The organism is Microcoleus sp. PH2017_34_RAT_O_A, from assembly GCF_020737885.1.
Lineage (GTDB): Bacteria > Cyanobacteriota > Cyanobacteriia > Cyanobacteriales > Microcoleaceae > Microcoleus.
In genome coordinates, this window is the sequence record NZ_JAEQDD010000034.1 from 1 (window position 1) to 41,537 (window position 41,537).

33 protein-coding genes and 1 pseudogene are annotated in these 41,537 nt (G+C 43.9%); 20 read left to right on the top strand and 14 right to left on the bottom strand.

Going from position 1 to position 41,537, the window contains the following annotated elements; genetic code table 11:
- Nucleotides 1-65 precede the first annotated feature (65 nt).
- Nucleotides 66-1,352 (bottom strand): J domain-containing protein, encoded by a 1,287-nt coding sequence (locus JGK11_RS13430; protein ID WP_293212026.1) that lies wholly within the window; start codon nt 1,350-1,352, stop codon nt 66-68.
- A gap of 656 nt (nt 1,353-2,008) precedes the next feature.
- Between JGK11_RS13430 and polA the strand changes: the two genes are divergently transcribed.
- The 4 genes from polA (at nt 2,009) to JGK11_RS13450 (ending at nt 9,688) form a co-directional block, all read left to right on the top strand.
- Entirely contained in the window at nt 2,009-5,158 is a 3,150-nt protein-coding gene (gene polA, locus JGK11_RS13435) for a DNA polymerase I (RefSeq protein WP_293212028.1), read from the top strand.
- A 13-nt stretch (nt 5,159-5,171) separates the two neighbouring features.
- Nucleotides 5,172-5,744, top strand: coding sequence for a thermonuclease family protein (locus tag JGK11_RS13440; protein ID WP_293190440.1), 573 nt, complete (start codon nt 5,172-5,174; stop codon nt 5,742-5,744).
- Nucleotides 5,745-6,757: 1,013 nt separating this feature from the next.
- Nucleotides 6,758-7,282: a hypothetical protein gene (locus JGK11_RS13445; RefSeq protein WP_293190439.1), complete on the top strand. Its 525-nt coding sequence runs from the start codon at nt 6,758-6,760 to the stop codon at nt 7,280-7,282.
- Between the two features lie 684 nt (nt 7,283-7,966).
- Nucleotides 7,967-9,688 carry an ATP-binding protein gene (locus tag JGK11_RS13450; RefSeq protein WP_293177324.1) on the top strand — a complete coding sequence of 574 codons (1,722 nt, stop codon included), beginning with the start codon at nt 7,967-7,969 and terminating at the stop codon, nt 9,686-9,688.
- Between the two features lie 528 nt (nt 9,689-10,216).
- Here JGK11_RS13450 and JGK11_RS13455 read toward each other — a convergent pair.
- The gene (locus JGK11_RS13455; protein ID WP_293190438.1) at nt 10,217-10,423 is read right to left on the bottom strand and encodes a type II toxin-antitoxin system Phd/YefM family antitoxin; all 207 of its coding nucleotides are present in this window, start codon (nt 10,421-10,423) and stop codon (nt 10,217-10,219) included.
- A gap of 302 nt (nt 10,424-10,725) precedes the next feature.
- Here JGK11_RS13455 and clpB point away from each other — a divergent pair, with 302 nt between their 5' ends.
- Nucleotides 10,726-13,341 carry an ATP-dependent chaperone ClpB gene (gene clpB, locus JGK11_RS13460; protein ID WP_293212030.1) on the top strand — a complete coding sequence of 872 codons (2,616 nt, stop codon included), beginning with the start codon at nt 10,726-10,728 and terminating at the stop codon, nt 13,339-13,341.
- Between the two features lie 79 nt (nt 13,342-13,420).
- Here the strand turns inward: clpB and JGK11_RS13465 are convergent, their stop codons facing one another.
- From JGK11_RS13465 to JGK11_RS13480, 4 genes are all read right to left on the bottom strand, one after another.
- Entirely contained in the window at nt 13,421-13,879 is a 459-nt protein-coding gene (locus tag JGK11_RS13465; RefSeq protein WP_293212032.1) for a hypothetical protein, read from the bottom strand.
- 7 nt (nt 13,880-13,886) lie between these two features.
- Nucleotides 13,887-14,177: a hypothetical protein gene (locus JGK11_RS13470; protein ID WP_293212034.1), complete on the bottom strand. Its 291-nt coding sequence runs from the start codon at nt 14,175-14,177 to the stop codon at nt 13,887-13,889.
- Between the two features lie 203 nt (nt 14,178-14,380).
- Nucleotides 14,381-14,560, bottom strand: a complete 180-nt coding sequence (locus JGK11_RS13475) for a hypothetical protein (RefSeq protein ID WP_293212035.1) — start codon at nt 14,558-14,560, stop codon at nt 14,381-14,383.
- 41 nt (nt 14,561-14,601) lie between these two features.
- On the bottom strand, nt 14,602-14,802 hold the full coding sequence (locus JGK11_RS13480) for a hypothetical protein (RefSeq protein ID WP_293212036.1): 201 nt from the start codon (nt 14,800-14,802) through the stop codon (nt 14,602-14,604).
- A 180-nt stretch (nt 14,803-14,982) separates the two neighbouring features.
- Here JGK11_RS13480 and JGK11_RS13485 point away from each other — a divergent pair, with 180 nt between their 5' ends.
- The 3 genes from JGK11_RS13485 to JGK11_RS13495 all read left to right on the top strand — a co-directional run bounded on the left by JGK11_RS13485 (nt 14,983) and on the right by JGK11_RS13495 (nt 17,170).
- Nucleotides 14,983-15,231: a hypothetical protein gene (locus JGK11_RS13485; protein ID WP_293212037.1), complete on the top strand. Its 249-nt coding sequence runs from the start codon at nt 14,983-14,985 to the stop codon at nt 15,229-15,231.
- Between the two features lie 161 nt (nt 15,232-15,392).
- A complete protein-coding gene (locus JGK11_RS13490; RefSeq protein ID WP_293212038.1) occupies nt 15,393-16,475 on the top strand; it encodes a DUF262 domain-containing protein in 1,083 nt (360 codons plus the stop codon).
- A gap of 2 nt (nt 16,476-16,477) precedes the next feature.
- Nucleotides 16,478-17,170 carry an MAE_28990/MAE_18760 family HEPN-like nuclease gene (locus tag JGK11_RS13495; protein WP_293212039.1) on the top strand — a complete coding sequence of 231 codons (693 nt, stop codon included), beginning with the start codon at nt 16,478-16,480 and terminating at the stop codon, nt 17,168-17,170.
- Between the two features lie 91 nt (nt 17,171-17,261).
- On the opposite strand, the gene JGK11_RS13500 is transcribed toward JGK11_RS13495, so the two are convergent.
- Both JGK11_RS13500 and JGK11_RS13505 read right to left on the bottom strand, forming a co-directional pair.
- Nucleotides 17,262-17,924 carry a hypothetical protein gene (locus JGK11_RS13500; RefSeq protein ID WP_293212040.1) on the bottom strand — a complete coding sequence of 221 codons (663 nt, stop codon included), beginning with the start codon at nt 17,922-17,924 and terminating at the stop codon, nt 17,262-17,264.
- A 504-nt stretch (nt 17,925-18,428) separates the two neighbouring features.
- Nucleotides 18,429-19,454, bottom strand: a complete 1,026-nt coding sequence (locus JGK11_RS13505) for a YihY/virulence factor BrkB family protein (protein WP_293212041.1) — start codon at nt 19,452-19,454, stop codon at nt 18,429-18,431.
- A gap of 81 nt (nt 19,455-19,535) precedes the next feature.
- Here JGK11_RS13505 and JGK11_RS13510 point away from each other — a divergent pair, with 81 nt between their 5' ends.
- On the top strand, nt 19,536-20,156 hold the full coding sequence (locus tag JGK11_RS13510; RefSeq protein WP_293212042.1) for a hypothetical protein: 621 nt from the start codon (nt 19,536-19,538) through the stop codon (nt 20,154-20,156).
- Between the two features lie 72 nt (nt 20,157-20,228).
- Here JGK11_RS13510 and JGK11_RS13515 read toward each other — a convergent pair whose 3' ends face one another.
- Both JGK11_RS13515 and JGK11_RS13520 read right to left on the bottom strand, forming a co-directional pair.
- Entirely contained in the window at nt 20,229-21,755 is a 1,527-nt protein-coding gene (locus JGK11_RS13515) for a hypothetical protein (RefSeq protein WP_293212043.1), read from the bottom strand.
- Entirely contained in the window at nt 21,752-22,213 is a 462-nt protein-coding gene (locus tag JGK11_RS13520) for a hypothetical protein (protein WP_293212044.1), read from the bottom strand. The genes JGK11_RS13515 and JGK11_RS13520 overlap by 4 nt, the downstream gene beginning before the upstream one ends.
- Before the next feature lie 144 nt (nt 22,214-22,357).
- Between JGK11_RS13520 and JGK11_RS13525 the strand changes: the two genes are divergently transcribed.
- Together JGK11_RS13525 and JGK11_RS13530 are read left to right on the top strand one after the other, a co-directional pair.
- Nucleotides 22,358-26,650, top strand: a complete 4,293-nt coding sequence (locus JGK11_RS13525) for a caspase family protein (protein ID WP_293212045.1) — start codon at nt 22,358-22,360, stop codon at nt 26,648-26,650.
- Between the two features lie 118 nt (nt 26,651-26,768).
- Complete coding sequence (locus tag JGK11_RS13530) at nt 26,769-27,365, top strand: hypothetical protein (RefSeq protein WP_293212046.1); 597 nt, start codon at nt 26,769-26,771, stop codon at nt 27,363-27,365.
- Between the two features lie 29 nt (nt 27,366-27,394).
- Here JGK11_RS13530 and JGK11_RS13535 read toward each other — a convergent pair whose 3' ends face one another.
- Together JGK11_RS13535 and thrC are read right to left on the bottom strand one after the other, a co-directional pair.
- A complete protein-coding gene (locus JGK11_RS13535; RefSeq protein ID WP_293212047.1) occupies nt 27,395-28,030 on the bottom strand; it encodes a Uma2 family endonuclease in 636 nt (211 codons plus the stop codon).
- A gap of 210 nt (nt 28,031-28,240) precedes the next feature.
- A complete protein-coding gene (gene thrC / locus JGK11_RS13540; RefSeq protein ID WP_293198171.1) occupies nt 28,241-29,359 on the bottom strand; it encodes a threonine synthase in 1,119 nt (372 codons plus the stop codon).
- 126 nt (nt 29,360-29,485) lie between these two features.
- Here thrC and JGK11_RS13545 point away from each other — a divergent pair, with 126 nt between their 5' ends.
- From JGK11_RS13545 to JGK11_RS13565, 5 genes are all read left to right on the top strand, one after another.
- Nucleotides 29,486-29,779 (top strand): hypothetical protein, encoded by a 294-nt coding sequence (locus tag JGK11_RS13545; protein WP_293184872.1) that lies wholly within the window; start codon nt 29,486-29,488, stop codon nt 29,777-29,779.
- A gap of 237 nt (nt 29,780-30,016) precedes the next feature.
- Nucleotides 30,017-31,069 carry a fatty acid desaturase gene (locus JGK11_RS13550; protein ID WP_293184873.1) on the top strand — a complete coding sequence of 351 codons (1,053 nt, stop codon included), beginning with the start codon at nt 30,017-30,019 and terminating at the stop codon, nt 31,067-31,069.
- A 349-nt stretch (nt 31,070-31,418) separates the two neighbouring features.
- Nucleotides 31,419-32,909, top strand: coding sequence for an AAA family ATPase (locus JGK11_RS13555; protein ID WP_293184875.1), 1,491 nt, complete (start codon nt 31,419-31,421; stop codon nt 32,907-32,909).
- Nucleotides 32,910-32,915: 6 nt separating this feature from the next.
- Complete coding sequence (locus tag JGK11_RS13560) at nt 32,916-33,803, top strand: ParB/Srx family N-terminal domain-containing protein (protein ID WP_293212048.1); 888 nt, start codon at nt 32,916-32,918, stop codon at nt 33,801-33,803.
- A gap of 521 nt (nt 33,804-34,324) precedes the next feature.
- A complete protein-coding gene (locus tag JGK11_RS13565; protein ID WP_293192786.1) occupies nt 34,325-35,443 on the top strand; it encodes a Rho termination factor (modular protein) in 1,119 nt (372 codons plus the stop codon).
- Nucleotides 35,444-35,616: 173 nt separating this feature from the next.
- Here JGK11_RS13565 and JGK11_RS13570 read toward each other — a convergent pair whose 3' ends face one another.
- Together JGK11_RS13570 and JGK11_RS13575 are read right to left on the bottom strand one after the other, a co-directional pair.
- Nucleotides 35,617-35,952 (bottom strand): XisI protein, encoded by a 336-nt coding sequence (locus tag JGK11_RS13570; protein WP_293184878.1) that lies wholly within the window; start codon nt 35,950-35,952, stop codon nt 35,617-35,619.
- The gene (locus tag JGK11_RS13575; protein ID WP_293184879.1) at nt 35,940-36,356 is read right to left on the bottom strand and encodes an element excision factor XisH family protein; all 417 of its coding nucleotides are present in this window, start codon (nt 36,354-36,356) and stop codon (nt 35,940-35,942) included. Before JGK11_RS13575 ends, JGK11_RS13570 begins: the two co-directional genes overlap by 13 nt.
- Before the next feature lie 175 nt (nt 36,357-36,531).
- Between JGK11_RS13575 and JGK11_RS13580 the strand changes: the two genes are divergently transcribed.
- The 4 genes and pseudogenes from JGK11_RS13580 to JGK11_RS13595 all read left to right on the top strand — a co-directional run.
- Complete coding sequence (locus tag JGK11_RS13580; protein ID WP_293184880.1) at nt 36,532-38,463, top strand: serine/threonine-protein kinase; 1,932 nt, start codon at nt 36,532-36,534, stop codon at nt 38,461-38,463.
- Between the two features lie 190 nt (nt 38,464-38,653).
- Nucleotides 38,654-38,923: a hypothetical protein gene (locus tag JGK11_RS13585; protein ID WP_293184881.1), complete on the top strand. Its 270-nt coding sequence runs from the start codon at nt 38,654-38,656 to the stop codon at nt 38,921-38,923.
- Nucleotides 38,924-39,435: 512 nt separating this feature from the next.
- Nucleotides 39,436-40,782, top strand: a complete 1,347-nt coding sequence (locus JGK11_RS13590) for an EAL domain-containing response regulator (protein ID WP_293184882.1) — start codon at nt 39,436-39,438, stop codon at nt 40,780-40,782.
- A gap of 526 nt (nt 40,783-41,308) precedes the next feature.
- Nucleotides 41,309-41,537 (top strand): annotated as a pseudogene (locus JGK11_RS13595) (MerR family DNA-binding transcriptional regulator); the annotation flags it as partial.

Consider the following 41,537-nt stretch of genomic DNA (forward strand, 5'->3'; position numbering starts at 1 on the left):
CCCAGATAAATCGTCTGCCCAATCTTCACAAATGGTTTGTGGAAATTTTCGCTAAACCCACATAGCTATTGGATCATTCTTTTTGTGGAGGCCTCTAACAGGATAAATGTGTAAAGCCCGCCATTGCCGATCGACCTTTCCCCAGCTACCATCCGCGCCACAACTCCTGCAACAATCCCGATCGCAGCCCAAGCCCCATAAACAGCCTGAGAGCCCGCGATAGCCAAGGCTTGGGCGAAATCCCCCGAACCCTGCCCAGTCAAAGCCCCCGCCCACGCACCAATCAAGAGCCCGATCGCACCTCCAAGCCCGACGGGCCCACCAGAATGTACGCCTAGTTCCGCCGCCAGCCCGCACATCAAGCCCACAATCCCCCAACAAACCGCCTCCACTAACACCTTCAGCCAATTACCGGAACCCGTTCCAGCCATCAATCCCACCACTGTCAGCACTCCCGCTGCTGCCAAAACTACAGCCACGGCCCGGGACTGGGCCTCTGAACTGGCGATCGCCCCCAAACCAGCCCCAACTAGCGCCCAAGCAGCCCCTGTTGCGATTCCTCCCGCCTGAAAACCGGCGATCGACCCCCCCACCGTCCCAGCCAAAACTAACGCCGCCAGCCACACTCTAGGCGTTGCCGAACCCTCCGCCAGCAAAATCGCGGCCCACAACCAATCCGCACCCCAGATTAAAGTCAACATCCACATTGGGGCGTCAAATTTCGTCAAAATGTAGCCTGTCACAGCGTAACTCCCAACTGCGATCGCCAACTGCCCCCAAGGGAAGATGGAATATTTTTGAGATAGCCGCGGTTGTGAGTATGGAGTCGGAAATTCTTTTTTCCGGTTCGGGGTAAGGTAGGCATATTTTTGAGATGGCCGCGCTTCCCTCGCCACGGTGGGCCCCGATGGCTTTTTCCCCCCCCACGTTTGGCGATTTTGAGTTGTAAATCGTTTCTTGTTTTTCGGGTTGTTTGGAGTGGAAATTTTGTGGGATGCGGCTTTTTTTTGCCGGCTTTGAGTGCGCTGGGAACCGGGCTTGCGGGCTGATTTTGCCGATCGCCTTCTCAGCGGCTTTTCGGGCGGCTTTTCTGGTGGTGATGGTTGCGGTGGCTGCTGAGATGGTTTGTCGATCGCCGGAGGTGGAGGCTGACTGAGAAATAACACCAACTCGTCGTAAGCTTGATTGATTTCTGTTAATCTTTGTTGGGCTTTTTGTTGCAGGCGATCGTTGTGTGCAAACCGATCGGGATGCCACACAAAGGCTAAATCCCTGTAAGCGCGCTTAATTTCTTCTGGGGAAGTTCCAGGCTCTATTTCGAGGATTTCGTAGCATCGATTAATGTCACCCATAAGCTTCGATCGGCTGGTGTTGTTCAACAGTTGACAGTTGACAGTTGACAGTTTGAGAGCTACCTCAACCGCTTAACTCCGAGGATTGGAGTAATGAATAGTCTGATTTTAATTTCTCCCTCAAAGCGAGAGACTTTCAATTAATTCTTTCTGGTAAATTTGCGATCGTACTTAACTACCAGCCGGGAAGTCTAAGGGTATATTCAGAGGGGGATGAATCTCAATTGCTGCGCGAAGTACCCCCGAATGAATTACCGCGCTTGATGAAAGGCTCGTCGGATGGAGGAACGGAAGCCGACAATTATTCTTGTACACCCCTTGATGAAGAGGAAATACTCTGATACTATATTAGTCAAGTGGGGGTGGAACTACCTCACTATAAAAAGCCTTTGAAAAAAAGGAAAAAGAAGCCTGCGGTCTAACTGTACCCAGTTGACCGCCAGATTCGTTCACTATCTTCTACCATTCTCAGCCAAGCTGCACATTAAGCCGATCGAGCGATTTGAGATTTGAGATTTTGGATTTGAGATTTTAGATTTGGAAAGTAGTTATGATATAAGGGTTTCGAGCTTTTTTAACGTTGCGTTCGGTTTTAAAAAAGGTATGACAACTGGGTAGAATGGAAAAATAGTTTCGGGCGATCGCCATCTGTGTCAGTGTCGGAAAATCAACCTCCCACCTTCATCCTAGTTGACGGCCACTCCCTGGCCTTTCGTTCCTACTTCGCCTTTGCCAAAAGTCGAGACGGAGGCTTGCGAACTACCACAGGCATTCCCACCAGCGTCTGTTTTGGCTTTCTCAAGTCGCTGCTGGAAGTTATGGCCGCCCACGATCCCCAGTACATGGCGATCGCCTTTGACCTCGCCACGCCCACTTTTCGCCACGAAGCAGACGAAACCTACAAAGCCGGTCGTGCCGAAACCCCCGAAGATTTTATCCCCGATCTCAAAAACCTGCAAGAACTCCTGGGCTATCTCAATTTACCAGCAGTCACTGCTCCGGGCTACGAAGCCGACGATGTTTTGGGAACTTTGGCGAACAAAGCCAGCGCCGCGGGTTATGCGGTTAAAATCCTGACGGGCGATCGAGATTTGTTTCAATTAGTAGAAACCGAGAAACACATCAGCGTATTGTACTTGAGCACGGATGAACTCAGGCGATCGGGCAAAGGCAAATCCCAAGAATACGGCCCGGAAGCAGTCAAAGAAAAACTCGGAATTATACCAGCACAAGTAATAGATTACAAAGCCCTCTGCGGCGACAAATCCGACAACATTCCCGGAGTCAAAGGCATCGGCGACAAAACCGCCCTGCAATTGTTGGAAGCTTACAATTCCCTCGACGGCATCTATGCTGCGATCGACGAGATTAAAGGCGCAACTAAGAAAAAGTTGGAAGAAGGGAAAGAAGCTGCCTATCATTCTCAGCGCATGGCGACAATTATTCAAGAAGTTCCCTTAGAAATCAACTTAGAAGATTGTCAGCTTAAAGGTTTTGACGAAGCAGCATTGATTCCGATGCTGGAAAAGTTAGAATTTAAAACATTTTTAACCAAAGTCAAACAAATTCAAAAGCGTTTTGGCGGCACAGAAGAGCCATTGGCGGACAGTGGAACAGGCATCTTGCCTGTTTCTTTGGGCGGGCAAGATGCCCAACCCACAATCAATTCCTCAGACAGTGGAACAGGCATCTTGCCTGTTGCTTCGGGCGGGCAAGATGCCCACCCCACAATCAATTCCTCAGACAGTGGAACAGGCATCTTGCCTGTTGCTTCGGGCGGGCAAGATGCCCACCCCACAATCAATTCATCTGAAGATGAAGCATTAGCTTTCTACAGTCTTAAAGAAACCCTAGCCGCTCAACAAGCAAACCAACTACCAATTAAACCGCGAATCATTCAAACAACCGAACAGTTAAACGAATTAGTCCAACTCCTACAAACCCACACCGATAAAGCCTCGCCCGTGGCGTGGGATACCGAAACCACCGCCTTAGAACCGCGAGATGCCGAATTAGTCGGAATTGGCTGCTGTTGGGGAACCGGAGAACAAGATTTAGCTTACATTCCCACGGGACACAAAACCGGCACAAACTTGGACAAAGCCACGGTTTTAAATGCTTTGCGTCCGATTTTGGAAAGCGAGAATTATCCCAAGGCGCTGCAAAATGCTAAATTCGATCGCCTAATATTGCGCTGTCAAGGAATCAAACTCGCCGCCGTCGTCTTCGACACCATGCTAGCCAGTTACGTACTCAACCCAGAAACCAGCCACAGTCTCAGCGAATTGTCAAAGAAATACTTAGTCGATTCAGAAGAAAATCACAGTGTCAGCGAACCATTAAGGGAATACTTACGCCATAATCCCAAAAGTTACAATCAATTAGTACCTAAAGGCAAAACAATTGCTGACATCAGCATTCCGAAAGTAGCTGGCTACTGCGGCATGGATGTTCACACTACATTTCAATTAGTAGGTAAACTTAGAGCCGAATTGGATAAAGCGGATAAAAATGCGCCATCTGAAAATTCTCTGCATCGATTGCTGCTGGAAGTAGAACAGCCCCTCGAACCTGTTTTAGCTGAAATGGAATACTGCGGAATTCGCATTGATTCAGCTTATCTCAATACCTTATCCCAAGAGCTAGAAATAAAATTAGCCAAACTCGAAGAAAATACCTATGAGGCTGCGGGAAGAAAGTTTAATTTAGGTTCACCGAAACAACTCAGCGAAATCTTGTTAGAAAAAATCCCCGAACAGTTTCAGAAAAAGTCTCGCAAAACCAAAACGGGATACTCTACAGACGCCGCTGTTTTGGATAAATTGCAAGGAGACCACCCGATTGTAGACGATTTATTAGAACACCGAACATTATCCAAATTAAAATCAACTTACGTCGATGCTTTGCCGCAGTTGGTGCGTGCAGATACCGGGCGAGTGCATACAGATTTCAACCAAGCTGCAACGGGTACGGGCCGACTTTCTTCTTCCAATCCCAATTTACAAAATATTCCGATCCGCACCGAGTTTTCGCGGCAAATTCGCAAGGCTTTCTTACCTGAGTCTGGTTGGCTGATGGTGTCGGCTGACTATTCTCAAATTGAACTGCGAATTTTGGCTCATTTGAGTCAAGAACCTGTGTTAATCGAAGCTTACAACAATAACCGAGATGTGCATACTCTGACGGCTCAACTGCTGTTTGAAAAGGAGGATGTCACGCCGGATGAACGGCGGTTTGGGAAAACGATTAATTTTGGGGTAATTTATGGTATGGGGGCGATCAAGTTTGGTCGTTCGATGGGCAAATCTTCCGCAGACGGTAAAAAGTTTATTGAACGATTCAACCAGCGTTACAGTAAAGTCTTTGAATTCTTGGAAAAAGTAAAAAAAGAGGCGATCGCCCTAGGCTACGTTTCCACTATACTAGGCCGCCGCCGCTACCTCAACTTCGAGAGCGACACAATCCGCAGGTTAAAAGGCAGCAACCCGGAAGACATTCACTCCGATAGACTTAAATCTCTCAGCAGAGATGACGCCCAATCTTTGCGCGCCGCAGCAAACGCTCCCATTCAAGGCTCAAGTGCTGATATCATTAAACTTGCCATGATTGAGGTAGACAAAATTTTGCAAAACTATCAGGCGCGGCTGCTGCTGCAAGTTCACGATGAATTAATATTTGAAGTCCCTCCCGATGAATGGGAAGAATTGCAGCCAAAAATTAGAACGGCGATGGAAAGTGCTCTGCCGCTTAGCGTACCCCTGATAGTTGATATCCACGCGGGGCAAAATTGGATGGAAACTAAATAAAAAAAAGAAAACCATGACACAAAATAAAATCTCCCTTTCGCCTACAATCACCAGCTTGAGCGCAGTTGCTCTGCTTTTCCTACTCTCCGGCTGTCCGCAAAAGCTACCGCCCAACAATTATGCTGTCAAACGAGTCAGCGACGGCGATACTCTTGTCGCCAGCGATGCCGCCGGCAAAGATATTAAAGTGCGTTTTGCCTGCGTAGATGCACCAGAAATTGCTCACACTAACGCCGAAAAAAATAGCAAAAAAGCAGCATATAAAAATCAGTTTAAGTGGGGTAATCTAGCCGAGCAAAGAATGCAGCAACTCGTCAAAGAAGGGGGCGGTCGCGTCGTTTTGACAGTCACTGATACTGACCGCTATGGCCGTAAAGTTAGCGAAGTTCGCTTGCCAAATGGCACATTTGCTCAAGAAGTTTTGCTGCGCGAAGGATTAGCAATGGTTTACACTCCATACTTAAAAAACTGTCCGAGTGCAACTGTTGTGCAACAAGCGGAAGCCGAAGCCAAGAAAAATCGCCGCGGTATTTGGGGAGATTCTAAGTTTGTGCCAGCTTGGGATTTTCGGCACAGCGATAAATGAAGGAAGAAGGAAGAAGGAAGAAGGAAGAAGGAAGAAGGAAGTAAATGTAGGGTGCGTCGCCACGAACAACTCTCGTTGCTATTGAGAGATCTCATAGCGACGCACCCTACCACTTATAACTTCCACAAGTTTGTGGGATGGGCGTCCCGCCCGCCCTTTTTGGACGGGCGGGACGCCCATCCCACAATAATAATAATTAAAATTGTAAATTATTTAATTCGCTATCCTAAGGAAGTAAATATAGGGTGCGTCGCCACGAACAACTCTCGTTGCTATTGAGAGATCTCTGATAGCGACGCACCCTACCACTTATAACGGGGATAAATAACCCGGATTTGGTATTATAGGGTAAATGATGTACTCAATCAAACTTCAAAAGCTTAGCAATACAGGTTTCGGTGTACCCAAATTTTTTGAAAAAGGCGATCGCAAAAAATCAACCTATGTGTATATTGACATCAGCAAAATTATGTTGTTGATGTGGTATCTGCGAAGCTTTATCAGACATTTGAGAAACCAGGTTTCTAGACACCGATGCGGAGCATCCTAATTTAGTACAATACAACGAGGATGAGGTTCTGCTCGTAGTGTCCGCAATCTGTGGAATTTGGGCAATAGCTGATATCAAATCCGCCCTTCATCGTCCTGTATTCATCTCTCTTATCTCCCTCTGTGTTCTCTGTGTTCTCTGCGGTTAAATCATTCCGATGCAACCGGAAACGATATGACGGCAGATTCATCCAAGGTCAGACATGAGTTCGAGGGGAGCATCTCACTTTCGCAAAAAGCATTTTTTTTACAGTGCTGTCCTCGAAGAGCGTGCTTTACAAAGCTTTGCTGTGCTCCCGACAGCACTACAAATGCAAAACCCAGATGTACCCAGTTCGATCGCATTTTTAGGCGACTTTTTTTTGGGAAAAGTCAACAAATGTGATAGGCTCCAGATAAATCAATAGACTGCCACGAAAAGCGGTCTATTGCAATCACCCAGAAATTAGTTTGAGGGGACATCAATGAATATCAAACATCTGACTATCTCCGGGATTGCACTGCTGTTGGGTACTGCAATCGTAGGAAATGCTATTGCTCAAGAACTAACCAACGAGCAAAAAACTGTTACTTGTCGCTTGAAAACAGAAGTTGACCAGCGTTCAAGCAACGGTCAAAAATTGGTGTTTTGGCCATTGATAGGCACTGTTCGCAAACAAGTTTCATCTCCTTTTAGAGCAACGCTGCATCCAGATATTGAGTATGTTTTTGTAGCCACTTGCGACGGAAATTGCCAGGATTTAAACCTAACCCTCAAGGATGTCAACACTGGCCAAGAAATCGGTACGAGTCAAAAGACGGGCGAACTGGTATCAATCTCTTTTACTCCGCCATCCCAAGGGGAATATCAAATCACTGCCAAGCCTGGCGAATGTACGAAGGAAGAGGGTTGCAGTTTTGGTATGGGAATCTTCGTTCCTGCCTCTGCTACCGTACCTAATGCTTCAAAACTTCCTGCTGACTTAGCACAATTTCGACTTTGCCAGTAGAAGAATAGCGATAAGTTGGGGATCATCTCATTTTGGCAAAAAGCTTTTTTTGTTGTAGTGCGAGCTTAAGAGCTCGCTTGGTTTTAACAGCAAGCGAGCGGGGACAGCACTACAAACTCCAAACTGAGATGCTCCCATAAGTTGATAAGTTGTGAGTTGCGAGTAGAGTAGAGGCTTGAATCGCCAATCAAATTTATAACTCGCAACTTATCACTCGCTACTTATAGCGGTTCTCCTAAATATGAGTTATGCCAAATTCTGATACGATCGCCCTGAGAGCACACACGGAGAGCGTCTTTACCGGACAGAAGCCTCAGGCAGCCTATAGGAAAGGAACTATCGCTTACCTTTTTCCCCATTACCAATTACCTTTTTCTCAATTACCCTTTACCATAAGCGTGCCAGATCTATCTGAGAAAGGCTATATATAGCAACCGCCCGACGGTGAGGACGTTCCTAATGTCTTAAACCCTGGCTTTTATTGCTTCTTGCTTCTGCCTTCTTGCTTGTGCCATAATTTTTTAACCATAACTCCCCCAAACTGTAAAGCAGGTCGAGGTGTGGAACCCTGCAAAGACCCCATAACTGCCGAAAATTGGCCCTTTGCCAGAACTTTATTTACCCTCAGGCAGGCATCAATTAGAATAATAGATAATGCCCCTCAGGGTGACGAGTATATTGCCCATGTCTTCAACCTTAGCCTCGAACAATCAATCCCAGAACAATTCTCAAATAGGTTTTAAAAGTCTGTTGGGCCGCTTGGGTATCAGGCAAAAAATCGGGTGCGGATACGCCTTGGTCATTGGTATTGCCATTTTGGGCGCCGCCGGGGGACGGGGAGTAGAGTCATATCACAAACAGCAAGTGAGAGAAAAACTCGCGATCGACCGAGATAAAGCCGAAATCCTCACCAATCTGAATAATAGCGCCCAGGAAGTCAGAATTCACCAGCAATCACTGCTGAATCTGACGGGACAACCGCAAATTTTCGATCGCGAACGATCGGACTTTTTGACTCGCGTTGCTCAGATGAGCGGACAGCTAGAACAACTGCAAAGCCAATCGCCGTCGGCTTCTGCCGATGTTACAAAAGATTACCAAGAGATTCAAGAGTTCGCCAAAGCCCACAGCAAAACCGTAGAAGCTTACTTCCAACAAGTCCAGAAACTGCTGGGGAATGCCAAGTTATCTGGTTTGAATCCGCAGCAGCGGCAGGTATTCCAGCGGAATTTGAATAATTTTGCCACGGGGAACAACGCTTTTAAACTCGAACAGTTTTCGCAAGATTCAGCCAAACTGGCTGGCACTTTTCGAGACAAAGCAGACGAGGCATTTAGAACCTACGAGAAAGCTGAACAACTCGGAACTCTGATTCTGCTTGGTTCTCTGTTGGCATCAGCGATTATCGCCACCTTACTGGCAATATACACCAGCAGGGCGATCGCCCGACCACTACAAGCCGCCACCTTCATCGCTCAGCGAGTGTCAGAAGAATCGAACTTTGACCTGCAAGTACCCGTTACCACCTCCGACGAAGTAGGAATGCTGGCAATTTCGATCAACGAACTGATCCAAAGAGTCGCGGAATACACGGAAGACTTGCAAGAAGCAAAAATAGCAGCCGAAGCTGCCAACCGCTCGAAAAGTGCATTTCTCGCCAACATGAGCCACGAACTCCGCACCCCCCTAAACGCCATCATCAACTACAGCGAAATGCTGCAAGAAGATGCTCAAGATTCCGGCTCCGAAGACTTTCTCCCCGACTTAGAAAAAATTCAAACCGCAGGCAAACATTTGCTCGACATGATCAGCGATATCCTCGATATTTCTAAAATAGAAGCAGGTCATGTGACGCTTTATTTGGAACACTTCGATGTGGCGACGATGATTGAAGAAGTGATGACTACGGCTCAACCGCTAGTAGAGAAAAAAGGCAATGCTTTAAGGCTGCAAGCAAAAGGCGAACTCGGCATGATGTACGCCGACCAACCGAAAGTCCGGCAAATTCTCCTCAATTTGCTCAGCAATGCTGCCAAATTTACCGAAAAAGGCGTCATTACTATCGAGATAGAAAAAGTTAAAAATGAAAATCCAAAACCTAAGAAAAGGAATAAAAATAAAAATAATGCTGTTAATTCGGGTTCAAACTACAGTTCTCAATTTTTAATTTTTCGAGTCAGCGATACTGGGATTGGGATGACAGACGAACAATTAGAGCAGATATTTAAACCTTTTACTCAAGCTGATCCTTCGACTACTAAGAAGTACGGCGGGACGGGTTTGGGATTGACAATTAGCCAGCGTTTGTGTCAAATTTTGGGTGGCGAAATTAGCGTTGAAAGTGAGAACGGGAAAGGTTCAGTTTTTATTGTCAGTCTCCCGGAACGGGTGGTGATGCAGGCATGAAAACAGTTGACAGTTGGCAGTTGGCAGTTGGCAGTTGGCAGTTGGGGAGCATCTCACGCAAGGCGAATATATCCGTAGGGGCGAAGCATGACCGCAGAAAATATGGGATTATAACTAATAACTTATATGCGGTCATGCTTCTTCAGGCTTCAAAAACCAGATGCACCCGGCCGTAGGGTGCGTCGCCATCAACAATCCCTACAAAGATCAACAATCTCCGAGCGACGCACCTGACAAAATTAATCAGCAGTCATTAGTTGTTGTTATACACTGGAAAAATGGGCAAGTACAGAAACCGCCATATCGGGCGCGGACATCAATAGCTTGATGAATCGATCCCCGAACCCTATAGCATAAATGGAATAAGAATTAAATAACTTACAATTTTAATTATTGTGGGATGGGCGGGACGCCCGTTCTTTATAGACGGGCGTCCCGCCCATCCCACAAGCTTGTGTAAATTATTTAATTCGCGATCCTAAGTGTAATGAATCAGGCGCGAAGCTGATTTTGACACGGATACACGGATTAATTATTGAGTAATCCTAACATTTTCTTCACTTCGGCTAAAGGCATATAAGGCTGATTTGCATTTTCTTCTTTTGCCACCCTCAAATCAATCAAATCTTCTATATCAGCAATTAATTCTTGCAGTGCTTCAAATTTTTCATAAAGAATCACGGCAAATTCTTTTTTGCCGTTTTTGGTGATAAATTCAGGATGTAATGGAATCATCTATATTTCGTCTCGGCGTTGAAATGTAAATAGTTTTTATATATTTGAGGACTTGAGTCCTCTGATTTTAGGCGGACTAAAGTCCTCACTACAAACCTGCGGATTAAAGTCCTCACTACAAACCTGCGGACTAAAGTCCTCACTACAAATCTATGCTGAAACACAGGGCGGAAATACCTATCTCAATATACGGGAACACCGATCGCCCGATCGCCCTTAACTCTCTACAATGACAACTATACGGGCAATCGAGCCATTGCCTTGACAGCAGTCATGTTTTTGAATTCAGGGAATTAAAATTTATGCAACCAAATAATCCGAACCAATTTACAGAAAAAGCCTGGGAAGCCCTAGCCCGCACTCCAGAAGTGGTCAAAACAGCCCAGCAGCAGCAGCTAGAAAGCGAACACTTGATGAAGGCGTTGCTGGAACAAGAATCGGGACTCGCTAGCAGCTTGTTTAACAAGGCGAAAGTGTCTGTAGCAAAATTGCGCGATCGCACTGATGAGTTTATCAGCCGCCAGCCCAAAATCTCTGGAAGCGGCGGCAATGTTTATCTCGGCCGTTCCCTGGACAGCCTGCTAGACAGGGCTGAAGCTTATCGCAAAGAGTACGGTGATGAATTTATCTCGATCGAGCATTTGATCCTGGGTTACGTTAAGGACGATCGCTTTGGCAAAAATCTACTGCAAGAATTTAAACTAGATGAAGCCAAGCTTAAAGACATCATCGCCCAAGTCCGGGGGAACAACAAAGTGACAGACCAAAATCCAGAAGGCAAATATGAAGCGCTGGAAAAATACGGCCGAGATTTGACAGAAGCCGCGCGTCAAGGCAAACTCGATCCGGTAATCGGACGAGATGACGAAATCCGCCGCACGATTCAAATTTTGAGCCGCCGCACCAAGAACAACCCCGTACTGATTGGGGAACCGGGAGTTGGCAAAACTGCGATCGCCGAAGGACTCGCCCAACGAATTATTACCGGAGATGTGCCGCAATCTCTCAAAGACAGACAATTAATTAGCTTAGATATGGGCGCGTTAATTGCCGGTGCAAAATTCCGGGGAGAATTTGAAGAACGGTTGAAAGCCGTGCTCAAAGAAGTTATGGATAGCAACGGCAAAGTCATCCTATTTATAGATGAAATTCACACCGTTGTCGGCGCCGGCGCCAGCCAAGGATCGATGGATGCTGGCAATTTGCTCAAACCGATGTTGGCGAGGGGCGAATTGCGCTGTATCGGCGCTACAACTCTCGACGAATACCGCAAGTATCTCGAAAAAGATGCGGCCTTAGAACGCCGTTTTCAACAAGTTTATGTCGATCAGCCGACAGTTGAAGATACTATTTCGATTTTGCGGGGTTTGAAGGAACGGTACGAAGTTCATCACGGCGTTAAAATTTCCGACAATGCGTTAGTGGCGGCGGCTACTTTGTCAACTCGATATATTAGCGATCGCTTCCTTCCCGACAAAGCCATTGATTTAATGGACGAAGCGGCGGCTAAACTCAAAATGGAGATTACTTCCAAGCCGGAAGAACTAGACGAAATCGATCGCAAGGTTTTGCAGCTAGAAATGGAAAGACTGTCGCTGCAAAAAGAAAGCAATGCTGCATCGATCGACCGTTTAGAAAGACTGGAAAAAGACTTAGCAAATCTCAAGGAACAGCAAAGCGGTTTGAACGCACAATGGCAATCGGAAAAAAGTGTCATCGACAGCATTCAAAAGATTAAAGAACAGATTGATAAGGTTAATATTGAAATTCAACAAGCTGAGTTAAAATACGACCTTAACCGCGCTGCTGAGTTGAAATATAGCAAATTAACCGAGTTGCAAAAAAAACTGGAAGAAGCGGAAGCTAAACTGACAGCAAGTCAAATTACAGGTAAAACTCTGCTGCGGGAAGAAGTCACCGAATCTGATATTGCCGAGATTATTTCTAAGTGGACGGGAATTCCGATTAGCAAGTTAGTTGAATCGGAAATGCAGAAACTTTTGCACTTGGAAGATGAACTGCACAAGCGGGTAATTGGGCAGGATGAAGCGGTGACGGCGGTTGCAGATGCAATTCAACGATCGCGCGCGGGATTGTCCGATCCCAACCGCCCGGTGGCGAGTTTCATCTTCCTCGGCCCCACGGGCGTTGGTAAAACCGAGTTGGCGAAAGCATTAGCATCATACCTGTTCGACACCGAAGAGGCGATCGTCCGCATTGATATGTCGGAATACATGGAGAAACACGCAGTTTCGCGCTTAATTGGTGCGCCTCCGGGATACGTCGGCTACGATGAAGGCGGACAATTAACTGAGGCTGTGCGCCGCCGTCCGTATTCGGTAATTCTATTCGATGAAATCGAGAAAGCGCACCCGGATGTCTTCAATATCATGCTGCAAATTCTGGATGACGGCCGCGTTACGGATGCTCAAGGTCACACGGTTGACTTTAAGAATTCTGTGATTATTATGACATCGAATGTCGGCTCTCAATACATTTTAGATGTGGCGGGAGATGAGGAACAAATGCGGAGTCGGGTGATGGAGGCGATGCGGGCTACTTTCCGCCCGGAATTCTTGAACCGGATTGATGAGATGATTATCTTCCACGGTTTGAGTAAGGCTGAATTGCGGCAGATTGTGCTGTTGCAAGTTAAGCGGTTGGAAAAACGTTTAGCCGATCGCAAAATGTCTCTGAAATTGTCGGAATCTGCGATCGACTTCTTAGCCGAAATTGGTTACGATCCGGTGTACGGTGCGCGCCCATTGAAGCGGGGAATCCAGCGCGAATTGGAAACGCAAATGGCGAAGGGTATTTTGCGGGGAGATTTTGTTGACGGCGATACCATTTTTGTCGATATCGAGAATGAAAGGTTGGCGTTTAAGCGGCTACCGGCGCAGTTGGTGACTGCTAAATAATTTGAGTAGGGTGCGCACTGCGCACCTTATTTTTTGGGCGATTTCCTACGGGATAGCTGGGCTTCATGCACTTTTTTTTCTAAATTACGGTAGGTACTTGCAAAACTTGTAAAATTTTTTGTTTCAAAGTAACTAACTCATCTGTCGCTGCATGAGCTTCATAAATAGCTTCAGATGCTGCTACAAAAGGATCTGCATTCAGGGCAAAATAAAGTGAATTAACAGCGCGTGCTGTGTGAAATGCAGCTAAATAATCTGATAATTCTATACTGCCTTCTGCCATTTTTTCTTGCAAGTCCCACTGAATCTCATCGAGTCGATCGACCAAGGATTGAAGTTTGTTTTGAAGTGAAACATCTCCACATTGACTTTTTTCTAGCGCTTCTAATCCTTCCTCCAGAATTGGGTGACTGAAGTTAGTGCGTTCAAGTGCGAATTGACAAGCGGTTTTGGCCGCATTTCGCAGTTCAGAAATAGTTGATTGTTTCAGCATTTCCGATTGCTCAGCATCAATAAATTCTAAGCGATTTTCTGTCATTATGTAATTAACTCCTTGGATTAGATTTTTTGGGACTTGCAACTAAGCCACCAGCCCCTTCTATCGTTTGGACACAGTTTTCACAAATAGGACGCCCCGCTGCTACTGCAATTACTTTACAATCATTTTTAACGGCCCAAGCAACTATGTCAGCTTCCGCATGGCCAAAACCGGGAATAACGGTTTCTCCGAGTAAGAGTGCAGACTTTACTCCAGGGCGCAAGTAACCATTGGGTTCGCTGGTTCCTATCACTACTCTGCGGTTTTCTTGGGCGATTTCAACAACCCCAGCACCCATTGTTACTCTAGATTGCGCGGGTGGTGATAGAGCTTGCTGTAAGGATCTCGCTCGCGATCTGGCAATGCCTTCAGGATTGCTGAAAAGTTCTGCTTCTTTGTAGTCTTCTGGCAGTGTTGTCTCCTCGGTTGTTAAAGATATAGGCTGTGGTCATCGCTTGTCTTCAATTTTACACTTCAACACCCTTTGGGTCTCGCGCAAATTCAACTTGGGCGATCGCTTCTAGATTCATCCTTTTTCAACTCTTGACGCTCTCGAACAGATTTAGTCAGCAGGTACGTTGCCAAACTGCTAACGGATCTGCTGTCCTCTTCTGCCCATTCTTCCAGAGCTTTTTGAATTTCCTCTGGTAGGTATGCGGTAACTCTTCCCCGTGAAGCCATTCGTTGCACTCCTAAACATCTCAAAACAGTCCACCTTACGCTTAAGTGCGATCGCTTCTAGATTCTTCCTTTTTCTGCTCTTGGCGATCTCTGACAGCTTTAGCTGCCACATGGGAAAGCAGGTTTGCGAGGGTTCTATCTTCTTCTTCGGCCCATTCGGACAAGGCTTGATGAACGTCTTCTGGCAATGTAACTGTAACTCGCATACGTGAAGGTATTGAAGGCATTGGCTTGGCTGACATAGATTTACTGCAACTGTCTTCAATTTTACACTCTCACGTCATTATATATAGATTTGTGTCATTTGATGTTAAAGACATCGAATTATGCTATAAGTGTATATAGGGTTAAGACCCTAAAACGTCAGAAGCCAGCCCCTTACTGTGGAAGGTTCCGGGCTGGCTCTGGCTCCAAAAATATCAATGGAGACGAGTTCTATGTTGACATACAAAGACCGCTTGTGTTGTTGGGCGATCGCCCGTTTGTTACCCTCTGGGCAATGGATAATTGTCGCCCGCTTCCGCGATCGTTCAGATGCAGAGGGGCATTTCAAGTTTCTGCGTCAAACTATACCCCACGCACAGTTTGATGTTGTCTTCGATTTAAGCAGGCAGAGTAACCGTTTATCGGCGTTGGCAAACTCTGCTAATTCCCTCACCAGCAGGTTATAAACAGTAATTTGGCTGCTGTTTTGAGTTGATTCACATATTGACGATCGCACTTTTGTCGATAAGTGCGATCGCTTTTACGAAGTAAGTCCGAAATTTTCATGGTAAAATCATAGTACCGATAAGTCTCTTTACTCGGCAATACCAGATTATTATTTAAGAATATGCGATCGAAACTAGAAATTACCGAGCAACACAAAAAGGTTGATGCTGCTGAAGCCGAAATCCGCGACAAGCAGCAGCTAGTTAATTACGATACCAAAGAGTATCCAGTCGAAATACTCGTTCAAAAATATATGGAAGGAAAGGATGATGATACCAATGAGTTGTTCATCCCTGACTACCAACGTGAAATGGCTTGGGATGAAGCAAGGCAGTCAAAATTTATTGAATCTATAATTTTAGGTCTGCCAATACCTTATATTTTTGTTGCTGACATCCGTGAGGACGAAAACGATGAAGCCCGTTTAGAAATCATAGATGGCACACAACGCATTCGGACTCTAAGTAGATTTATCAACAACGAATTAACCTTGACAGACTTACAGAAAATACAGAGTTTAAATGGATTTAAGTTTGCTGATTTGCCCCTTGCCCGTCAGAGGCGCTTCAACCGCACTACACTGCGGATGATTCAATTAACTGAAAGTGCAAATGAGGAAGCGCGAAGAGATATATTTGAACGCATTAACACAGGTAGCGTCGATCTAAACGAAATGGAAAAGCGCAGAGGCATACTGCCAGGCCAGTTTCTCGAACTGATTGAGGAACTATCGAAACATGACAAGTTCCGCAAATTATGCGCTTTTTCTGAGTCTGCTATTCGCAGCCGGGAACCGCAAGAATTTGTGTTGCGTTTTTTTGCATTTTTAAATAACTATCAGCAGTTTAATAGTAAGATAAACATATTCCTTGATGAGTACCTGAAGCGAGTAAATGCCGATCCGAAATTCGATCGAGAAAAAATGCGGGCAGAATTCGAGTCAATGCTAAATTTTGTAGAAAAATATTTTCCTCAAGGATTTCGCCAAGGTAAAAATGGCGCGAGAACAACAACTCGGATTAAATTCGAGTCTCTAGCTGTCGGTGTTGCTCTTGCTTTGAGACAAAGCAGAAATCTTGAGCCAAAGTCAACAGAATTTCTCAATTCAAAAGAATTTAAGGATTACACAAAATCTGATGCCAGTAGTTCTAAAAACAAAGTAGTTTTACGTATTGAATATGTCCGCGATCGACTGCTAGGCTAAAGATGAATACTGTACTCTTAGATTTCAATGCACGCGCTCAAGAGGTAAATGATTACTTCATATTTTTACATGGCTTGAGCAAACAAACCACTAAGTTAGCTGTCGCCGATAGTGCTGGAGAATATCAAATACAAAGTCTTGATCCTGAGTTGGAAAAAACTCTAAAAGCCAATGGCTTGTTGTTATTGTATAACTTAGTTGAATCCACTATGCGAAATGCCATTGTAGCCATATTTGATGAGTTAAAAAATCAAGCAATCTCCTTCGATGAACTCAAACCAGAAATCAAAATGATTGTTCTTCAAAATCTTAAAAACCGTTCTCCTCAGAAAATTCATTTAGAAATCAACCAAATATCTACAGACATCATCATAGCTACATTTGACAGCGAAAAACTATTTTCAGGGAATGTGGATGCTAGGTTGATTAAAGAAATAGCCGAAAAATACGGTTTTTCATGTCAAACAGACTTTGCTCAGACAAAGCACGGGAAAAACCTTGTAGATATTAAAGACAAAAGGAACGACTTAGCCCACGGAGTTAAGTCTTTTAAGGAAGTGGGGCAAGGTAAGAGTATTGAGGATCTTTTAAAGATTAAGGATGAAGTCATAGAATACCTACGTCAAATACTGGACAATATTAAAACTTATCTTGACAATCAAGAGTATTTGGATATCACTACAGGTACTCCATAATTTTAGGCTAAGAAACCGGGTTTCTCTGATAATTTAGGTTGAGTGGCGAGATATCTCCGAAGAAACCCGGTTTCTGGGAATGATGCGAAGGCTACTTCCGCACCATCACGGACTTAATTACAGCATTCTGCTGATACTTATTTGTCTCATAAAACCCACCTTTTCCAGCGCCGTAAACTCCCGCAAATTGCTTCCCATCAGCCTTGGGAACAAACAAGAACTTTTTGCTCGGTTGGTTGGCAAAAACTACATTTTCTCTCGATTCATTATCCACATTATAAGATAAAGTAGTCTTGCCGTAAATTGCCTCGGCTTGTTTTAATGTCATTCCTGGCCCGACGCCTTGAGCTGTTTTATAATTAGAATTGTCAGTCATCAAAAGTTCGATCGCATCCGCATCTTTCAGCTTTGTACCCGCAGCGTAAATAATCCGATACTGTACTTTTCCCGATCGACTAATCGCCACTGCATCGAAGTCTACCATAAAAGGAGACTCTACCTTAAACTGGGCTGTGGAACCTAGAGCCTGCTTGAGTTGTCCCAAAGTCATGCCGATTTTTGCTTCGCCAATTGTGCGATCGCCAATTGCTACACTTGCAGAGGAAGGTTTTGCAGCAGCATTGGCTACTTCCCCCAGAGTATTTGCACCTGCGCGCGCCACAGCAGCGCCGGGAGTCGAGATTAAGGTGAGGTGACTGGCGATCGCCAGCAAAACAGCTATCATTGATCCAGATAAGATTTTTATATTCAACATGACTAATTCTCCTCGATTTCAATTTCGACTATCAACCCGCATTTTCTGGACTGTCCTAGGGATAACTTTATTAGTTTGGATTCTCAGAGGTGTTGGCCTCTTAACATTCCTTCCCGGTGGTGTTATTTGGATACTGATTTTTCTGTCTTTTGTTGCGGGTATACTCAGCACTGTACTGCGCCGATAATCCGACATCCGGTAAGTGACAAAATTTAATAATTTAGTTTTCTGTTCGTTTCGTCTTAATGCTGAAACTTATTTTTTGGGATTAACAATAAGATTATTGAAAAAAATCTACCAAATAAATATTATGTTTGTTTATAATACCATTGGGGTCGAGTGCGGAGCTGTTAAATTGTCGATAGGTAGCTAGAGATTTTTGGTGGCGACACATCCTACAACTACCAACTACCAACTACCAACTACCAACTACCAACTACTAACTACTAACTACTAACTACTAACTACTAACTACTAACTACTAACTACTAACTACTTTAGCAATTACCATTTGTTTGATTGTTTCATTGCCTTTCCCACAGTCACATTTAACTGAGCACCGATCAACATCGCCAAACAACACAGATAAAGCCAGAGCAGCAAAACGATAAAAGTTCCGATCGTGCCGTAAGTCCAATTGTAATTGCCTAAATTCAAAACATAAAATCGAAATAAACCTGAAAGCATCGCCCATAGCAGAGCTGCAAACACAGCCCCGGAAAAAATCGGTGTCTCTGGGTGACGGCGGCTCGGCCCGTAGCGGTAAACAAAGGCAAAGGCAAGGGATACAATGCCCAAGGTGCTAGGCCAACGCCACAGTCGCCAAATACCTAATAATTGTGCTTCTAAGGGACAATCTGGCAGAAACATTAGGCAACTCTTGACATCTTTTAAATTGCAATTTGCTACCGACTCTAACAGGCAACTCTGGCGGGCAATAGCTTGCACAATTAAGTCGCTGACAAAGACAACTCCTGATGCTAAGATTAGTAGCAAAATTGTACCAATGCTTAGAGAAATAGAAATAAGTTTTGCTTTAACAAAAGATCGAGTTTGAGTAGCCGGGATTTGATGAATTTGATCGAGGGCGGCCATCGCCGCGCTCATTACTCCAGAAAAGGCCCACAGCGATACTACAAAACTTAGTGAAAATAGCTGTTGGTTGCGTATTGAAAGAATTTCTGTGAGGGAACTCCTAATCAAATTTCGGATTTCATCGGGTATAACTTTGCCCAAAAGACCGGCCATTTGATACAGTGTTGATTGCAAAGGTTCAAACAGGGCGATCGCCGACAAGATAGCCAAGAGCCCAGGAAACAGCGCCAGCATAGAATTGTAGGCCATTTCGGCAGACAGCCCGGGTAACCGCTGCTCTCCCGCTTTCATGCAGACTTCTTTGAGCGTGCTCCAAGTCAAACAGCGACAAAACAGCCAAAAATCACCAAATTTCGTTTTGACAGCTCTCAACAGCCTCAAAAGTGTCTTAAACAAGGCTAAAATTAGGTAGCGCAACCAGTAATAAATGTTCATAGCTTACAAATTCCCAATGACTAATGACTAATGACCAATGACTAATCTAAAATCTAAAATCTAAAATCTAAAATAAACAATATGTCTCAAGATATCAGACAGTGGTTAGATGAAATTAAGCGACTGCAACAGCAGTTAACAGAGGTTTCGCGCGATCGCGATGACGCTGGTGAAAGTGCGGCTCAATGGCGCCAACTCTACAATACCGAAGCCGAGCAGCGCCGGAATGATGCTAAGTTAACTCAGCAAAGCATCGATGCTTTGGAAGCACAGATACAGGAATTTCAAAGTTTCTCCCCGATTGCGCCCGAAGGTGACGAGGCTGGAGTTGCTCGCCAGCATGAGGTTGAACAACTGCATACAGTTGGGGAACTTAAAACTAAGTTAACAGAAGTTCTCGAAGAGCGCGATCGGGCGATCGAACAAATCAAACAACTCACTCAAGCGCTCAAACAAGAAGAAGCCCGTCACGCCGAGACTAGCAGAAATTTAACCACCGCCCTAGCAGACGCCGTTGACTTGCTCACCAAAGCACAAACTGTTCCTACTACAAAAATGGAACCATCACCAGCCTATTCTCTAGAAATAGTCCCTACCCGCACCGCAAATCCGGGCGAAACTGCGATCGAAATCCGCCAAAATTCCGCTCAACTTCCGCCTTCTAAAAATCAGTTTCTTCAGCTACCACCTTTTGAAAGTTAGCAATATCAAATCCGGTAGCAATGACAAAGTGTCTCGCTGTGGCTAGTTAAAAATGATGCCCGATCTCACTTGTTACTTTTTCAGCCTAGGCTGTCCTAACCAAATTACTATAGCAGTGAATAACCCAGCGGCAAGTGCAGCACTCAAGCTAAAGGTAATCTTAATGGCAAAAGGCAACCAAACGCATGGAATATGTAGATTAGAAAGCGCGAAATCGAGCGGGGGATTTAAGAAGTTGTCATTTTGATTGGTCGGTATTTCGATTGAGGCGACGATGGAACCCACTGCTAGTCCAGCACCAATAATGCCAACAGTGTTTTGGAAATTGCGATCGCGCTCAGCTTGTTCTATCTCTGTAATTGCCCGACTTGAGTTGATTAAGTCTTGCAGTAATTGTGAGCCTGGACTGAGATTTGCATAGTCTTTTTGCACTTGTAATTGGTATTTTTCCTCTACATCTTTGCTAAATTTTTCCAGGAATTTTAGATCGTAGGGGTGTTGCAAGTTCGCGAGTTGAGATAACAGCGGTGTGGGATTAGGGGAGGTAGGGTTTGAGGTGGCTGTGGCAGATTGGAACCAGGATAGAATAGGGAGGATTTGAGCGATCGGGTTTTGTCCGTTTTGGGTTTGGATTTGATTTAGGCGATCGCTAATAGTACCGATCCGTCTAGTATAATTGATGGCATTAATTTCAATAGTGCGAATTTGAGCATCTAGATAATTTAACTTTATGGTATACTTAGGTAATATATTTTGGGCATCAACAACGGTTGTGCGGAGTTGTTTGAGATTTTGACTGAAAATATTTCCTACGAGTTGGTTAATGACTGTGAAATCTTTTTTTAGGTGTTGTTTCAGATAGCGACTTTGAGCGTAAGCCCAGAAAACTTTATGGCGATAGCAAAATAAGGGCAGCAGTTTAGTGTTAAAATCTTCCCAAACTGTTTTGGCAGCATCACTGCTAGGCATTAGGGCAATGATGAGATGGATATTCTCTTGTAGTTCTTGAATAGTGCGTGGTTTAGCATCCTGTGTTGACTCCTGTATCAGCAGTTGGTATCGCGAAAGCTCAAATATACTCCCTCCCAGAAAAGACCCTTTACCTTGGAAATCTCGTTCCCATTGCAAGCCGATATTTAAGGATTGACAGCATTTTTTAGCAACTTCTTCTGGACTAATGTTTTGGTTGTCCATCTCAGTTACAATCAGCCAGGTTTGCCCGATATTTGGATGTTGATTATTTAGCTTTTCATTGATTTTAGCTTGGAATTGGGCAAGACAACTGACTGGGTGAGGAGTCCTATCTTCCTTAAAAGAACAACCCACAAGTAACCCATAAGTATCGTTCAAGCGGACAGGGTAATAATAGCCTTCAAATGGTTTGTCGTTCTCAGTAAAACCCTCAAATCTATTTGTCAGCAGTTCCAGGCATTCCGATTCAAAAACAGAATCGTGGTCAAATAAGGACGAGCGAATATTTGTCGGTAATTTAGCCGCAAAATTTTTCTGATTTGCTGTTAAGGATTCGGAATCTTCGCCCAATCCTTCCCGCAGGTCGTAAAGAAACAGAAATAGGTGAGGATAGATGAGATTTATCATTTATTGAAAGTTGTTTTCAGGAAATCTTTGAGTTTGTTCAAAGGCAATTTTTTGCTTTTTTCCGCTGGGCTAAGACTTTTCAGAACTTCGATACTCGTGTTGAGAATTTCGTTATTTTGAGAGTTTTGAACTGGCTTAGGTTTACCAGCACGTTTTTCCAGTTTATTTTCAACTGTTAGTAGCTGTTCTAGTTCAGCTTCAGTGGGTAGTAGTCCAGATGGTATCTTACCATCTACGGCTTCTAGCAAAGCTATAGCAACTTGATATTGCTGATGTAAGGAATCATTCGCCACAACCACCTTCATCAATCCTTTTTCGATGAGATCCCAAGCTTGATTAGCATCTAACTGTTTACCCACCTTATTTAGGGCAGCTTGTTCAGTCTCACTCAGGGGTTCATCTAAGTTGCTCAGAGCTAGCAGCAACGCTAGTAAAGTGGTGTCAATGGATGGAGTCATAAAAATATTTTGTGGATATTACCAGTATATACAGCAACTCACAATCACTGTAATGTAGTCTTCAGCAAAAAAAACATTAAATCCGGCAGAAAGTAATTTGCTTGTGTATAGTCAGAAAAGACACTACTGCATGAGTGGGCGAACATGACGAAGCGACAAGCCTTGGTAATTGGCATCAATGAATATCCTGACGGAGACAGTCTGTCAACAGCAGCACAAGATGCCGAGAAGATTGCCCAACTTTTAGAGAAATACGGTAGCTTTGAGGTGCATCGGTTGCCAATTTATGATAAGAGGGAAGTCTCACAAGATTTATTTGTTACCTCCCCAGAACTAGAGGCGGCTATTACTCAGCTTTTTCAGCCAAAAAGCGGCATAATTCCAGAGACGGCACTTTTGTTTTTCGCGGGTCATGGTTGGCGAAGCGAGAAAGATGGACAACCTGAAGGCTTTTTAGTCACTAGCGATGCTCTTTTTGAACATGACAGCGAAGATGGCCTGTTTTCACTGAAAAGCTTACATCAAATATTAAAAGATAGTCCGGTGCGGCAGCAGATTGTGTGGTTGGATTGCTGTCATAGCGGAGAGTTATTCAATTTTCTAGAGCAGAATTTAGCAGAATTTGAGCAACAGCGAGATTTCGATCGTTGTTTTATTGCCGCTTGTCGCGAATTTCAGGTAGCTTACGGAGGAGTGCTGACTCCTGCTTTGTTGCAAGCACTTGACCCCACTAACAAAGATGATGGTATAGTTACTAATCACACATTAAAGCCAAGGCTGGAAGCAATACCGAATAACGCATCCCAGCATTTCGTTGTCAGGAATATAGGTAGTCAAATAATCCTCACATATAAAGGGGGAGTTCGGGGTAATATTTGTCCCTACAAGGGGTTGAAATATTTTGATTTCAATCCGACCAAACCAGAGGAAGCTGAAGATCACAGATATTTCTACGGACGTACACAACTAACTAATCAGCTTCTTGATAAGGTACGCTCTAGTAATTTTATCGCGGTAATAGGTGCATCTGGAAGTGGTAAATCTTCAGTTGTTAGAGCTGGGTTACTGTATCAGCTCTATCTGGGTAAGAAGATACCTGGAAGCGATAGATGGACAATTTATCAGCCATTTACACCTGGTATTAATCCGATTAAAAGTTTAGAGCAAGTGGTTGGAAAGCTTACAGCACCGGATGATTTAGTGCATTTCATCGAGCGTCTTCCTACTGAGCGAGTGGTGCTGGTGATAGACCAATTTGAAGAGATTTTTACCCAATGTCTGGATGAAAAAGAGCGACAAAAGTTCTTTATGTACCTAATGGGTGCAGTAGAAAGTTTAGAAAATAAACTCTGCTTGGTGTTGGTAATGCGGGATGATTTTCAACAGAAGTGTACCGATCAGGAGTATCCTGGATTACCTCACAAAATTGAAAATAATTTGGTAAGAGTTCTACGGATGAACCGCCCAGAGTTGCAAGAAGTGATCCTCAAACCTGCTGAGTTAGTTGAGTTAGAAATTGATCGCGATTTAGTCAATGAGATGATTGCTGATGTGTTGGATTCCGCTGGCGATTTAGCTTTGTTACAGTACACACTGACTCAATTGTGGGAAAACCGTAGTTTTAATCTTTTGACAATTTCTGATTATACCAGTCTGGGTGGCGTGCAAAAGGTGCTGGGAAACCATGCTGATACTGTTTATCAATCCTTATTGTCAGAGGAACAAAAAGCGGATGGGTTAAAGGAATCAGAGGAACAAAAAGCGGCTAGACGGATTTTTCTAGAATTGACTCGATTGAGTGAAGATGAAAACACTCCTAATACTCGTCAGCAAGTTTGGCTAAAAGATTTAGTTAATTCTCAGCAATCTGAAGAATTGGTAAATAAAGTGTTGCAGCGTTTAGCTTATGAAAAATTAGTTGTCACCAGTAAGCAAGAGTTAGAGGGACAGCGAGTTGCGGTAGTGAATATCGTCCATGAAACACTGATTCGTAATTGGGGGCTGTTAGGTGGTTGGCTGGAGGAACATCGAGAAGCACTGATAATTAAACAGCCAATTGAAGATGCAGCTAAGGAATGGCGAGATAAAGGTAAGCAGCGAGAATCGGCTTATCTGCTGCAAGGAACAAAATTGGCAAAGGCAGAGGAATATATTAAGCGTTATTCTGATTTAGTACCGCTGTCTGGATCTACTCAGGAATTTGTTCAGAAAAGTATTAAAAATAGAAAAAGGAATAGCCGTAATTTATTTGTTACAGTTTCTGTAGTAATTTTGGGATTGACTGGATTAGCTGGTTGGGCTTTTACTCAGCAAAGAATAGCAGATAAACGGAAAACCAATGCTGAAATCAATGCTGAAAGCCTTAAGCTAGAAAGTCTCCTTGCCTCTGGTGTAGATATTGAAGCGCTAATAGAAGGTTTGAAAACAGGTAAAAATCTCAAGAAATTAAGTGGAGTATTGGATGCAGATACCAAAATACGAGCTACCGCAGCGCTACAACAAGTTGTCTATGGAGTTAATGAATATAATCGATTCCAAAAGTCTACTGATAAAGTTTATCATGTTGAATTTAGCCCTGATGGCAAAACACTTGTGTCTCAAGTGAACCAGTTCAATTATGGGAGCGATCAAAAATTTGATCCTGCTAACCAAATAATTTTTAAGCTCTGGAGCTTAGACGGCAGAGAAATTAATAGTATTAAAGGCTCATATATGGGTTTCAGTCCAGATAGCAAAACTATTAGCTATTCTGATTTCAACAATCAAAATGATCTTAAACTGTTGAACTTAGATAGAAAAGAATTAAAAACTATTAGATTACAATCGACAAATTTTTTCTGTGTAAGACTAGAATACAAAACTATGATTTCCATGAATAATGATAAAGATATTATAAAACTGTGGAATCTAGATGGAAAATTACTAAAAACTATAAAAATACCTCCATACTATGGTAATGGTGATTTTAGTTGTAGTGTAGATGGTAAATTATTAGCCTTTAAAAATGGTTCCGTAGTAAATTTAGAAAAATCAGAAATAAAAACTCTCAAAGAGCCACATAAAAATAATACCTGGGGTATCAGTATTAGCCCAGACAACAAAATAGTTGCTTCTGCCAGTCGGGATGGCACTGTTAAATTATGGAATTTAGATACAAATGAAGTCAAAACCATTCAAGCAGATATAGGTCAAGTTTGGGATGTCAAATTTAGCCCAGATGGCAAAACGATTGCTGCAAGTGGAGATAGAATGATTAAGATATGGAACTTAGATACAACGCCAGTCAAAACTCTTAGGGGAAATACCGATCTTATCCGTACCGTCAGTTTTAGTCCAGATGGTAAAATCCTCGCCTCTGGCAGTATGAATGGTACTGTAAAGCTCTGGAATTTACAAGGACAGGGACTCACTGCCCTGAAAGAGCCTGACTACGACTTATATAAAAACTATAGAATTAGCTACGATAACAATAATTCTGTTGAAAGTGCCAGCTTTAGTCCTGATGGTAAGTTGGTTACTTCAATAACAGGAAATGGCAAAATAAAGTTATGGGATTTGGAAGGAAGGAAACTTAAAACATTTAGTCATACCCAACAAAACGACGCATATTCTCCTTCGTATAGTGTCAGTTTTAGCCCTGATAGTAAGACAGTATTCTCTTTTAAGACTGTTCCCTCTGCAAATGGAGATAACGGCATAATAGAAATACGAAACCTAAATGGACAACTACTTAACACTCTGAAAACGGGTAGAGGTTTTAGCTTCAGTCCCAATGGCAAAATGATGTCTACTTCAGATGGTGGCATAGTGAAGTTATGGAACATAAGTGGGCAGCTAATTAATAGCATAAAAGCAGATGAAAAGCTTATCAATAGCATCAGTTTCAGTAGCGATGGAAAAATTGTAGCTACTTCCAATGGCAACATTATCAAGCTGTGGAATATAGATGGAAAAATAATGAAAACATTTCAAGGCGACGGTGCTTTTTTTATTCCTATTAGTCTCAGCCCAGATGGTAAAATGATTGCTGCTGCTGGTAATGATAATATGGTGAAGTTATGGAATGTGGATAGCCAAGAATTCAAAAATATCCAAGGGCATAGTCAGCCCGTTACTAGCGTTACTTTTAGTCCAGATAGTCAGACTATTATTTCTTCTAGTGAGGATGGTACGGTAAAACTTTGGAGTTTGCAAGGACAAGAGTTAAGCACTCTCAAGGGACATATCTCTGGTGGAGTGAATGAGATTAGTCTTAGCCCGAATGGTAAAATAATTGCCTCTGCTGGTGATGATGGAACTGTTATTTTATGGAATCTAGATTTGGATGATTTAATGTCACGAGGCTGTAACTGGCTGCATGACTATTTGAAGAACAACCAAAATGTGAGTGATAGTGATAAACATCTCTGTGATGGGATTAGTAATGAAAAAAATTGAGCTACTTTCCACCTCAATATATTCTTTCCTAACGTGACTTGGCTACGCTACTGCGCGATCGCCATTTCCCCATGCTAGAATAAACTCAATAAATTCAAAAAAATTCGGAATAAATAAAATGTCTTATAGTCAGTTCACCCTAGAAATGGTCGAACAAGTCTTTGGGCTAAGTATTCTTGAAAAACTTGATAGTTTCGCCGAAATACCAGAAGCTCCTATTAGTAATTTCTTAAAACAGTGTCTCGAATACAATACTCCTTTAGCCTTGGAAATTTCTACAGAAAAAGCGCGATCGGAAATGATTATTGCACCAATATTGATTGAATTAAAACAGCAACTTGGATCTAAAATAAGTCTGTTTTCAGGTAGAGAATTTAATGTGGATAGTCAACAAGGGCTGATGGGCTATTGTGATTTTATAATTAGTAAGTCTCCGTCTCAATTGCTGATTAAATCACCCGTGATTTTAATCGTGGAAGCTAAAAATGATAATATTCAATCTGGTTTAGGTCAGTGTATTGCCGAGATGGTAGCAGCACAAATAGTTAATCAACGTCAAAGTAATAATGAAATGATTTATGGTGCTGTCACGACTGGAACAAACTGGAAATTTATGAAATTATTTGATTCTGTAGTTGAAATCGATCCTAATGAATATTTCCTGAATAATGTAGCTAAGCTAATGGGCATATTAAGAAGTTTTATCGGCTCATGATATTAGTCTAAATTTGATTGAAAAATATCTTAGAGTTCTCCCGATTTTTCTCTCGCCCATGCTCGCACGGCTTTACGCAAAGAAATCCGCCCAGAATTACGATTTTGCTCGATTAATTCTGGTATTTCTTGTATCGGAAGAGTTGGAAAAATTGAGCTTGTTTTCACCTCAATGTATTGTTGTCCATCAAGTTGGTAAATTTTGAGTTCACCCGAATCGTAACACCAAATTTCAGGAACACCCAACCGAGCATAAATGGGAAAACGACTGAGAGATTTACTCGTTACGTCTATTTCTAAAGCCAAATCCGGCGGCGGATCTTGTTCCAAATTAAACTGGAGTTTGCCGCGAATTTTTGGCTCATTTTGGAAGTAGAAACAATTGTCTGGTTCTACTCCAGCTTTTTGGATTTCTCGCTTCCAAGTGGTTGATCCTAAACTTGCATAATCTTGCTCCAACACTTCTGCTATATCTTTAACAGTATCGCCGATCGTTTCTTTGTAGTATTCATGTTCGGGTAAGGGTGTCATAATTTCTAAAGTTCCATTGTCATAGGCGAATCTAGCAGCACGGCTTTCACCGAGATCCGCGAGCAAGTTCTCAAATTGTTGCCAACTGATATTATACATAACAACTCGATCGGCACGAGGTTTGGTTAGTAACATAACTTTTTCTCAAGAGTGTTTGACAGATAATCCTATTATAGCCGAAGGAAGTTCGGTAACGGATTTGGCTCCCATCAAGGAAATCCGCTTGACTGAAGAAGAAAAGACACAGACGAGAACAGAGAGTATTCATATCTCCTGAAATAAAACTCAGTTAAATTCATCCGTGTCTCCGTGTTCAAATCCGTGCCGTTTCTCTCTTCCTTCTGCTTAAAATCCCATCGCGCCAGCTACTGCATCCAAATTCGGAGCAATTCCTTGCTTAAAGTTGTTCTTGCTGTGATTAATTGCCGTATCTGGGTCTTTCAAACCATTACCAGTGAGTACACAAACCACCGTTGCTCCTGTTGGAACTTGGTCTTTTACCTTCAGCAAACCGGCGACAGAAGCAGCGCTAGCTGGTTCGCAGAAAATCCCTTCTTCGGATGCTAACAAGCGGTAAGCGTCGAGAATTTCTTCGTCGGTGACAGCAGAAAAACTGCCGCGGCTGGCTTCGGAAGCAGCAACAGCCTGTTTCCAGCTAGCAGGGTTGCCGATCCGAATTGCTGTCGCCAAAGTTTCTGGGTTCGCCACTGGTACACCCGTTACCAACGGTGCTGCTCCGGCTGCTTGGAATCCCATCATTCGTGGCAAACGCGAACATTTATTCACTTGGTGGTATTGACAAAAACCCATCCAGTATGCTGTGATGTTTCCCGCATTTCCCACGGGAATGCACAGCCAGTCGGGGGCGTCGCCCAAGGCGTCCACCACTTCAAAAGCGCCGGTTTTTTGGCCTTCCAAGCGGTAAGGGTTGACGGAGTTGACCAAAGTTACAGGATAATTTTCTGCCATGGAGCGGACAATTTCTAAAGCCCGATCGAAATTTCCGACAATCGAAATGACTTCCGCACCGTAAAGCAAAGCTTGGGCCAACTTGCCCAAAGCCACATAACCTTCGGGAATCAACACGAAAGCCCGCATCCCCCCGCGTCTGGCGTAGGCTGCTGCCGCTGCCGAAGTATTGCCGGTACTGGCGCAAATTACAGCTTTGGCGCCGGCTTCCTTCGCCTTGGAAATCGCCATTGTCATCCCCCGGTCTTTGAAACTACCAGTGGGGTTGAGGCCGTCGTATTTCACCAGCACGCGCACATCTCTACCGATGAGAGAGGCGATCGCAGGTGCTGGAATCAATGGAGTATTGCCTTCTTGGAGTGTCACTACCGGCGTGGTTTCAGTCACCGGCAGGTAGGGGCGATAAGCTTCGATCAAGCCCGGCCAACCGTGAAGTTTCGGCGAGGCTGCGCGGGCAGCGGAGTTAGCAGCAGAGTCAGTTACAGGTAGAATCAGGGTCACGATGTCAATGGTTTCTAGGCTTTGGCAAAGAATTTACACTAATTTTAGCTCGATCGGTTAATTTAATGTTTGATACGATCCGTTCAGGTTAAAGTAACTTAATGGTGTGAATGTGTAGATATGTCTACTCAATTACTAATGTCAAATAATTCCTCCACTCTTTCTCGGCCTCAAGTCACGGCTAGCAATCCCGAAATCGCTAGTTCTGCTACGCTATCGACGGGTTTTGCGCGCAAAGTAGATTCGGTGAAGTGCCCCTACCAAGCCGATCAGCAAGTTAAGTTCCTGCACCTGCAAGCAGAAATCGACTCCTTGCTGCTGGAAGTCCAAACCCTCAAACAGCAGCGCTCCGTTGCTGGATCTCAAGTTGCGATCGGCAAAAATTCTGCTGTGGGCAACGGCAATTACCAGTAACAACTCGTGCTAATTGTGCCGCCCCTGTGGTATAAAAAGTAAAGTTTTGTTAACCGCAGTGTTTTTTTTAACCAAAAGCGCTAGCCATTTAATCCGCGGCTAGCGATTGCTAGCATTTGCGAAAACGCGCTTGCCTAGTGCTCAACTCGTCTGCTAATTGTTAGTAGCGAGCTGATATTTTACTGCGTTAATTTTGTTAAGCCATCCACTTGGCATACGGAGAGTAGACATCAATTTATGACAGCATCGATCGAAAAACCACTAAATTTGACATCCGCAAGGGACACTTCCAACCTGCGCCTCAAAGATATTCTCCAAACCCTGCCGCGCGAAGTATTTGTCAAAAACCCTCGCAAAGCTTGGACAAAAGTCATCGTCAACGTTCTTCTAGTTGCTGTTGGTTATTTTGGCCTAGCAGTATCACCTTGGTATTTACTGCCCCTGATGTGGATTTTCACAGGTACCGGATTAACCGGTTTTTTTGTGATAGGCCACGACTGCGGACACCGGTCATTTGCCAACCGTCGCTGGGTAAACGATTTAGTCGGACATCTCGCATTTCTCCCGTTAATTTTTCCGTTTCACGCATGGCGTCACGGACACAATTATCACCACAAGCACACCAACAAAATTGGTGAAGATAATGCTTGGCAACCAATGACAGCAGAAAGCTACGCTGCCGCGCCCAAAGCATTACAAATAGCTTATCGTTTAATCTTCGGCCCAATGTGGTGGATTGGATCGATCGCCCACTGGGCAAAAGTACACTTTATGTGGTGGCGCTTCAAAGAAGGTCAACAACGCGAACAAGTGCGGTTTTCGGTTTTTGTGGTTTTGATCGGTGCTGCGATCGTATTTCCGACTTTAATAGCCACCACAGGCATTTGGGGATTCATCAAATTTTGGTTGATGCCCTGGATGGTTTACCACTTCTGGATGAGCACCTTCACCATTGTTCACCACACAGCGCCAGACATTTCATTTAAAGCACCAGAAGAATGGAACGAAGCCCAAGCACAACTATCGGGAACAGTTCACTGCGACTATCCCCGCTGGGTTGAGTTTCTGTGCCACGACATTAACGTGCACGTTCCCCACCACCTTTCAACTGCTATACCCTGGTACAACTTGCGCCTAGCCCACAGCAGCTTAAAGGAAAACTGGCAACCTCATCTCTATGAAACCAAATTTTCTTGGTCTTTAATGAAGCGGATTGCAGACAACTGTCACCTGTACAACCCCGCTGGTGGCTATCAAACATTAGAGGAATTTCACGCTCAAACCAAATAAGTTTGAAACGCGATAAATCCCCTAAAAACCCGGTTTTGTTAAACAAACCGGGTTTTATTAATATCACAATCCCTAGCTAGAATTTTTGATAAATCTTGCTTTTAGCGCAGTCTAGATCCCCCTAAATCCCCCTTAAAAAGGGGGACTTTGAGCATTGCCTGTCCCCCCTTTTTAAGGGGAGTAGGGGTTGACTTTGAAATTACTCTTGTCCCCCCCTTTTTAAGGGGGGTTAGGGGGGATCAGCGGGGCTAATAGTCAAACATTAGATTACATTTGACATGAAGTTGACACCAATTCCCAATTACCCATTACCAATTCCCAATTCCCAATTCCCAATTCCCCATGAAACATGATTTTCAATCCCAATAACTGTCGCAACGAAAGCGAAGTAGAAAGCAAACTCATTGTCAGTTATTTGTTGCCAAAACTCGGCTATACCCCCGACACTTGGCACCAAGAAATCGCCTTTGGGAATATTCGCCTAGACTTCCTTTCCTTTGCCACCCAAGTTATCCCCATAGTGTTCGATGCAGACTCGCCCATGAGTTTAGTCATGGAAGCAAAACATCCCAAGGAAAATCTAGACCGCCATCGGCGGAAACTGAAGCGTTACTTAACAAGTTTAAGCATCCGCTACGGACTCATAACTAACGGGAAAGAAATTAGAATTTATGCAAGAGTGAGCGATGATATTCAGCTAGCATTTCAGTGCGCCGGACAAGACCTTGAAAGTAGAATTGATGAAATTATAGCTTTAATTGGCAGAGATAGTTTAAAGTTTGTAATAAATCCAGATAATCTAGAACTGGAAGATAGTAAAACTAATTTAGTTACTCCTGAGTTAATTGCCGAAGTATCGGTACAACAAAACAATCCCGCCACCGCAGAACCTGAAATCATTCAAGTCTCATCCCCCGAACAAATACCTGAAGATATTTTAGTTAAATCATCCGATTTAATCATTCCCCAAACCCCGCAAAATAGTATGAAAATAATAGCAGTTTACCACAACAAAGGCGGCGTCGGTAAAACTACAACTGTAGTCAATTTAGCCGCAGCCCTGAGCAAGGAAGGTAAAAGAGTCCTAGTCATCGACTTAGACAGTCAGGCAAACACAACCTTTGCAACTGGTTTGGTCAAATTTGAAGATGAAGAACAAGATGATTTGAAAGATTGCAATATTCTTCAAGTTTTGCAATCAGAGGATTTTTACTCCATCGCCGAAGTAGCCCGCGAGTCTAATTTTTGCAATCCTAAAATCGATGTAGTTCCTTCCCACATCGATTTAATGTACTATGAAACGGAACTAAATCAACTAGATTACAGTCGCATGATTTTAATTCAAAAACTAGCGGAAGTAGAAGATAAGTACGATATTGTACTGATTGATACGCCGCCATCTTTGAATTTTTTCGCCAGAGTTGCCCTGATTGCTGCGGATTATTTAATTATTCCTTCTGACTTAAAACCTTTTGCCAATCAAGGATTGATTAATGTCAAGGATTTTATCAAAAAAGTCAATGGATTCAAAAAACAAATCGGCAAAAAACCTTTAGAAATTTTAGGCATCCTCCCTTGCAAAATCTCACCCAATCCTAAGTTTGTACAGTACAGTTTGCCCAAGCGGAGGGAGGCTATTCCCAAACGCTACGGCCTGGAAATTATGGACAGCGTAATTTATGAGAGAGAGGATTTAGCAAAGTGTGCAGAACTATTTAAAATCGTGGGCAATATGGAAATCGCCGATCCGATTTCGGTGCTAGATTTTAAACCGGATTGCACTTCATCCCAAGAATTTGAAATGCTAGCCGAAGAAGTTTTGGTAAAAATAGGTCAGTAAAAACTTATGAAAAAATTATCTCCGTCACTGGTTGCAGTCAAAAGAATTACCTCCGCAGTTCCCCGTTCCAATTTTGCCGATCGCGATTTAGATAAATTAGCTAGACTTATTTTAGACGCCGGAGGCTTGATTAACCCGATCATTGTCCGCCGTACCAGTATGGATGCTTACGAAATAGTAGACGGAAATTTTGAATACTATGCGGCGGCGAGAGCAAAGGAAATTGAACCTCTCAAGGGCGAGACAATTGGAGCATTCATCCTGGAACCAGAAAATGAAGAACTTCTCCTAGAACAACTGGAAATCCTCAGAAAAACCGCAATCAGTGAGAATCTAGGTGAAATTGAAACTCCCAAAGAGTCATTTATAACTGAGGCTTCAGTTGAAATTCAAACTCTAGAAGCCTCATCTAGTTTAGAGCAGCGAGTGACAAATATTGAAGCCCGGTTAGAAATTCAAATTCATGAATTGAAAGCTGAACACGCCCGTGAAAAAGAGTTGTTAGCCGAGAGAATACAAGAAATTGAAAACCTAATTGCCCAACAATTACCTCTGTTAATTGAAGCGCAGTTGGCTAACAGAATTAATGAGTTTAAAGCCGAGCTTGCATCTAAAAAATCGACTTTGGTAGATACTGTGCAAGAAGTTGAACAGGTAACTTCTCAACCAATGTCGCTGTTGGAGGCACTCAATACTCAAGATAAATCTCAACTGAAAGCGAATTTTGAATATACTAAGTTAGTGAACGATAAAATTATACAACGAATCCTCGACGAAAAGCGAGATGTGAAGCCGTTTGTGTCATTTGCCAATGTGGTGGAACGTATTCAAGGGCTAGGCGACAAAACAATGATTAAAATTATTGATTACTGGCAAAATACTCATAAGTTGTGAGCCGTCTCAATTGCTTTTTTGGGGGCGGGCTAGAAGCCCACCCCACAAGAGTTAAAACCGGATTTCTGAAAGGTGATTGACTAGGAGCAAAAATACTCACAACTGGCAATTCCTGCTAAACCTGAACACGGTAGCGATCGCCCGATCGCCAAAAAAAGTAAAGATGAGTGAAGCAGTGTATAATTTGTGTCCCCCAGCCAGTTAAACTCATCACAGTCGATTTTTTGTAGGAATTGCAGTCAGTTTTGCCGTTGGCGAAGCCCTCGTTGCAGGATCGCCCGGGCCCTCACCCCACAGCCAGCCGCACAGGTACAGCACGCCGCCGATATCTCTCCCAGATTTAGAGACTCAGGCCAACAAATCCTTTAACTAACCAAAGTCTGAGTAAGGTGTTTGTCTCGCACCCTATCATTAGAGTTCTTGAGTTAGTCCTGTGGCACTTAAAACCCAGGCTGTAAAGTGCAAATATATATAATTACCCAAACACCTGATTTTAATGACAAAAGGGGACTTGTAAGAAGATGGATCGATCGCAAGATCAAAACCGAATAGTAGAATATTTGCGGATTAAGCCAATTAGTCACAGTCAAATTTACACTTCCCAAATTGCAGTACCAGAGACTCAGGGGGGAGAAATCCCTCGCGAACGTCGCGAAGCTCTCAGGAGAAGTCTCATCGAGCAAGGCAGCAACTTAATTCCTTTAATTGTACGTCCTACTGAAGCTTACAGCAACGAAGAAGAATACGAAGTTGTCTGCGGCTCAGATTGGTGTATTGTTGCGAAAGAACTCGGCCTTGAGCAAATGTGGGCTTGGGTTTTTGAAATGACCGACGAGGAGGTAGTTGCGGCTCAAGCAGAAATGGAACATTTAGCTCCGCAGCCGACTCAAAAAACTGCACAACTTGAGACTCTACTGCAACAATTTGAGCTATCATTTCAAAAAAAGGTAGAGAGTCTAACAAAACAAATAGAACAATCTGTTAAAAAGAATGAAGACCTGCTAAAAAAACAAGTAAAAGCTCTAGCCGAGCAGAACTTCGATCGCGATCAAATAACACAGATAAAGCATCTGCTAGAACAAGTTGAAAAAACATTTCATGAAAAGGTAGATAAATTGGCTAAAAAAATTGAACAATCTGGCAGCAATAGTTCTCCGAAATCGGAGGTTATTTCGGAGATGAATCTTGAAGGTGTGTTGAGACAGTTGGATGAACTGGAAAAATTGTTGTCAATCAAATTAGATCGCACTGTCCAAATAATTAATCAGTTTGTGGCTGACACGATCGCAGACGTAGAAAATGACCTAAAAAATCAAATTGCCACGCTCCGCAGCCAACTGGGAGCCGCTGCGACGCACTCAGAAATACAGCCCGAGACACCGCCGAAACAGCAGTCGAAGGCGCAGCCAAAAACCCAGGCTAAGAAGCAGTCGAAGGCGCAGTCGAAACCTCAGCTACCGCAGTTGCAGTTAGAATTGCCGTTTCCGCCCCAGCAGCAACAGCAGGAAGACGAGGAAGACTACGATACTCTTTCGCTGAGACGCTTGAAGGCGATCGGCAAAGACCGAAAAGTGCGGGGCTACGCGCGCATGAAACGACCGGAAATTCTGGCTGCGCTCAGAGAAGCTGATGGCAAATAAAGCGGTAATTGTTAAGAGTTAAAACTAATTGTTTGGTGTTCGATCGCGTTTTTATGCAAAATGCGCGATCGGGCTTTTGATACAAATTTCGGCGTTGCTGAGAAAGGAGTATGATTTGCCTCCGAAACTCGCTAGTTTCAGCAACGCCCAATTTTATTGTATTGTAAGCTGGTTTAGGCGATCGCATATCCCGTATGCTGCCGAACGTGATACGGATGAAACCCTAAAACTATCTTGTCTTTAGGCACTCCTAATTCTACAAGTTCTGCGGTAATTCCCGTTTCTATACCATCTTGTTGAATCCAGATTTTTCCGTCAATAATTTCCACATGAACGATACAATCGTGAATTCTTTTAGGCCCTTGCCAGCCATCGTGCATCAGTAAAAAATTGTTTTGTTCGCGATCGACAATAACGCTGCTTTTAATTTCTCCGTGTCCGTAAGAAATCTGGGCATAACTATCTAAAACATTGCGAACAATTTGGCGATATTCATCTAGTCTATCCATCTGATAACTGTCTCCTTTAATGAATCAAAAACTATTAGTTTAAATCTCTTGTTTTCTAGCAAAATCTGCCCAATAGGTTCAGAAAAAATTTCTGCATAAACTTCTGCACGGATTGCCAGATATATTATCCGTTCAGGTTCCGATCGCTGTAGAATATCTTCGTAAACAATATACTGTCCAACAGCTTGTTCTAAGTCATGAACTGGTGAAGCACTCACAAAACTTTTGACTTCTACAGCAATTTTGCGACCTTGTTTTTCGGCGGCAAATAGTTTTTCTGCACCTAGATCGACACTGAGAGTACGTTTGCCAATTTTTAAGGGTAGCGGATCTTTGGTTATTGTCCACCCGTCCTTTTCCAGGGCTGTTCTGACATTATTGTGGTAGATGTCTTTTGCTGGCATATTCTAAGCTTAACCATCAACTGTTACCCTAATTATATAATAACACAATGCTTTTCCCAACTCATAGCCGCGGAAAACTACTTGTCGATCGAACTTCAATACCAATTAAGGATAATATTTCTTATAGTCCGAGCAAACAGGAGTCGTGACAGTTTACAAAATCCACCTATAAGTGATGACTAATCCTATCTATCCCGGCATAACTCTCAATAACCACTACCGCATAGTCCGCGAATTGGGACACGGAGGCTTCGGACGCACCTACCTCGCTGAAGATGCCCACCGATTTAACGAACCCTGCGTTTTAAAAGAATTTGCGCCCCAAGTACAAGGAAGTTACGCCTTACAAAAATCCGAGGAACTCTTCGAGCGCGAAGCCGGAGTGCTCTACAAGCTACAACACAACCAAATCCCGCGCTTCCGCGAAATGTTTCGCGTCAGTATAGTCGATCGAGGCTACCTATTTCTCGTCCAAGACTACGTACCCGGTCAAAATTACCGCTTCCTGCTGGATGCCAGGAAGCGTCAGGGTTTGCGGTTCATCGAAGCAGAAATCAATCAACTGCTGATTCAAATTTTGCCAGTCCTCGAATACATTCACTCCTTGGGAGTGATTCACCGCGACATCTCCCCCGACAACCTAATTCTGCGCTTGTCTGACGGAATGCCCGTGCTGATTGACTTCGGCGGAGTCAAACAAATCGCCGCCACCGTAGAATCTCTATTTGCTGAAACTGAAGCTAACATCACTCCCACCCCCGCGACTCGCATCGGCAAACTCGGCTATGCTCCCGTCGAACAGATGCAGATGGGGATTGTGTCTCCGCACAGCGATTTGTACGCTCTGGCGGCCACGGTTTTGGTGTTGCTGACGGGGAAGGAACCGCATGAATTGCTCGACAGTCAGACGCTGAATTGGAACTGGCGATCGCACTGTTCTCTATCTCCGAATTTGTCCCTGGTGCTGGATAAAATGCTCGCTCAGCAGCCGAACCAGCGTTACTCCTCGGCTCGCGAGGTTTTGCTCGCTCTCTCCGGCAATCCGCTGTTACAGCCACAGCCACAGCCATCCCCACAGCCGGATTTGGGACTCACGCAGCCACCGCCGGACTACACACCTCTGGCCGCACCCATACCCGTGCCAGCCCCCGCCCCGAAGCTTCCGGGAACTCCAGTGCGAGTTGCCACGATCGGCAATCAGCAAAAGATGCCTGCTTGGAAAATGTTTTTGTTCGTAGTGGCGGTGCTATCGAGTATGGGCGGAGTTGGCTGGTTTGCGGGCAATTATGTGTTAAACCTGCAATCAAAAGTGCAGAAGATTCCCGTGACTCCGGGCCCGAAGCAGCAGCAAGAGGATGCTTTGCGCGATCGCTACTCTCGGCTTAAAATTGACGATCGATTCTACAACGGTTACGTCAACCTTGTAGATGAGAATTTCTATGCCAAATACCCAGAATTAAACGGGCGGCTGTTAAAAGAAGGCGACGAGGATCGCCAATGGCGCGAAAGGTGGCAGAAAATCGGCGACGACTTGCTCAACAAGCTCGAAAACCTTAGCAGCGATGCTAGAGCGCGGTTGGGCAGTTACGAGACTGCCGATCTCGATCGCTCCAAAGCCGAGGTTAACAAGCTGAATTTGAGCAGTCGAGCGCTGTACGATTTGGCTGATGCCAAGTTCTTTTATTGGTTTCCACAGCACCCACGGAATAAAAATATCATCGGTTTGCCGATCGGACAAATTTGGCAAGCAATTACCGCCGACGCCCTCGCCTCTTTGCAAGCAGGAGCAACTCTTGAAAGCGTCGAATTTGACCGCCGCGCGAACAACAAAACCCTTAAAGGAAATCTCAAGCCCGGAGAAGGCAAAGCTTACATTGCCAGGTTCGCCCAAAATCAGATTTTGAGCGTAAATTTGCAAGCTCCGCGCAAATCAACTCTGCTATCAATTTATTCTCCTGGGCGCACCAACAAAGCCAAGGCTTTACTGGAAGATGCAGAGGAGGTGAGTTGGTCTGGAACTCTCGATGATGCTGGTTTTTATGAATTCGTGGTGGTTTCTCAGTCATCCGAGGCGATCGCCTACGAGTTGAATCTGGAGACGAAATAACCCCCATCCCAAAACGGATCTTAGCCCCCGACTCCTGTCGCGGTCGAAAATTTGAGACTCCCGTTCAAGCTCACTGACTCATCGGTCGGAGTAAATCTAAAATCGACTCAAGGCTATTGACGCCTTGAGGGCGATCGAGCCATAATGAAGTAATCCCGAGCGGGTAAATTTTCCGGTTCAAACAAAGAATATGCTGAGATTTGCGATCGTAGCTTTAGTAACTTTGGGATTAGTATTAATGACTGCATTAGGTTTATCTTCTGCCAGTGCGACAGTCAGCAATCCCGAATTTTATGCTTGGAACTTTGCCTCTGTAGGCAGCAGCGAGTTAGTTTGCAAAAAGACACTTGTAGTTCCGCGAGACCTCATCATTCCGTCATCATCAATGCAAGCTGTCAGTATCAATTCTGCAATTGTAGATGACAAGTTTTGCGCGAATTCCACTAAACCTGTGAATTAAGGCAGCGCATCCTATGATGTCCCCTGAAACGACAAAATAAAATTGGCTTGATCGTTCGGACTTTAGTCCGCATCCATCAGTCCATCCTATGATGTCCCCTGAAACGACAAAATAAAATTGGTTTGATCGTTCCGACTTTAGTCCGCATCCATCCCAGGAATGAAGCCAGAACGATCGAACACTTTTTAAAGCGAATTGACCCGACATTATATAAAAAATGCCACCATCCACGTATTGAAAGTGTTGGCGGCATTTTTTATGAGAAAAAACCAATATTTCGTTATTAAATCTTATTAAAATAGTCGGGCGCAACAGTTGTATGCCTTTGAAAGCGATCGAAAACTATTGCGAATTTTGCCAATTCTTTGATTGTCACTTAAGAACCGAGGGAAAATCTTTAGCCATTTGGCTAAAAATTTATTAGCTAATTGGCCTAATCAGTAACTGTCAAGTTTGAGTATGCTAGAGTTAGTCAGGTTCTGATATATAGTGCCATCTGTTATCTAAGTATCATGCTCAAAATTTTAGTCATTGAAGACGACGAATTAATCCGGGAGACTCTTGTGCAACTCCTGGAATCTCACAGCTACCGAGTTATCGTGGCAGAAAACGGTCGATTTGGGGTGCAGATGGCACTTTCGGAGATCCCCGACTTAATTTTGTGCGACGTACAGATGCCGGAACTCGACGGTTATGACGTGTTGCGGACTCTGCGACAAAACTCCCTGGCTGCTACAATTCCATTTATTTTCCTCACGGCTCAAAGTGCCAAAACCGATTTTCGTCGGGGGATGGAATTGGGGGCTGACGATTACCTAACAAAGCCGTTTACTAAGGCTGAATTGTTGGGAGCGATCGCTTCTCGCGTCTCGAAACGGCAAACTATTACCCAACCCCTGACAGTTGCGCTTCACCAAGCAGAAGCCAGACTCAAAGATTTAGCTAACGACTCTACAAAGGTTTGTGTCCTCTCCCCTGAAAAGTTGGCTCTAGAAGCTCTGCTGCGCCACGCTTTAGCACAAGGTGAGTTTCAAGTATACTATCAGCCCCAGGTGAATATTGCTACCGGACAAGTTATCGGCGCTGAAGCTTTGGTGCGCTGGCAAAATCCCGATCGAGGTATAATTTCTCCCGCTGAATTTATTCCCTTAGCCGAAGAAACAGGTTTAATTATTCAGATTGGCGAGTGGGTACTGCTTTCAGCTTGCGCTCAAGCCGCGAGTTGGCTGGCGGCGGGGTTCTCGCCTTTTACGATATCAGTAAATTTGTCGGCCCGGCAGTTATCCGACCCCGAACTCAAGGCCCGAATCGTGCAAATATTAGAAACTACAGGCTTGGAGCCTGCAAATTTAGAATTAGAAATGACCGAAAGCGCTCTGGTAGAAAATGCGACAGTCGCAGGCGCAACTTTAAACGAACTTAAAGCTCTCGGAATTCGGATTGCCATTGACGACTTCGGCACCGGTTATGCTACTTTAGGATATCTCAAGCAATTTGCTTTTGACAGCTTAAAGATCGATCGCATTTTCGTGCGAAATGCCAGCGAAGACGCTCAAAATGCTGCTATTACCACAGCAGTAATTTTGCTGGGTCACAGCTTAAATATGACAGTAATTGCAGAAGGAGTAGAAACAGAAGCAGAACTAGCTTTCTTGAAACAGCACCAATGCGATATCATGCAGGGGTATCTGTTCAGCCGCCCCGAACCGGCAGCGATAATTGAAAGTATGTTGATTGCCAACCAGCGTTTGTTCGCTCAGCCCCCAGTAGCAGCACCTGCTCGTGTTATACCTTTTGTCCCTGTCTCCGAACCCGAAAAATCTAAAAACCTTACCATGTCAGGTCTAGGAATAGTCTAAGTGTTACCAGGATTTCTGTATGATAAAATGAAATTCTTTGGCTCTTCATTAAGTAGGTAGGCGCTATCAAACTGAACCATGTAACAGTATGTAAACAGGGCCCAGGAGTGCTACTTTCTTGGCATTTGGATAGTTTACAATTATTACATAGTGACGTTTGGTAGCGCTTACCTACTAGCGCGTTATGCTGAATAAGTCTGTAAGCTAGGCCTAAACCCTTACCGGGCAATCAGCCTAGTTATGATTCTTAGCCTTTGAGGCTTGGGGGCAAAGTTTAGGCTAGAAGCCGGGATTTTACAGCCAAGCGATCGTGCTTAATGAAAAATTCAGCAAAAAAGGTACTGAAGAGCCAATTCTTTCTTTTAGCTGCTTTTTTCTGCGGAAAAGTTGACGCTCCCTCTTGAAAAGTTGTAGCTTTTTGAGAGCATTCTCCTGTTGATTGATTTACTGAATTTTGATTGAATTATCTGAATAATGTGTTAAACTAGCCGAATATTCAGCATTATTCACTTTTGGCTACTCAACCCCAAGGCAAGCAGCCGAACATTTTGGAGTTTGCCTACATACGCTCAGGCGATGGGAAAAAGATGGTATTATTACCGCCATTCGCACACCCTCCGGTCAACGACGATATTTAATTAATTCTGATGCCGGATTTAGCAAAACTAATCAAAGAACTATCCTCTACGCCAGAGTCGACCGTCTGCATCAAAAAGCCGACCTTGACCGACAAATTGCAAAATTATTGGAACTCT

Coding starts and splice junctions, on each gene's coding strand:
- JGK11_RS13430 (WP_293212026.1), bottom strand. CDS start 1,352: ATGGGTGACATTAATCGATGCTACGAAATCCTCGAAATAGAGCCTGGA.
- JGK11_RS13440 (WP_293190440.1), top strand. CDS start 5,172: ATGACACAAAATAAAATCTCCCTTTCGCCTACAATCACCAGCTTGAGC.
- JGK11_RS13445 (WP_293190439.1), top strand. CDS start 6,758: ATGAATATCAAACATCTGACTATCTCCGGGATTGCACTGCTGTTGGGT.
- JGK11_RS13450 (WP_293177324.1), top strand. CDS start 7,967: ATGTCTTCAACCTTAGCCTCGAACAATCAATCCCAGAACAATTCTCAA.
- JGK11_RS13455 (WP_293190438.1), bottom strand. CDS start 10,423: ATGATTCCATTACATCCTGAATTTATCACCAAAAACGGCAAAAAAGAA.
- clpB (WP_293212030.1), top strand. CDS start 10,726: ATGCAACCAAATAATCCGAACCAATTTACAGAAAAAGCCTGGGAAGCC.
- JGK11_RS13465 (WP_293212032.1), bottom strand. CDS start 13,879: ATGACAGAAAATCGCTTAGAATTTATTGATGCTGAGCAATCGGAAATG.
- JGK11_RS13470 (WP_293212034.1), bottom strand. CDS start 14,177: ATGGGTGCTGGGGTTGTTGAAATCGCCCAAGAAAACCGCAGAGTAGTG.
- JGK11_RS13475 (WP_293212035.1), bottom strand. CDS start 14,560: ATGGCTTCACGGGGAAGAGTTACCGCATACCTACCAGAGGAAATTCAA.
- JGK11_RS13480 (WP_293212036.1), bottom strand. CDS start 14,802: ATGTCAGCCAAGCCAATGCCTTCAATACCTTCACGTATGCGAGTTACA.
- JGK11_RS13485 (WP_293212037.1), top strand. CDS start 14,983: ATGGAGACGAGTTCTATGTTGACATACAAAGACCGCTTGTGTTGTTGG.
- JGK11_RS13490 (WP_293212038.1), top strand. CDS start 15,393: ATGCGATCGAAACTAGAAATTACCGAGCAACACAAAAAGGTTGATGCT.
- JGK11_RS13495 (WP_293212039.1), top strand. CDS start 16,478: ATGAATACTGTACTCTTAGATTTCAATGCACGCGCTCAAGAGGTAAAT.
- JGK11_RS13500 (WP_293212040.1), bottom strand. CDS start 17,924: ATGTTGAATATAAAAATCTTATCTGGATCAATGATAGCTGTTTTGCTG.
- JGK11_RS13505 (WP_293212041.1), bottom strand. CDS start 19,454: ATGAACATTTATTACTGGTTGCGCTACCTAATTTTAGCCTTGTTTAAG.
- JGK11_RS13510 (WP_293212042.1), top strand. CDS start 19,536: ATGTCTCAAGATATCAGACAGTGGTTAGATGAAATTAAGCGACTGCAA.
- JGK11_RS13515 (WP_293212043.1), bottom strand. CDS start 21,755: ATGATAAATCTCATCTATCCTCACCTATTTCTGTTTCTTTACGACCTG.
- JGK11_RS13520 (WP_293212044.1), bottom strand. CDS start 22,213: ATGACTCCATCCATTGACACCACTTTACTAGCGTTGCTGCTAGCTCTG.
- JGK11_RS13525 (WP_293212045.1), top strand. CDS start 22,358: ATGACGAAGCGACAAGCCTTGGTAATTGGCATCAATGAATATCCTGAC.
- JGK11_RS13530 (WP_293212046.1), top strand. CDS start 26,769: ATGTCTTATAGTCAGTTCACCCTAGAAATGGTCGAACAAGTCTTTGGG.
- JGK11_RS13535 (WP_293212047.1), bottom strand. CDS start 28,030: ATGTTACTAACCAAACCTCGTGCCGATCGAGTTGTTATGTATAATATC.
- JGK11_RS13545 (WP_293184872.1), top strand. CDS start 29,486: ATGTCTACTCAATTACTAATGTCAAATAATTCCTCCACTCTTTCTCGG.
- JGK11_RS13550 (WP_293184873.1), top strand. CDS start 30,017: ATGACAGCATCGATCGAAAAACCACTAAATTTGACATCCGCAAGGGAC.
- JGK11_RS13555 (WP_293184875.1), top strand. CDS start 31,419: ATGATTTTCAATCCCAATAACTGTCGCAACGAAAGCGAAGTAGAAAGC.
- JGK11_RS13560 (WP_293212048.1), top strand. CDS start 32,916: ATGAAAAAATTATCTCCGTCACTGGTTGCAGTCAAAAGAATTACCTCC.
- JGK11_RS13565 (WP_293192786.1), top strand. CDS start 34,325: ATGGATCGATCGCAAGATCAAAACCGAATAGTAGAATATTTGCGGATT.
- JGK11_RS13570 (WP_293184878.1), bottom strand. CDS start 35,952: ATGGATAGACTAGATGAATATCGCCAAATTGTTCGCAATGTTTTAGAT.
- JGK11_RS13575 (WP_293184879.1), bottom strand. CDS start 36,356: ATGCCAGCAAAAGACATCTACCACAATAATGTCAGAACAGCCCTGGAA.
- JGK11_RS13580 (WP_293184880.1), top strand. CDS start 36,532: ATGACTAATCCTATCTATCCCGGCATAACTCTCAATAACCACTACCGC.
- JGK11_RS13585 (WP_293184881.1), top strand. CDS start 38,654: ATGCTGAGATTTGCGATCGTAGCTTTAGTAACTTTGGGATTAGTATTA.
- JGK11_RS13590 (WP_293184882.1), top strand. CDS start 39,436: ATGCTCAAAATTTTAGTCATTGAAGACGACGAATTAATCCGGGAGACT.